This window comes from SAR86 cluster bacterium (assembly GCA_023703615.1).
Lineage (GTDB): Bacteria > Pseudomonadota > Gammaproteobacteria > Magnimaribacterales > D2472 > MED-G85.
In genome coordinates, this window is the sequence record CP097971.1 from 980,414 (window position 1) to 1,038,084 (window position 57,671).

General features: G+C 31.2%; 60 protein-coding genes, 2 tRNA genes and 1 pseudogene (2 of these 63 running past the window's edge). 18 read left to right on the top strand and 45 right to left on the bottom strand.

Annotated elements, in window-relative coordinates; genetic code table 11:
* From M9C80_05080 to M9C80_05230, 31 genes and pseudogenes are all read right to left on the bottom strand, one after another.
* A protein-coding gene (locus tag M9C80_05080) for a hypothetical protein (protein ID URQ69310.1) crosses the window boundary here: on the bottom strand, positions 1-58 show its 5' end (the start). 713 nt of this gene lie to the left of the window's left edge; the window shows 58 of its 771 coding nt (coding positions 1-58); the start codon lies at positions 56-58; its stop codon lies beyond the left edge, outside the window.
* Positions 55-1,107 carry an N-acetylneuraminate synthase family protein gene (locus M9C80_05085; protein URQ69311.1) on the bottom strand — a complete coding sequence of 351 codons (1,053 nt, stop codon included), beginning with the start codon at positions 1,105-1,107 and terminating at the stop codon, positions 55-57. Before M9C80_05085 ends, M9C80_05080 begins: the two co-directional genes overlap by 4 nt.
* Entirely contained in the window at positions 1,107-2,810 is a 1,704-nt protein-coding gene (locus M9C80_05090; protein URQ69312.1) for an ABC transporter ATP-binding protein/permease, read from the bottom strand. The genes M9C80_05085 and M9C80_05090 overlap by 1 nt, the downstream gene beginning before the upstream one ends.
* On the bottom strand, positions 2,794-3,543 hold the full coding sequence (locus M9C80_05095; protein URQ69313.1) for an SDR family oxidoreductase: 750 nt from the start codon (positions 3,541-3,543) through the stop codon (positions 2,794-2,796). The genes M9C80_05090 and M9C80_05095 overlap by 17 nt, the downstream gene beginning before the upstream one ends.
* A complete protein-coding gene (locus M9C80_05100) occupies positions 3,533-4,483 on the bottom strand; it encodes a phosphoglycerate dehydrogenase (GenBank protein ID URQ69314.1) in 951 nt (316 codons plus the stop codon). Before M9C80_05100 ends, M9C80_05095 begins: the two co-directional genes overlap by 11 nt.
* Positions 4,476-5,165: an acylneuraminate cytidylyltransferase family protein gene (locus tag M9C80_05105; protein ID URQ69315.1), complete on the bottom strand. Its 690-nt coding sequence runs from the start codon at positions 5,163-5,165 to the stop codon at positions 4,476-4,478. Before M9C80_05105 ends, M9C80_05100 begins: the two co-directional genes overlap by 8 nt.
* Positions 5,158-6,051, bottom strand: coding sequence for a glycosyltransferase (locus tag M9C80_05110; protein ID URQ69316.1), 894 nt, complete (start codon positions 6,049-6,051; stop codon positions 5,158-5,160). Before M9C80_05110 ends, M9C80_05105 begins: the two co-directional genes overlap by 8 nt.
* Positions 6,017-6,859: an SMP-30/gluconolactonase/LRE family protein gene (locus M9C80_05115; protein URQ69317.1), complete on the bottom strand. Its 843-nt coding sequence runs from the start codon at positions 6,857-6,859 to the stop codon at positions 6,017-6,019. The genes M9C80_05110 and M9C80_05115 overlap by 35 nt, the downstream gene beginning before the upstream one ends.
* Positions 6,856-7,848, bottom strand: a complete 993-nt coding sequence (gene galE / locus M9C80_05120) for a UDP-glucose 4-epimerase GalE (protein URQ69318.1) — start codon at positions 7,846-7,848, stop codon at positions 6,856-6,858. The genes M9C80_05115 and galE overlap by 4 nt, the downstream gene beginning before the upstream one ends.
* Before the next feature lie 5 nt (positions 7,849-7,853).
* Entirely contained in the window at positions 7,854-9,026 is a 1,173-nt protein-coding gene (locus M9C80_05125) for a nucleotide sugar dehydrogenase (protein URQ69319.1), read from the bottom strand.
* Between the two features lie 10 nt (positions 9,027-9,036).
* A complete protein-coding gene (locus tag M9C80_05130) occupies positions 9,037-10,473 on the bottom strand; it encodes a mannose-1-phosphate guanylyltransferase/mannose-6-phosphate isomerase (GenBank protein URQ69320.1) in 1,437 nt (478 codons plus the stop codon).
* 9 nt (positions 10,474-10,482) lie between these two features.
* Entirely contained in the window at positions 10,483-11,415 is a 933-nt protein-coding gene (locus tag M9C80_05135) for a Wzz/FepE/Etk N-terminal domain-containing protein (protein URQ69321.1), read from the bottom strand.
* Positions 11,416-11,512: 97 nt separating this feature from the next.
* Positions 11,513-11,599, bottom strand: a tRNA-Leu gene (locus M9C80_05140).
* A gap of 36 nt (positions 11,600-11,635) precedes the next feature.
* A tRNA-Cys gene (locus M9C80_05145) sits at positions 11,636-11,709 on the bottom strand.
* Between the two features lie 39 nt (positions 11,710-11,748).
* The gene (locus M9C80_05150; protein URQ69322.1) at positions 11,749-11,910 is read right to left on the bottom strand and encodes an NAD(P)-binding domain-containing protein; all 162 of its coding nucleotides are present in this window, start codon (positions 11,908-11,910) and stop codon (positions 11,749-11,751) included.
* The gene (gene pgsA / locus M9C80_05155) at positions 11,897-12,445 is read right to left on the bottom strand and encodes a CDP-diacylglycerol--glycerol-3-phosphate 3-phosphatidyltransferase (GenBank protein URQ69323.1); all 549 of its coding nucleotides are present in this window, start codon (positions 12,443-12,445) and stop codon (positions 11,897-11,899) included. The genes M9C80_05150 and pgsA overlap by 14 nt, the downstream gene beginning before the upstream one ends.
* 4 nt (positions 12,446-12,449) lie before the next feature.
* Positions 12,450-14,279, bottom strand: coding sequence for an excinuclease ABC subunit UvrC (gene uvrC, locus M9C80_05160; GenBank protein URQ69324.1), 1,830 nt, complete (start codon positions 14,277-14,279; stop codon positions 12,450-12,452).
* Positions 14,221-15,627 (bottom strand): hypothetical protein, encoded by a 1,407-nt coding sequence (locus tag M9C80_05165; protein ID URQ69325.1) that lies wholly within the window; start codon positions 15,625-15,627, stop codon positions 14,221-14,223. The genes uvrC and M9C80_05165 overlap by 59 nt, the downstream gene beginning before the upstream one ends.
* Before the next feature lie 8 nt (positions 15,628-15,635).
* A complete protein-coding gene (gene pyrF / locus M9C80_05170; protein ID URQ69326.1) occupies positions 15,636-16,307 on the bottom strand; it encodes an orotidine-5'-phosphate decarboxylase in 672 nt (223 codons plus the stop codon).
* Between the two features lie 23 nt (positions 16,308-16,330).
* Positions 16,331-16,624 (bottom strand): integration host factor subunit beta, encoded by a 294-nt coding sequence (locus tag M9C80_05175; protein URQ69327.1) that lies wholly within the window; start codon positions 16,622-16,624, stop codon positions 16,331-16,333.
* A pseudogene (locus M9C80_05180) lies at positions 16,620-17,924 on the bottom strand (30S ribosomal protein S1). The gene M9C80_05175 and the pseudogene M9C80_05180 overlap by 5 nt, the downstream one beginning before the upstream one ends.
* Positions 17,921-18,580 (bottom strand): (d)CMP kinase, encoded by a 660-nt coding sequence (cmk, locus tag M9C80_05185; protein URQ69328.1) that lies wholly within the window; start codon positions 18,578-18,580, stop codon positions 17,921-17,923. Before cmk ends, M9C80_05180 begins: the two are co-directional and overlap by 4 nt.
* Entirely contained in the window at positions 18,570-19,877 is a 1,308-nt protein-coding gene (gene aroA / locus M9C80_05190; GenBank protein URQ69329.1) for a 3-phosphoshikimate 1-carboxyvinyltransferase, read from the bottom strand. Before aroA ends, cmk begins: the two co-directional genes overlap by 11 nt.
* Positions 19,874-20,746 (bottom strand): prephenate dehydrogenase/arogenate dehydrogenase family protein, encoded by an 873-nt coding sequence (locus M9C80_05195; GenBank protein ID URQ69330.1) that lies wholly within the window; start codon positions 20,744-20,746, stop codon positions 19,874-19,876. Before M9C80_05195 ends, aroA begins: the two co-directional genes overlap by 4 nt.
* On the bottom strand, positions 20,739-21,839 hold the full coding sequence (gene hisC / locus M9C80_05200) for a histidinol-phosphate transaminase (protein URQ69331.1): 1,101 nt from the start codon (positions 21,837-21,839) through the stop codon (positions 20,739-20,741). Before hisC ends, M9C80_05195 begins: the two co-directional genes overlap by 8 nt.
* A complete protein-coding gene (pheA, locus tag M9C80_05205) occupies positions 21,836-22,924 on the bottom strand; it encodes a prephenate dehydratase (protein ID URQ69332.1) in 1,089 nt (362 codons plus the stop codon). Before pheA ends, hisC begins: the two co-directional genes overlap by 4 nt.
* Positions 22,925-22,927: 3 nt before the next feature.
* Positions 22,928-23,998: a 3-phosphoserine/phosphohydroxythreonine transaminase gene (serC, locus tag M9C80_05210; protein URQ69333.1), complete on the bottom strand. Its 1,071-nt coding sequence runs from the start codon at positions 23,996-23,998 to the stop codon at positions 22,928-22,930.
* A gap of 4 nt (positions 23,999-24,002) precedes the next feature.
* Positions 24,003-26,540, bottom strand: a complete 2,538-nt coding sequence (gyrA, locus tag M9C80_05215) for a DNA gyrase subunit A (protein URQ69334.1) — start codon at positions 26,538-26,540, stop codon at positions 24,003-24,005.
* 82 nt (positions 26,541-26,622) lie between these two features.
* A complete protein-coding gene (locus tag M9C80_05220; protein ID URQ69335.1) occupies positions 26,623-28,011 on the bottom strand; it encodes an NAD(P)(+) transhydrogenase (Re/Si-specific) subunit beta in 1,389 nt (462 codons plus the stop codon).
* 1 nt (position 28,012) lies between these two features.
* Positions 28,013-28,285 (bottom strand): NAD(P) transhydrogenase subunit alpha, encoded by a 273-nt coding sequence (locus M9C80_05225; protein URQ70207.1) that lies wholly within the window; start codon positions 28,283-28,285, stop codon positions 28,013-28,015.
* Positions 28,285-29,403, bottom strand: coding sequence for an NAD(P) transhydrogenase subunit alpha (locus tag M9C80_05230; GenBank protein URQ69336.1), 1,119 nt, complete (start codon positions 29,401-29,403; stop codon positions 28,285-28,287). Before M9C80_05230 ends, M9C80_05225 begins: the two co-directional genes overlap by 1 nt.
* A 174-nt stretch (positions 29,404-29,577) precedes the next feature.
* Here M9C80_05230 and ubiG point away from each other — a divergent pair, with 174 nt between their 5' ends.
* From ubiG to M9C80_05245, 3 genes are read left to right on the top strand one after another with little or no spacing between them, the layout of a single operon-like run.
* Positions 29,578-30,276 (top strand): bifunctional 2-polyprenyl-6-hydroxyphenol methylase/3-demethylubiquinol 3-O-methyltransferase UbiG, encoded by a 699-nt coding sequence (gene ubiG, locus M9C80_05235; protein URQ69337.1) that lies wholly within the window; start codon positions 29,578-29,580, stop codon positions 30,274-30,276.
* Positions 30,254-30,913, top strand: a complete 660-nt coding sequence (locus M9C80_05240; protein ID URQ69338.1) for an HAD-IA family hydrolase — start codon at positions 30,254-30,256, stop codon at positions 30,911-30,913. Before ubiG ends, M9C80_05240 begins: the two co-directional genes overlap by 23 nt.
* Positions 30,914-30,924: 11 nt before the next feature.
* A complete protein-coding gene (locus tag M9C80_05245; protein URQ69339.1) occupies positions 30,925-31,680 on the top strand; it encodes an SDR family NAD(P)-dependent oxidoreductase in 756 nt (251 codons plus the stop codon).
* Here M9C80_05245 and M9C80_05250 read toward each other — a convergent pair.
* The 4 genes from M9C80_05250 to M9C80_05265 are packed head-to-tail and all read right to left on the bottom strand — an operon-like array spanning position 31,640 to position 34,322.
* Positions 31,640-32,251 carry a hypothetical protein gene (locus tag M9C80_05250; protein ID URQ69340.1) on the bottom strand — a complete coding sequence of 204 codons (612 nt, stop codon included), beginning with the start codon at positions 32,249-32,251 and terminating at the stop codon, positions 31,640-31,642. The genes M9C80_05245 and M9C80_05250 overlap by 41 nt on opposite strands.
* On the bottom strand, positions 32,241-32,966 hold the full coding sequence (locus tag M9C80_05255) for an rRNA pseudouridine synthase (protein ID URQ69341.1): 726 nt from the start codon (positions 32,964-32,966) through the stop codon (positions 32,241-32,243). Before M9C80_05255 ends, M9C80_05250 begins: the two co-directional genes overlap by 11 nt.
* Before the next feature lie 10 nt (positions 32,967-32,976).
* The gene (gene scpB / locus M9C80_05260; protein ID URQ69342.1) at positions 32,977-33,534 is read right to left on the bottom strand and encodes an SMC-Scp complex subunit ScpB; all 558 of its coding nucleotides are present in this window, start codon (positions 33,532-33,534) and stop codon (positions 32,977-32,979) included.
* Between the two features lie 2 nt (positions 33,535-33,536).
* Complete coding sequence (locus M9C80_05265; GenBank protein ID URQ69343.1) at positions 33,537-34,322, bottom strand: segregation/condensation protein A; 786 nt, start codon at positions 34,320-34,322, stop codon at positions 33,537-33,539.
* Positions 34,323-34,492: 170 nt separating this feature from the next.
* Here M9C80_05265 and M9C80_05270 point away from each other — a divergent pair, with 170 nt between their 5' ends.
* The 8 genes from M9C80_05270 to dxs are packed head-to-tail and all read left to right on the top strand — an operon-like array spanning position 34,493 to position 43,911.
* Entirely contained in the window at positions 34,493-35,542 is a 1,050-nt protein-coding gene (locus tag M9C80_05270) for a 3-deoxy-7-phosphoheptulonate synthase (GenBank protein URQ69344.1), read from the top strand.
* A gap of 3 nt (positions 35,543-35,545) precedes the next feature.
* On the top strand, positions 35,546-36,334 hold the full coding sequence (locus M9C80_05275) for a DnaT-like ssDNA-binding domain-containing protein (protein ID URQ69345.1): 789 nt from the start codon (positions 35,546-35,548) through the stop codon (positions 36,332-36,334).
* Positions 36,297-36,878 (top strand): hypothetical protein, encoded by a 582-nt coding sequence (locus M9C80_05280; GenBank protein ID URQ69346.1) that lies wholly within the window; start codon positions 36,297-36,299, stop codon positions 36,876-36,878. The genes M9C80_05275 and M9C80_05280 overlap by 38 nt, the downstream gene beginning before the upstream one ends.
* Positions 36,879-36,912: 34 nt before the next feature.
* Positions 36,913-37,803, top strand: a complete 891-nt coding sequence (locus M9C80_05285; protein URQ69347.1) for an efflux RND transporter periplasmic adaptor subunit — start codon at positions 36,913-36,915, stop codon at positions 37,801-37,803.
* Positions 37,800-40,925 (top strand): efflux RND transporter permease subunit, encoded by a 3,126-nt coding sequence (locus tag M9C80_05290; protein ID URQ69348.1) that lies wholly within the window; start codon positions 37,800-37,802, stop codon positions 40,923-40,925. Before M9C80_05285 ends, M9C80_05290 begins: the two co-directional genes overlap by 4 nt.
* 3 nt (positions 40,926-40,928) lie before the next feature.
* Positions 40,929-41,150, top strand: coding sequence for an exodeoxyribonuclease VII small subunit (locus M9C80_05295; protein ID URQ69349.1), 222 nt, complete (start codon positions 40,929-40,931; stop codon positions 41,148-41,150).
* A gap of 7 nt (positions 41,151-41,157) precedes the next feature.
* On the top strand, positions 41,158-42,036 hold the full coding sequence (locus M9C80_05300) for a polyprenyl synthetase family protein (GenBank protein ID URQ69350.1): 879 nt from the start codon (positions 41,158-41,160) through the stop codon (positions 42,034-42,036).
* Positions 42,037-43,911, top strand: coding sequence for a 1-deoxy-D-xylulose-5-phosphate synthase (dxs, locus tag M9C80_05305; GenBank protein ID URQ69351.1), 1,875 nt, complete (start codon positions 42,037-42,039; stop codon positions 43,909-43,911).
* Here the strand turns inward: dxs and M9C80_05310 are convergent.
* From M9C80_05310 to M9C80_05325, 4 genes are read right to left on the bottom strand one after another with little or no spacing between them, the layout of a single operon-like run.
* The gene (locus M9C80_05310; protein URQ69352.1) at positions 43,868-44,353 is read right to left on the bottom strand and encodes a phosphatidylglycerophosphatase A; all 486 of its coding nucleotides are present in this window, start codon (positions 44,351-44,353) and stop codon (positions 43,868-43,870) included. The genes dxs and M9C80_05310 overlap by 44 nt on opposite strands.
* Positions 44,350-45,234, bottom strand: coding sequence for a thiamine-phosphate kinase (gene thiL / locus M9C80_05315; protein URQ69353.1), 885 nt, complete (start codon positions 45,232-45,234; stop codon positions 44,350-44,352). Before thiL ends, M9C80_05310 begins: the two co-directional genes overlap by 4 nt.
* A gap of 3 nt (positions 45,235-45,237) precedes the next feature.
* Complete coding sequence (locus M9C80_05320) at positions 45,238-46,431, bottom strand: thiolase family protein (protein ID URQ69354.1); 1,194 nt, start codon at positions 46,429-46,431, stop codon at positions 45,238-45,240.
* A gap of 52 nt (positions 46,432-46,483) precedes the next feature.
* Complete coding sequence (locus M9C80_05325) at positions 46,484-46,771, bottom strand: hypothetical protein (protein URQ69355.1); 288 nt, start codon at positions 46,769-46,771, stop codon at positions 46,484-46,486.
* 32 nt (positions 46,772-46,803) lie between these two features.
* Here M9C80_05325 and nth point away from each other — a divergent pair, with 32 nt between their 5' ends.
* Genes nth through nusB form a run of 7 tightly spaced genes read left to right on the top strand, consistent with a single transcriptional unit; the run spans position 46,804 to position 52,161 of the window.
* Positions 46,804-47,457, top strand: a complete 654-nt coding sequence (nth, locus tag M9C80_05330; protein ID URQ69356.1) for an endonuclease III — start codon at positions 46,804-46,806, stop codon at positions 47,455-47,457.
* A gap of 55 nt (positions 47,458-47,512) precedes the next feature.
* Positions 47,513-48,793: a serine hydroxymethyltransferase gene (locus tag M9C80_05335; protein URQ69357.1), complete on the top strand. Its 1,281-nt coding sequence runs from the start codon at positions 47,513-47,515 to the stop codon at positions 48,791-48,793.
* The gene (nrdR, locus tag M9C80_05340; GenBank protein URQ69358.1) at positions 48,794-49,273 is read left to right on the top strand and encodes a transcriptional regulator NrdR; all 480 of its coding nucleotides are present in this window, start codon (positions 48,794-48,796) and stop codon (positions 49,271-49,273) included. It begins immediately after the preceding gene.
* Positions 49,270-50,280 carry a bifunctional diaminohydroxyphosphoribosylaminopyrimidine deaminase/5-amino-6-(5-phosphoribosylamino)uracil reductase RibD gene (ribD, locus tag M9C80_05345; protein ID URQ69359.1) on the top strand — a complete coding sequence of 337 codons (1,011 nt, stop codon included), beginning with the start codon at positions 49,270-49,272 and terminating at the stop codon, positions 50,278-50,280. The genes nrdR and ribD overlap by 4 nt, the downstream gene beginning before the upstream one ends.
* A complete protein-coding gene (gene ribB, locus M9C80_05350) occupies positions 50,273-51,352 on the top strand; it encodes a 3,4-dihydroxy-2-butanone-4-phosphate synthase (GenBank protein ID URQ69360.1) in 1,080 nt (359 codons plus the stop codon). The genes ribD and ribB overlap by 8 nt, the downstream gene beginning before the upstream one ends.
* The gene (locus M9C80_05355) at positions 51,345-51,767 is read left to right on the top strand and encodes a 6,7-dimethyl-8-ribityllumazine synthase (protein ID URQ69361.1); all 423 of its coding nucleotides are present in this window, start codon (positions 51,345-51,347) and stop codon (positions 51,765-51,767) included. The genes ribB and M9C80_05355 overlap by 8 nt, the downstream gene beginning before the upstream one ends.
* On the top strand, positions 51,751-52,161 hold the full coding sequence (gene nusB / locus M9C80_05360) for a transcription antitermination factor NusB (GenBank protein ID URQ69362.1): 411 nt from the start codon (positions 51,751-51,753) through the stop codon (positions 52,159-52,161). The genes M9C80_05355 and nusB overlap by 17 nt, the downstream gene beginning before the upstream one ends.
* A gap of 1 nt (position 52,162) precedes the next feature.
* On the opposite strand, the gene M9C80_05365 is transcribed toward nusB, so the two are convergent.
* The 6 genes in view from M9C80_05365 to M9C80_05390 are tightly spaced (at most 56 nt apart) and all read right to left on the bottom strand, a layout consistent with a single transcriptional unit that may run on beyond the window.
* Positions 52,163-53,380, bottom strand: coding sequence for an adenylosuccinate synthase (locus M9C80_05365; protein ID URQ69363.1), 1,218 nt, complete (start codon positions 53,378-53,380; stop codon positions 52,163-52,165).
* Between the two features lie 6 nt (positions 53,381-53,386).
* Entirely contained in the window at positions 53,387-54,256 is an 870-nt protein-coding gene (gene hflC, locus M9C80_05370; GenBank protein ID URQ69364.1) for a protease modulator HflC, read from the bottom strand.
* Positions 54,249-55,301: an FtsH protease activity modulator HflK gene (hflK, locus tag M9C80_05375; protein URQ69365.1), complete on the bottom strand. Its 1,053-nt coding sequence runs from the start codon at positions 55,299-55,301 to the stop codon at positions 54,249-54,251. The genes hflC and hflK overlap by 8 nt, the downstream gene beginning before the upstream one ends.
* Positions 55,302-55,357: 56 nt before the next feature.
* Positions 55,358-56,287, bottom strand: coding sequence for a tRNA (adenosine(37)-N6)-dimethylallyltransferase MiaA (miaA, locus tag M9C80_05380; GenBank protein URQ70208.1), 930 nt, complete (start codon positions 56,285-56,287; stop codon positions 55,358-55,360).
* 6 nt (positions 56,288-56,293) lie between these two features.
* Complete coding sequence (locus tag M9C80_05385; protein URQ69366.1) at positions 56,294-56,632, bottom strand: P-II family nitrogen regulator; 339 nt, start codon at positions 56,630-56,632, stop codon at positions 56,294-56,296.
* A 10-nt stretch (positions 56,633-56,642) separates the two neighbouring features.
* Positions 56,643-57,671 carry the 3' portion of a 3-deoxy-D-manno-octulosonic acid transferase gene (locus M9C80_05390; GenBank protein ID URQ69367.1) on the bottom strand. It continues 201 nt past the right edge of the window, so only the last 1,029 of its 1,230 coding nucleotides appear in the window; the start codon falls outside the window, past its right edge; its stop codon occupies positions 56,643-56,645.

Genomic DNA, 57,671 nt, shown 5'->3' on the forward strand with positions numbered 1-57,671 from the left:
ATAATAAAAGTAAAGCCTCATGACCAGCCCTATGATTTGCACATAATACAATTCTCATTCAATAATTAAATCATCAATTGAGTAATCCCTAGTTGCTGTTAAGCCAAATAAATCATTGAGATATATTGCTGGAATACCTTCTCCACCTGATCTTTTACAGCCAAGATTTTTATCGTTTAATATGTCCCCTTTTTTTATAGGCTGTAAAGCTACGATAGATTTCTGCAATGAGGCTCTTGTTCTTATTTCTGATATGGTTGGCATTTTTAATGAGGACCCCATAATCACTTCTGCAGATCTAATAGATTTTACAAATTTGATAAGTTCTTCTGGGTCAAGGGATGCAGAGTGATCTGGTCCTGGCAAGTTTTTGTCAAGAGTAAAATGCTTTTCAATCATTACTGATCCTATTCCAACGGATAGTTGTGAAGCCTGTATACCAATAGAATGATCAGAAAAACCTACCAAACAATCAAAATTATCTTTAAAAGTATTTATAACATTAAGATTTACTTCAGAATCATCAAGTGGATAATTTGAGGTGCATTGAAGCAATACAATATCTTTGTTTATATGCTTTAATTCATTAAGTAACAAACTTATCTCAGACATATGGGTCATACCTGTAGATATAATTAATGGTTTATTTTGCATTGCTATCGTTTTGATGAATTCAATATTTGTAGTATCTGTGGAGGCTATTTTATATGCAGCAAGATCAAGTTTTATTAATTCTTTAAAACTATCATAATCAAAAGGAGTAGTTAGAAATATTAATCCAGCTTCTTCGGATTGTTTTTTCAATTTCTCAGCTGATTCAATGTTTAATTCTAATTCTTTTAACATCTGATATTGTGTTTTATTTGATTTAAGAGCAGTTTTCTGATAATCAGCCATATCTACATCTTTTAGAATTAGAGAATCAGCTTTGAAACTTTGAAACTTTATTGCATCAGAACCTGACTCTGCTGCAACATCAATCATCTTATAAGCCATATCCATATCACCACAGTGATTAACACCAGCTTCAGCGATTATAAATACATTACTATCTTCACTGACTGTTTTGTTGCCAATTTGAAAAGATTTATTAAAGTGTTTTTTCATTATTTTACTTGTTGAAGGGTATTGTTTTTAAGTTCAAATATCTCATCACAGTATTTCTCAAGGAGAATTTTATCATGAGACACAATTAGAATAGATTTATTATGAGATAAGTTTTTTAGATTTGAAAGCATTATATTTGCAGTATGTTTATCTAGAGAACTAGTTGGTTCATCAAAAAGTAAAAAATCTTTATCATGATATATTGCCCTTGCAACACAAACACGCTGTCTTTGTCCTCCTGATAATTGTTTACCGCCAACACCTACAATAGTTTTTAAATTTTTTTTGGATTTATGAGTAAAATCAAATCCTGATAATTCTAATGCTTTTTTTACCTTATTCTCATCATAAATATCGCTTAATGCCACATTCTTACTTAATGTATCATCGATCATAAATGATTCTTGAGGACATATATAAACTCTGTCATTTGAAAAAGTGTAATTATTTTTTTCTTTGTCTAATAAAAGAACTTCTCCATGAATTGGATTAATGAGACCAGATAATATATTTATTAGTGTTGATTTCCCTGAACCAGATTCACCAAATATTCCAGTTAATTTACCTATCTTAATATCTAGATTTATGTCCAAAAGTACTTTTTCATCACTGTTGGCGTACGCAGAGGAAACATTTTTTAAAGAGATAGAGTTACATCTTCCGTCATCCTCACTAAGCATAGTATTATTATTTGACTTATTATTTGATAGGGGGTAATTCTGATTAAATTCATCATAAAGGACATTAATTGAATTTGAACAATATCTAATTTTATTTAATCCAAGAACAATCTGATTTATAGCAGGAATCGCCCTAGAGGCGCCAAAAACAAATATGCCTAAATCTAATAATATATCTGATGAAACTCCACTTTGAACACTATATAAAATTACATAAGTTATTGATATAACTATAATAACTGATTCTAAAATAGTCTTTATAGCAACTTGGGCTGTAGCAGCACGAACATTTGCATGAGCGTATGTCAAAGCGTATTTTTTTACCAAATTTGAGAAATATTTTTCAGCTTTAAGTAATTTAATTTCTCTTAAACCATTTATCCCATTATGAACGGTCGAAGTCATTTTAGCTGAGTGGTTATTTGAAATTTCGCCATATTTCTTTATTTTTGGCTTTATAAAATACTCGCTTATTAAAAATAAAATAGATGCTGCTCCAAAAGCTAAAAAAAACAGTGTAGAGTTTATATAAATTAGATAAAAAGATATCGCTGCTAGAATTACGATGTCAGCGCATAGTCTAAGAATTGACCAAAGGAATGTATGTGAAAATTGAGCACATACCTCTAAAATTCTTTGAGAATATTGACCTGGATCAATTCGTGTAAAACGTTCATATGACATCGCTTGATAATTCTTCATTAACCTTGTTCTTAACGTTGCTCCAAATGTTACACAGTAATGCCATAGTTTGTAACTTAAAAATATTATCATTACCCCTCTTAATGCAAAAATTGATGCAACAATAATCAACAGCATATTATTCGATATTGATCCAGAATCTAAAGAATCAGAAATTGTAGTAACAATCTTGGATATTACTGCTCCAATGCTAGCAATACTAAGCATTTCAAGGCTAGCTGTAATTAAAAATAAAAATGCAAAAAGAAAAAGATTAGACTTTTCATCAGACAAGATGAAAAGTGCTTTTTTAAGATCTGATAGATTAGCTTTCTGGGTCATGTAATAAAGATCCAATTCCACCGTCAAAATTTAATATTGAGCCATTTAAAAATTTAGAGTTATATTTTCCTAATAATGATATTAGTTTTGCAATTTCTTCTGGCGTCCCTATGCTGTTTGTTGGATGGTATTTTTTTAATTTATTTAAATGTGCTTTATTTTTTAATCCATCTAGTAACATTGGTGTTGAAATTGCAGATGGCTCAATGGATAAAATTGATATATCAGAACCTAGTTCTAATGCAAGAGATTTTGTGATCATTCTCAGAGCAGATTTGCTGGAAGCATAAATACTAAACCCTTTTTTTGTAAGCCTTGAATGTATGCTGCCAATATTAATTACCTTGCCAGATGAAAATGTTAATTCATTATATAAACCTTGAATCAAAATGAAAGGTGCAAATGTATTTATTGCAAATACTTTTTCAACATCATCTTTTTTAATAGATTTCAAGTCTTTCACAACTTGAAAGGCGGCATTATTAATTAAAAGATCGACTGAATTTTCAGGCAGACTTTTCTTGATCTCATATAATTTTTTATCTCTATAAATTGTATCTGTATAAATCTTACATAAATCAATAGATAAATATATATCCACGTTCTTATTATTTATAGATTTTTTATGAATATCTATGCCGATAACAAAATAATTCTCATTTTTTAGTTCTTTTGCAGCTGCATTGCCAATACTTCCATTTGTACCTGTAATAATTGCGGTTTTAGTATTCATGTTCACATTTTAAGAAATCAGTTAAAGTTTTAATTGCTTGTTCACTTGCTTTTATAACAGCATCTTTGGTGTTTGATGCATTGTGTGATCCTAAAATTATGTTGCTTCTATTAATAAGCAAAGAATTTTTATTTAGGGGTTCCTTTTCATAAACATCTAAAGCTAAATATCTTATTTTGCCTGAATCTAAATACTTATTTAATATAGTTTCATCTATTAATGGTCCCCTGCTTACATTTACAATACTAACACCATCTTTCATATCTCTAATTGAGTTATCATTTATGATATGGAATGTTGAGTCATTTAGTGAGCATGTGAGAATAATAAAATCAGCTTCATTAATTTTTTCCGGCCAATTATTTATAGTGACTTCAATTTTTTCTTCGTTTAATACAAAAGGATCGTATACAGAAACATTCATTTCGCACGCTATCAATCTCTTTGCAAGTTGCTTGCCTATATCTCCAAAACCAATGATAGCAGCATTTTTTCCAGATAAAGATTGCCCTGTTGGTTTATACCAATGTCCACATCGAACAGCTCTATCAATTTCGTAGGTGCCTCTAGCACAACCAATTACATAACCTAGTGCGATATCAGCAACCTCAGAACCAAAAATATTTGGTGTATTGGTTATTGGAATATTTAACTCTTTGCATGCTTCAAAATCAACGTTATCGACTCCTATTCCCCATTTAACTGCAGCTTTAAGTAAGCCGGTCCTGCCTGCTTCAAAAACCTCTTTAGTTGCAGGATCATCGCCAATAATCCAGCCATGATGTAATGGTACTAATTTTATTAATTCACTAATTGACAATGTCTGAACAAAATTTGGAGTCGTAATCGATATATTTTTTTGTTCAAGCAGATCTTTAAAATGATCAATCATCAAGAGCATAGGTGGGCATGTAATCAATACTTTTAATTTCTCAGTCATTATTATTTTTTAATATTAATTCTTTAAGCTTAAATGCAAAGTCCCAATCACTTGGAGTATCAATATCTATAGACTCAATCATTGGAGTTTCAAACATAATTGGTCGCATTCCGATCCTTGCATTAGTAATACTAAAACTCTTTTTAGTAAAAATATATAAGATTGAATTTTCTTCAAAAAATGGCTCCAGCTCTTGTGTTTGAATTAAATTATTTGGATCGTGATTAATTGGTTGACATTTATGATCATAAAAACGACTTTGAAACTTATTTACAGAAAAAAGTGAATCTGAATCTCTGTTATTACAGCAATCTAGAAAGGTATTGATAGCTTTATTAATAGTAAATTTTGTTATTAGAGGATTTGTAGTGTGTGTCATTAGGTATATTTCAGATTCTATATTTTGCAAGTCATCTTTAATAATTTTATTCATCGAGACCTCGTCACCGCAAAGATTACTATCACGGTCTCTTATTATAATTCTTTCCGATTCGTTGATACCATGATCCATAATATTATCCTTGGCATCTGTATTAATTACTATTTGGTCAATTAATTCTGAAGCAAGCAACTCATTTAAAACCCACATAAATAATGGCTTACCATTAAATAATTTAAAATTCTTATTTGGAACTCTCTGGCTGTTAGCCTTCATTGGCAATAATGCTGTTATTTTATTCATTAGTTTTTTTAGGATAAAAATATTCTTCCTTTCTTTTTTTGGATAATTTTCTGTGTGATTGATTGCCTAAATATGTACCTGAGTTTAAAGCAAGTCTGAATTTAATTATACTCAAGAAGTTTTCTTTCAAACATTTTTCGTTTAACGCCTCACTAAAATCTAAAAAAATGCCGCTTATGAAATATCTTATTGCATCTAAGAGTGTTACTTGAATTTCTGGAGATATCTGTTGAAGAGCCATAGCCTCTCTTTCATATCTGTGCTTAGTTTGAGACCATGTCTCATTATGAATGTGGAAAACTTTAGCCTCTGCCTTATATGCAATTAATAGCCCTGCTTTTGAAAGCCTGGAAGCAAGATCCATATCCTCAAGCCCAGTAAGTTTTTCGTTAAATTTATAGTCTTTCCATACTGATTTTAGAAGAGCTGAATTTGCATTATTACAAAAAATTCCATTTTGAGGGATTTGTGATTTTTCAGGAAAGTATTTTTTAAACCATTGTTTTTCGCTAAATTTTGTTGTGTCTCGTCCAACTTGTGATCCATAAACATAACTAATATTATTTTTTAAGATTGGTTCAATGAGATTAATTAACCAGTTTTTATCACATGGGATACAGTGGCCACTTATATAACAAACTATATCACCAGAAGTTTTTTCAGTTCCCATGTTCAAAGATCGACCAAATGTAAATTGATGTTTTTTTATATAAGTTATTACAGAATTGTATTTCTTTGCAATGTTGATGGTATTGTCAGTTGAACCAGAATCAATTAAAACTATCTCAAGTTCATTACCATCTAAATTTTGATTTCGAAGAGATGATAAAAGCTCTTCTAAATACTTTTCTTCATTTAAAGTTCTTATTACTATTGAAATTATCATAGCTATATTTTAACTTAAAAGTATGTCCGCCAAGTTGAATATCTTTTGAATTGCCATCTATACTAGCTGCGGAAGTTATGTATAAGCCAGAATTCTTTGCATCATAAGCACAATTAGTAGGTCTGGTAAATGGTAATCTTATAACATCTACAACCTTTCCATTTTCATTATAGATATTTATACATGACCCATCCCAAATTGAAATTGCGAGGAGATTTCCAAAAATTATACATCCGCCATCTGGCGTTTTATTTTTATTACAAAAATTCCAAACTTTTTTGTAAATCTTCTTATTTTCAATATCTAAAGTACATCTGTAAATTTTGCTCTCTGAAGAGTCTGTAATTAGAATATCTGAATTCTCTAATTCAATAAAAGTATTTGGTATTTTGCAGTTCCAGTCTAACAAGGTTATATTTTTATTCTTCGAAACATGAAAGATACCACCAATTTTACGATTGGGAGTTTTCTGATGCATAAACCCTAGAAGATAACTTCCGTCTCTAAGCAAACACCCATCATTCAGTCTATATTCTGAGGAATCAAAAATATTTTCAAATGTTATTTCTTGTTCTATGGTTTGTGGAGAGATTGAATAAATTCCTTTATTTGCGCCCACAAGGAGTCTATTCTTTATTTTTGATAAAATAACAGAAGGAATAAAATCAAGAATAACATTGAATTCTTTATTTGAAGAAAATATTCTTTTAGATTCAATGTCAACCCAATATACAGCGCTGCCATCAAAAAAAATACCTTCTCCTAGCTTTGATTTTAATTTTGAAATTTGTTGCAAATCACAATTCATAGATTGTTTGATCTATGCCAGTTAATTGCGTCATTGATAATATTTTCAATATTTGAATTATTTGGATTCCAATTTAAAAGTGAGTTTGCTTTTGCTGAATCAGCAACTAAAACTGCAGGATCTCCATTTCTTGGGGGTGCAATTTCATAAGATATTTTATTTAAATTCAATTTGTTCTTCACTGTATTTATAACTTCCAAAACCGAAAAACCACTTCCATTTCCAAGATTAAAAATATGAGATTTAGAATTTTTATCAAGAAAGTCAAAGGCTTTTATATGTGCTGATGCAATGTCATTTACATGGATATAATCTCGAACACATGTTCCATCTTTTGTTTGATATGTATCTCCAAAAATTTTTAACTTTTTAGAATTTTTTTGTGATATTAATTTCATAATCACATTTGGTATTAAATGGGTTTCTGGCTCATGAAATTCTCCTATAGTCCCCAGAGGATCTGCTCCTGCTGCATTAAAATATCTAAATGAAATTGAGCTTACTCCATAAGCTATGAAAGCATCTTCTAAAATTTTTTCAATAAACAGCTTGCTTTGACCATAAGGGTTTTTAGGCTTGGTTTGATGATTTTCGTTTATAAGTTCTGACTTTGGATCACCATATACAGCAGCTGAAGAAGAGAATATTATCTTATCAATATCTGAATCTATACAAGCGTTTAAAAGGTTAATAGACCCTGAAACATTATTCTCATAATATAAACTGGGTTTTTGTGCAGACTCACCCACGAGTGATTTTCCTGCAAAGTGCATCACATAATCAAAGCTGTTTTTTGCAAAGATACCTTTTAATTTATTATTATCTAATAGATCACAATCAAAGAACTCACAATCTTGAAGAGCCCATTTATTACCAGTAGAAAAATTATCTAAAATTACAGGATTGTCTCCATTTTCAATTAATTTTTTTACTGCATGCGAGCCAATGTATCCGGCCCCACCCGTTACAAGAACATTTTTTTTACTCATATTATTTATATATCTCTCTCAAAGATGTCTCTGGTAAAAATTTTATCTTTTGCATGTAATATTTGAGCATCCAATCTATTTGCAACAATTATATTTGAATTTTTTATGAAATCCTTGATATTTTTTTCTACTTCAATACCATCAAAGCTAGTCTCAACAATTGTAGGGTCAAATATCAAAATAGATATGCCATTATGTCTTAGCTTTTCAATTACATCTAAAATTGAAGCAAATCTAAAATTGTCAGAATCTTGTTTCATTGATAATTTGTATATGCCAACAGTTTGAGGCTTTAAGCTAAGTATTTGATTAGCTATAAAAGCTTTTCTTGTAGAATTCGATGAGACTATTGCTTGCATTAAATCTTGGGGAACATCACTAAAATTTGCTAGTAATTGTTTAGTATCTTTAGGTAGGCAATATCCTCCATATCCAAAAGAAGGATTATTATAGTTGTTACCAATTCTTTCATCTAAGCATACTGCTTTAATAATTTGCTTTACATTTAGGCTTTTCATCATTCCATAGCTATCAAGCTCATTAAAATATGCTACTCTCATTGCCAAATAAGCATTTGAAAAGAGTTTCACAGCTTCTGCTTCAGTAGATTGCATAAAACAAATTTCAATTTCTTTTTTTAATGATGCTTCTTGCAATAATTTCGCAAATTTTTTTGATTCATCACATTCTCCACCTATTACAATTCTTGATGGATATAGATTATCATTCAAAGCATGGCCTTCTCGCAAAAATTCAGGTGAGAATATAATATTTTCAAAATTTAATATGTTTTTAATTTTAGCTGTAAAACCAACGGGTACAGTAGATTTTATAATTATAAATATATTGGGATTAAATTTAATTGCGTCTTCAATGACTCGTTCAACACTAGAAGTATTAAAAGAGTTTGTTAAGTCATCATAATCTGTTGGTGTTGCAATTATTACATAATCAGCATTTGTATATGCTTTTTCTGCATCCAGAGTTGCTTGTAAATTTAAGTTTTTGTTAGATAGATAATTTGATGCTTCACCATCATTAATGGGTGAAATACCTTTATTTATGTCTTTAACCTTGCTTTCATTAATATCAAGACATGTCACGTCATTATTTTTTGAGAGTAAAATTGATAATGAGAGTCCTACATAACCAATACCTACTACAGTTATTTTATTCATAGAAGCTTTTTTATACGCGACCATAATTGTCATCTAAGCGCACTATATCGTCTTCACCTAAATATGATCCATATTGGACTTCTATTAATATCAATTCATCTTTACCAATATTGGTAAGTCTATGTTTGTCGCCTAAAGGTATGTGCCTATGAACTCCGACTGAGGTCTCATATTCATCTTCGCCAACTTGAACAAGGGCTGTACCTCTAACAACAACCCAGTGCTCTGCTCTTTTATGATGGTATTGCAAACTAAGTTGTTGTTCTGGCTTCACAGTAATTTTCTTAACTTGATAGCCATCTTCAAAAATAAGTGTCGTATATGTTCCCCATGGTCGTCTTACTGTTGATGGTAGATCAAATTTTTCCTTAAAAAAATCATTACCATTTTGAAGAGTTTCAACTATGTGCTTTACTTTATGACTTTCAGATTTTTTAGCTACCAGCAAAGCGTCATGAGTATCAATAATTGATAAATCATCTACACCTGCGGTAGCAATAACTTTCTTAATGTGACTTTCACTATGAACATGTATATTTGATGAATCAATATTTAATATGTTAGCGTTATTGGAGCTTCCAATGGAGTTATCATTTTTGTCTTTATCATATTCTTGACTTAATGAATCCCAAGAGCCTACATCCGACCATGAAAATGAAACTGGAATTAAGGTAACATCATCTGATTTCTCCATAACCGCATAATCAATACTCTCATCGGGCATATTCATAAAAATTTTGTCATCAAATCTGTAGATACTATCTTCATTAATGACATTTTTATGAGTCTCAAGACTGCTATTGTGTATATCTTTTGCATGAATATTAATATTATTCAGTATCGATTTAACTGAAAAGCAAAACATACCACTATTCCAGAAATGCTTTTCACTTTTTAAATACTTATTTGCTCTATCTAATGAGGGTTTTTCAATAAAACGTTTAGCTTTTTGAATCTCATTGGAGATTTCATTGACTTCGATATAACCATAGCCCGTTTCAGGAAATGTTGGCTTTATGCCGAATACAACTATTGAGCCATTAGAACACTCATTAAATGCACTTGAAACATTTTCTTCAAATTTTGGTAAGTCTCCAATTAGATGGTCTGATGGAAGTACCAAACATGACGTATCCTTTCCAAATTTTTCTTTTACTATCATAGAAGCAAGGGTAATTGCTGGAGCAGTATTCCTTCCAACTGGCTCAAGTATGTATGTTATATTCATGTCAATGCCCATGGCATCTACAAGGTCTTTAGTTAAAAAATAATGATCTTGATTAGTAACAATTACCAAATTATTACTGACAAGCTTAGCTCGATCAATTGTATGCTCCAACAAAGTTTTGCCAGAAACTTCCATGAAAGGTTTTGGAAATGTTCTTCTTGAAACAGGCCATAATCTCGAACCAGAGCCACCTGATAAAATTACAGTTACTTTTTTCATTTATTATATTTAATTTTTTACCCTATTTAAGTTCAAAATGTAATGCTTAAATAGAACAATGAAAATACCAAAAGCAAAACCTAAAACTGCGCCAATAATGCATATTACACTTCTAGTTGGTCTTGATTTTTTTTCAGGCACATAAGGCGGATCTATTTGCGATAGAGAATAATCTGTTTTAATTTTTGCTAACATTTGGGTCTTCATCTGCCCTTCTATCATTTTATTTATAGAATTCCTAATTTCAGCAACTTGTGTCTTACTAATCTGATTTTCAAGATAACCGAGTGCATTGGATGATTCAAGTAAATCTTGCTCGCGTATCATAAGATTAATCTCATCTATAATCAGGTCTATAAGCTCTTTTGCATAAAAAGGAGATATATGCTCTATCTCTATCTTGATGAAACCATTGGAGTTATTTTCTTCAATATTAAGCAAATTTTTATATTTAATATGTGCATCAAGTAACGAAGGTTTTAATGATTTGTTTGTTTGAATATCTTTTTTCCAAACTTTGGAAATTGAGTCATATAAAGAATTATCATATTTAATTTCTTGTGTAGATTTGTTATATGAGGTTTGAGCATATAGTCCTGGCAAAACCCAATCATTTTTTAAAAGCCTTTCCAAAAAAACTCTTGAATTTAATGTGGCTAATACTAAATCTTTTTTGCTACCAGATTGAGAAGGAAGCGATATCCCAGCAAAAGATGCTATTGAGCCGTATTCTGATGCCATAGAAGATAATCCACCAAGGCTATTTGAATCCTGATTTACAGAAAGTAAGCTTGATGATCTATAGTAATCTTGTAAAGACAAAGCAAAAAACACTGAAGAAATCGAAAATAAAAAAACTGTAATACAAATTGTAAACTTTCCTTTCCAAAGTGTTTCGAAAAATTCTAGTATGTTTATATGATCGTCATCATAATTATCCATATTAAATCCCCTTTAAGAGTTATTACTCAATGGCCAGCTTGATTATATCGTTTATGGAAGAAAATGCATAAAATTAAAGCTTGTCTTGGTCCTTTAATGGTACCCGGAGCCGGACTTGAACCGGCACGCTATTGCTAGCGAGGGATTTTAAGTCCCTTGTGTCTACCAATTCCACCACCCGGGCATTAATGTAAACTTAACCTTATTATACTCTTTTTTATGGAGGCTGAAGCCGGAATCGAACCGGCGTAAACGGCTTTGCAGGCCGCTGCATAACCACTCTGCCATCCAGCCAAAAAGGTGATTATATATGAAAAATACTAAAGATTATTTTTAATTACTATCTATATTATTTTTAAGCCCATCAACTCTCTTTTTATTAATATCAAAGCCAATAACATCGAATTCCTTTAATGAAAACCTTGCAGCAAGCGGCAATCCAACATATCCCAAACCAACTACACAAATTTTAAAATCACTTTTATGAAGATTCATCAAGCTTAAGAGAATTAATGGTATATAAAAAACCTGTGTATAAAGTTATAAACAATGATATGAATAAAAATACGTCTCCGATGACTATCATTAACATACTATTAGCAGCAAGTCCTAAAAGATAAATAGAGATAGTGAACAATTGTATTAAAGTTTTTATTTTTGCAAGGAAAGTAACTTTAGTAGCTTCGCTTCTACCATTTCTTGCATTCATATCTCTTAGAGCGCCTACCCAGATTTCTCTTGTAATAATTAATGCGCCTGTAAAGCCTATTAAGTAGCTTGATAAATTTATAGCCAAACCAAATAATACAAAAAGAATTAATATTTTGTCAGCAATAGGATCTAAAATTTCTCCAATCTGCGAAACTGCATTGTATTTTCTTGCAAGATACCCGTCAAAGTAATCAGTGATACTGGCTACAAAAAATAAAATAAGAGCAATTAAGTATCCATCTGAAGACATAAGAAAAAGGAAAATAATAGCTGCAAGGACTATTCTTGAAAATGTCAATATATTAATGAAGGTGGTCATTATTTTATAATTCTTTTTTTAGTAACATAGCTATTTTGGCATTAATACCCTTAACAGTCATTAAATCCTCAATATTTGCATCTTTTATACTTTTAATCTTTTTATATTTTAAGATTAACCTTTTTTTGAGAACATCACCTATTCCATTAATTTTATCCAATCTTGACTTCTTTATATTTCCTCTTTTTTTCTTTCTTTGAGCTGTAATAGCAAATCTATGAGACTCATCTCTGATTTCTTGTAATAAGAGGTACGCCTTTGAATACTTTTCTAACTCAATAATTCCATCATTGGATAAAATTGTTTCTGTAGCGCGAACTCTGTTAGATCCCTTAACTATAGATATGATTTTTATATCATCATATTCAGAACTATCTATAACTGACTGAGTGAAATTAAGTTGGTTTCTTCCTCCATCAATAAGAATAACGTCTGGTTTTATTTTAGGATTTTCATAATATTTTATTCTTCGTTCAAGAACATGCTGAAGTGAGCCTACATCATTACCAGATAAGGTCTTAGGTATGTTGAAGAGCCTATAATCTTTTTTTAGTGCTCCTAGATTTGAGAATACTACACAAGATGCAACAGCATGGTCTCCTGAAATATGACTAACATCATATGCTTCAATTTTTTTTATGTCCTTTTTTTGTCCTATATGATTTTTTAATTCATCAAATGCAAAATCATATTTGTCTGACTTGCTTAAATGATTTTCAATTATTTGTTTTGCATTAAGCTTGCACAAGTTGTAAATAGGTCGAATAGATTTGCTTGGACTTTTAGTAATTAAAACATTTGCATTGAATTTTCTTTTTAATACCTCACAAATTAATTTTTTGTTTTTAAGAGTGTTAGTGCACAAAACTTTCTTGGGAATATCTAGTTGAGAGTCATAGAAATTAATAATTGCCATTTCATAAATGGAATGAATAGATTCAAAAAAAGCTTTTTTAACAAGATGGGTTTTTGTTCCTCTAATTTTCCCTTTTCTAACTACTATTATTGAAATACCTATATAGTTATTTTCAGAATGGATAGAGAATATATCTATATCACTTGCAACTGTAACTACAGATTGTTCTTCACGTATAAGCTCAATTCTTTTTAATCTATCTCTTATATCAGCTGCTTTTTCAAAATCTAATTCATTAGATGCTTTTTGGATATCTTCTTTTAAGCGCCGAATAGTCTGAGTGTCAGATGAAGACAGGTATGATTTTGCAGATTCAACATCTTCATTATAATCAATTTTTTTAATGTTATTTACACATGGTGCTGAACACCTCTTCATTTGAAATTCTATACAAGGCCTCGACCTATTAGAAAAAGTAGAGTCATTACAGTTTCTGAGTTTAAAAATTTTTTGAATTTCTTTAATAGATTTTTTGACAGCTCCCGAGCTAACAAAGGGGCCATAATAATTTGAGTTAACTGCTTTTTTTGTTCTTTTTAAATATATACCTGGATAATTATGATCCAAAGAAAAATATATATAAGGGTATGTTTTATCATCTCTTAACAAAATATTAAACTTTGGTTTATTTTCTTTGATTAGTGCTTGTTCTAGCAGCAGTGCCTCAACTTCATTTTTGGTAGTAAAAGTCTCAATTTTGTCTGTTAAAAATTTTATTTGTGAAGTTTTTCTATCTTTAAAAGAGTTACCAAAATAACTTGTAACCCTTTTTTTTAAATTTTTTGCTTTTCCGATATAAATGATTTCAGTTTTGCTAAAAAATTTATATACGCCAGGTGTTGATGGGACTTGTTTAAGATCAACCGCCATTTTGATGCAAATACTTTTTGATAAGAATTTTTCCAGCGCTAACACCATATTGATCAAAAGGGTTTATTTGAAGCATTTTTGCAGTCACGAAGGTTCTATGTTCCCATGTTGCAATTAAAAAACCGAGGGTTTTTGCATTTAATTCTTTGAGTGTAAAAAGATTTGTAGGAATATTACCATTTACTTGTTCATGGGATTTTAGGTCTTTATGCGGCCCGTTTGGTAAAAGATTTGATTGTGCCTGAGATTGAGAATATAAAAGTTTATTAGAGTCTTTATTTGATTCAATTGTAAAAATATCTGCACATGCGGATGCTGTACCTTGATGTAAAAGTTGAAAATAACTGTGTTGCGCTCTCGAACCAAAACCCCCAAAAACAACCTGACCAGTGTTTTTAAATATTGATTCAGGGTTTGAATGCTTTCCAATAGATTCCATTTCAAGTTGTTGGGCATAGTCAGAAAAAAATCGCATTTTCCAACTATACAAAAGAAGCACTCTAGTATGTTTTTTATTAAAATTATTATACCAAATATCACTGAAACATAATAAATTTATGAATTCGTTATATTCTTCGTCATTTAAGAGAAGATCATCGGCCTTATAGCCACCAACCAGAAAATCTTTGAAACTCTCTCCGAGTTCTAATATTGCTGGAAGTGATATTGGAGACCAGATTGAATATCTACCTCCAATTTCTTTTGGGAACTCAATTATGTTTTCTTTTAAAAAGCCAAGGCTTTGAGCCTTTTCTGGCTGAGAAGTAATAGCTATAAAGTGATCTTGAAATTTGCATCTAATTTCAAGCCATGTTTTAGATAAAGCCATGCTTTGCAAAGTTTCATCAGTGCTAAATGATTTAGACGAGACAATAAAAAAAGTATCTTTTTGGTTTAATGGTTTAACGGTCTCATTAAATTCAACAACATCTGGCCCAGTTAAAAATATGTGATTAAAGTTTCTGTTGTGTTCGCTGGTAAGAGTTTCAATCAATAATTTAGGCCCTTCAAAGGAACCACCAATACCAATAGTAACTATATTTTTGATACCTTTTTTGATTAATTCTTTTTTTAAGCTTATAGACTTATGAATATTAAAGTTACAAGATTCGACTAAATCTTTAGAAGCATAATTGTTAGGTGATAAAGCATATAAATCTCTGTAAACATGATGCAATGCAGCTTGATTTTCAGTTTCATTGACAATATTGCCCTTAAATAATGATCTAATAGACTGATCGACCCTTAGATCATCATAATAAGATTTGAAAATAGAAAAAAGCTTGCTATTAAATCCCCTTAAGAAAGATCTATATTTAAGATTACTATTTGAGTAAGAAAACTTATAAACGTCTTTTTTCGATTTAGAGGTCTCATCTAGAATTTTCTTTAACATACCCACAGCTACTCTATTGAATTATAGATTTCTTGAAGAGCTAAACTTATATTTGGTGCATTAGTGATGGGCCTTCCAACAACAATATAATTAGCACCCTTTAAAAAAGCGTCTTTTGGACTCATAACTCTGTTTTGATCATCTGCAGATTTAGAAAATCTGATTCCCGGGGTTATAGACAGCAATGATTTTCTTTCAACAACTATTTCAAGCTCATGTGGCGAGCAAACCACTCCATCAATTTGCGCCTCTTGAACTAAATCCAGCATCGCCTTAACTTGCTCAGAGGCAGTTCTTTTGAATATAGTGTTAGTATCCTTATCTGACAAACTAGTTAAGGCTATCACACCAAATATTTTAATATCCTTACCTTGAACAGCTTTCTTAGCGACTTTCATCATTTCGAGACCACCAGATGTGTGAATAGTCATCATGCAAATCGGCAATGAAATTAGCCCCTGTATAGATTTTTCAACAGTATTTGGTATATCGTGTAATTTAAGATCTAAGAAAATTTCAAATCCCTTGGCAGCAACATAATTTATTGCCTCGTGTCCTATGGCATTAAAGCTTACACTACCTACTTTGATCATACATAATTTGTTATCAAGGCAATCAACTATTTGCTTGAAGGAATTCAGTTGAGTTTCATCAACCGCAACAATGATAGGTTTTGACATAATTTATAAATGTTAAACTCAAGTTACTTTTGTATCAATGATTTTGATGGTTTGAAATGCATGGTAGATGTTTCACCTAAATATGATATTTCTTTAGTTTTAGGATTAATAAATTTTCTTGGTCTTATATGTTTCTTTGAAAATGTACCAAATCCTCTTATCTCTACTTTCTTATCAAAAGCTACTGCTTCAACGATAGAGTCTATTATAGTATCGATTGCAATTGATATTTGAAGTTTACTTAGTTCGTGAAATTCTTCAGATAAAGCTTGTTCAATGTCAGAACGATTAAAAGATTTTTGTTTTTTTTTACTCACTCAATTTTAGTGAGATTCTTTCTCTTTCTGAGTCAATTGCATAAACAATACAGTCAAGCTTTTCACCCTTCTTGTATTCATTTAGTGATTCGTTTGTATCTTCACTTTCAGAAATGTCTGATGAATGAATAAGTCCATCTATTTCACCCTCAAGTCCAACAAATATTCCAAAATCAGTAATTGATTTAACGTTTCCACTTACTTTGTCTCCAATAGAATACTTATTTGAAAATTCTGTCCAGGGATTTGATTTGGTCTGCTTTAATCCTAAAGATATTCTTCTTTTATCGTGATCAATTTCTAAAATCATAACTTTTAGACTCTGTTCCATTTCAACAACCTTTGAGGGATGAATATTTTTACTAGTCCAATCTAATTCTGATAGATGAATTAAACCTTCTATACCCTCTTCTAATTGAGCAAAACATCCATAATCAGTGATATTAGAAACTACTGCCTCATAGATGCCACCAATAGAATACGAGCTTTCTACATTTTCCCATGGATCGTTTTGAATTTGTTTCAACCCAAGTGAGACTCTTAGTTTTTCTTTATCAAAACTTAACACCTTTACATCTATTTCATCGCCAAGATTCAAAAATTCTGATGGGTTAGTAACTCTTGACCAAGAAATGTCTGTTATATGAAGTAAGCCATCCAAACCACCTAAATCAATAAATGCCCCATAATCAGTAATATTTTTAACTATACCTTTTACTATCTGTCCTTCTTCAAGATTTTTGAGTAACTCAACTTTCACAGCAGAATTATTTTTTTCTAACACAGCTTTTCTTGACAGAACAACATTATTTCTTTTGTAATCAAGTTTAATAACTTTAAATTCTTGAACAGTATTTTCAATATCTGGAGCTTCTTTTAAAGGTCTTACATCTACTAGTGACCCAGGTAAAAATGCTTTAACTACTTCTACCTCAACAGCAAAACCTCCCTTTACTCTATTATGTATTTTTCCAGTTACAAACTCACCTGTTTCAAGCGCATCTTCAAGCATTTTCCAGGTAGTAATTTTTCTAGCTTTTTCTCTAGAAATTCTGGTCTCACCATACCCGTCTTCAACAGCCTCTAGTGCAACCTCGATATCATCACCAACTGATATATCTAATTCACCTTCATTATTTCTAAATTCATCGATCGAAATGACTCCCTCAGATTTTAATCCAACATGAACAGTAACCCAATCTTTATCAACGTCCAGAACAACTCCAGAAACAATAGATCCTGACTGCATGTCAAGGTTTTTTAAACTTTCATCTAACAAATTTGCGAATGATTCACTCATTTAAATATTTTCCTTTTTATGAGCTTTTTAGTAAAGCTCAATACTTCTTCTGACGACATTTTTGATGAATCAATAATAGTTGCTTCATCTGCAGGCATTAAAGGTGATAAAGTTCGTGTTTTATCCATATCATCTCTTTTTTCAATATCATCAATCAGATCGCGCATATTAACTTCTTGACCACGATTCTGCAACTCTTGAAATCTTCTATTTGCCCTTTCATTTACGGATGCGTCTAGGAAAAGTTTAACCTTTGCCTCAGGAAATACTACGGTTCCCATGTCTCTTCCATCTGCAACAAGTCCAGGGAGCTTATAAAAAGATCTCTGAATAGCTAAAAGGTCCTGCCTTGTTTTATCGATAGTGCTTATTTCAGATGCAATTTTTGCTATCTTTTCACTTCTAATTTTATTGGTAATTTCAATATTTTGATACAGAATAACTATTTCTCTTTTAGATGTGTCGAACACAAATTTATTTTTAATCTCATTTACCAAATCTATGCCATCTATTCCATTTAATTTCAAAAAAGCGTATGTCCTATATAAAAGACCGCTATCAAGCAAATGAAATTTAAATTCTTTTGAAAGAGCTCTAGCAAGTGTCCCCTTTCCAGATGCAGATGGTCCGTCAATGGTAATAATATTATTTTTCATAGATTTTCATTCCCAAACTATTCATAGTTTCTATAAAGTTTGGAAAGGACGTTAATATGTTTTCACAATCTTCAACCATAATTTCTCTGTTACTTCTTAAAGATGCAATTAAAAAGCTCATTGCAATTCTATGATCACCATATGAATTTACGAAATTTTTTGGATTAATATTTTTATTTTGTCCAAATATTTTTATGCCATCATCATATAGTTCATATTTTACATTTAAAGCTTTTAATCCATCTGCAATAGCCTGAAGTCTATCAGACTCTTTTACACGAAGTTCTGAGGCTCCTTTTATGCTGGTTTCTCCATTTGCAAAAGATGCTGCAATAGAAAATATAGGAATTTCGTCTATTATGTTGGGTATTATTTCCTCAGGTACATCAACTCCAACTAATTCTGATGAAAATACTTCTAAATCTCCTACATCCTCATTACTTTTTTTTGTTTGATTAATAATATTTATATTTGCGCCCATTTTCTTTAGAAGGTATATCAAACCTGTTCTTGTCTGATTAAGACCAACATTTTTAATTAGAATTTTTGAATTTTTAGAAATTAAACATGCAACAATTAAAAATGATGCTGAAGAAAAATCGCCTACAATTTCGTATGAAGAATTAGAATTAAGATTAGAAGTTAATAACTTTATATGATTTTTACCATCTTTGAAGTGAGACTCAATATCACCGTTAAAGTATTTGATCATTTTTTCGGTATGATCTCTTGTTGCAGAAGGTTCAATAACTGTTACATTTTTTTTTGCGGTAAGTGCAGCTAATAGAATTGAGGACTTTACTTGAGCACTTGCTATTGGCAATTCATATTTATAGTTGTTAACTATGTTTCCTCTTTTAATTAAGACTGGCGGTAGATCGTTTGTGCAAGTTATATTTGAGCCCATATCATTTAACGGATTGGCAACTCTCATCATAGGTCTTTTAGAAAGAGAGTGATCACCAACAAGATTAGCATCAATACTTAGTCCAGAAATAAATCCCATCATTAGTCTCATGCCAGTACCTGAGTTTCCGAGATTAATATCATTTTTGGGTGAAATAAAATTTGTTTTGTTAAAAATTTTTATTTTTGTATTATCATTTTTTATTTTTGCACCAACACAAGACAAAGCATTTAGGGTGGAAAGCGGATCTAGAGCATTTAAAAAGCCTGAAATTTCAATATCTTGATCTAAAAGTGAACCAATCATTAAGATGCGCTGTGATATGGATTTGTCTCCTGGGCATACAACTTCACCCTTGAGATTTGATGTTTTTTCAGCAATAAAATTCAAAAGTTGTCTTCTTTAAATTTTTTAATTTCTTCAAGTTCTTCTTTTAAAAGGTCGCTATGTGTAAGAATGCTTGGAATTTCCTTACTTTTGGTAAGTAACTCGAGAAGATTATTAATAGAGATTTGCATGCTGGCTAGTGATTTAATAACATTCATTGAATTTATTTCTAAAATATCTCGCCACATTTCAGGATTTGACCCGCTTAATCTTATAAATTCTTTTAATCCAGCACCAGCATTATCTGATATATTTATTCCTGAAATCCTAATGGAATCTATTAATGCATATGCTAACAAATGTGGCAGATGGCTGGTTATTGCAAAAATTTGATCATGTTCTTTAATTGACATTTCAGCAACATTCATCATCAAAGCATTTTCCCAAAAACTCTTTAACCTATCTAAATGAAATTGATCTGTATTGGATGATTTACAAATTATATTTTTTTTATAAGTAAATAAATTTGCATCTGAATTATCGATGCCTGACTTATCAGAACCAGCAATTGGATGAGAAAAAACAATATTATTTATATTTTTAAATATCAGATGGTTTTTTACACTTGATGTTTCTGTAATAGTTATTTTTGTATTCCATAATTCTTTTATAGAATTAATAACCTCTAAGGTTTTTGTTGGTGTTACTGATATTATTATTAAATCAACTGAGGAATCCATTTTGCTTTCAGTAACTTCATCAAAATTAGAAATCTTGTAATCAATAATTTTCTTTTCAAAAGCTTTATCAACAATATTAGAATCGATATCAAATGCATAGACAGTTATCCCCTTTTCTTTAGCTGCTTTGGCAATTGAACCTCCAATTAAGCCCAATCCTATTATCAGAATAGATTTAATATTATTATTCACTTAATGCCTCAACTAACTTTTCAAGAAAGTATTTATTTTCATCATGGGTGCCTACGGTGACTCTTAGAAAGTTAGCCATATCATATAAACCAATTGGTCTTACAATTACACCTTTCTTCATTAAACTTAAAAATAATTTTTGCGCATCAAAATTACCTTGAAAAGAAATAAAATTTCCTTGAGACGGAATATAATCTAGATTTAATTTATTTAATTCTTCACACAGAAAATTTCTTTCTTTTGAGTTAAGCTCTATGCTTTTTTTAATATGCTCTTTGTCAGAGATTGCAATACATGCAGCTTTTTGAGCGAATGTATTTGAATTAAAAGGTTGTCTAATTTTATTTAGAATTTGAATAACTTGTGTGCTAGCCATTCCGTATCCAATTCGTAAACTTGCAAGACCTTGAATCTTCGAGAAAGATTTAGTTATAAGTAAATTTTTATAACTCTTTAGCAAGCTATTTACATTTACATAATCGTCAAGCTCTACGTATTCAAAATATGCTAAATCAAGAATTACTAATACATTTGACGGTATAGAATCCATTAAATTCTTAAATTCTTTATGAGAATTATATGTACCTGTTGGATTGTTAGGATTCGCAACAAAACAAACTTTAGTAGAGGTTTCTATAAACTTGCTAAAATCCTCAAGAGCATGTTTCCAATTGTTTGTTGGGACTTCAATAATTTTTGAACCACAAGATTGAGTAACAATTTTATAAACTGCAAATGCATGTTTAGACATTATTGCACTTGTATCTTTGTTTAAAAAAGTTCTTGCTGCCAGCTCTAAAATCTCATTTGAGCCGTTTCCAACAATAATATTCTCTTCATTTAAATTCTCATGTTGTGCAATTCTTTCTTTTAAACTTTTTGCATCTCCATCAGGATACAAATGAAGGTCGTTATTTATTTTTGAAAGAGCTTCGATAGCTAGGGGTGATGCTCCTAAAGGATTTTCATTGCTTGCAAGCTTAACTACTTTTTCAGGCTTGTATTCTGCTATAACATCGTCAATGGATCTACCTGGTTCATAAGGATTAAGATCTGATATTCCTGCATTGATATTATCTAATAAGTCGCTCATATATATTGAGGATATGATCCAAGAACCCTTACAGAAGAGCCAAGATCTTTTACCTCTTTTATAGTTAGTTTTAATTTTTGGTCATTCATATGCCCTTCACAATCAATGAAAAAATCGTGAGAATTTATATTACCTCTTGACGGTCTAGTTTCAATTTTACTTAAATTTATTTTTCGCTTTTCAAAAGGTCTCAATATGGCAATAAGAGCACCAGGATTATTAACAGTCTGAATTAAAAAAGAGGTTTTATCTTTTCCAGTTTTATTAACAGAATTTAACCCTATTACTAAAAATCTTGTCTTATTATCAGCAAAATCTTGAACATTTTTTTTGACAAGTTTTAACTTGTATTTATCAATTGCTAATGAATTAACAACACATAGAATGTTTTTATTTTCTTTTGCATATTTAGCTGCTACAGCTGAACTTGGCATTTCAAGTCTTTTAATTGAGCCAATATTTTTATCAATCCATTTAGAACATTGTCCAAGAGCTTGAGGATGAGAGGCAATTGCAAAGGCATCTTGAAGATCAAAATTATTACCAGAAGCCAATTGATGATCTATATCATGATAAACCTCACCTATGATGTTAATAGGTTGATTATCCGCTAGACAATTTAAAGTAGAGTTAATAACTCCTTCAGATGAGTTCTCAACAGGTACTAAACCTAAATTAGCTTCTTGATTTAATACCTCACTAAAAATATCTTCGATCGATAATGATGGTTTTCTTTTGATAATTGAGCCAAATTGGTTAAGAACTGCAGCTTCGGAGTGAGTTCCCTCTGGTCCTAAATATGAAACTTTTAAGACCTCTTCAAGAGAAAGGCATCCTGAAATTATATTTTTAAAAATTGTTCTTATGTTTTTATCAGGTAACAATCCCTTTTTATTTGAGCTTATAATATTTCTAAGAATCTTTGATTCTCTATCAGGTTTATAAAATGAAGAATTAGGTGCAATTTTTGATTTAACATTGCCTATTTCAACCGCAATTTTTGCTCTTTTTTGAATTAAATCATATAAGCTCTTGTCTATCTTATCGATTTTACTTCTCAAAATTTTAATTTTTTTATTATTCATTATTTAACCATTTTCAATTTCAAAATCTTTCATAAAGCTAATTAACTCGATTACTCCATCAAGAGGCATAGCATTATATATACTTGCACGCATTCCACCAACTGATCTATGACCCTTAAGATGTAATAATCCATTTTTTTTGGATTTATCTAAAAACTCATTGTCTAATTTATCATCAGCCAACAAAAAGGGAACATTCATTATTGATCGATTTTCAAGCATAATATTATTTGAGTAAAAACTTGAATTATCAATAAATTCGTATAGTAATTTTGCTTTTTTATAATTTTGTTCTTTAAAAAATTTTAAGCCTCCACACTCTTTTATCCACTTAAAAACTTTCCCAGCCATGTACCAGGCGAATGTTGGAGGCGTATTAAGCATTGAGTCTGCTTTAGCATGTTCATCGTATTTAAGAATGTTAGCTAAATTATTATTTGATTTGAGTAAAAACTCTTTTTCTATAATTATTACAGTTAATCCAGCTGGACCAATATTTTTTTGTGCTCCTGCATAAATCATCGAAAAATTTTTAACATCAATAGGTTCGCTTAAAATAACAGATGACATATCAGCGATTAGGGGATTTTTAGTAATTGGAGCTTTATGCAATGCTACTCCTTGAATTGTTTCATTGGGGCAATAATGAACATAATCAGCATCTCTTGAGAATCTCCATGAATTGGGATCAGGAACATAAGAGAAGTTTTCTTGTTCTGAAGAAGCAATTGTTTTTACCTCTATGTAGTTTGACGCTTCTGAAATTGCCTTTTTTGACCAAGTACCTGTTAAAACATAATCCGCAGATTTTTTACCAAAGTTTATTGGTATTTGAGCAAACTGTTGAGTGGCTCCTCCTTGCAAAAACAAGACATCGTAATTTTCAGGTATATTTAAAATATCAATTAAATCGGTCTTTGCTTCTCTTGCAACAGACAAATATTCAGGTGACCTGTGGCTCATTTCCATAATTGAAGTTCCAGAATCTTTCCATTCCAATAATTCTGATTTTACATCTAAGAGTACATCTTCTGATATAGCAGCGGGCCCTGCACAGAAATTCCATTTTCGCATTTTTTTATTCTTGTTCTTCCTCGCTAGGAATATTTACACATTCTGTTAATTTTTCTCCTTCTTTTGGAGTAATAATCTTTACGCCTTGAGTATTTCGACTAAGTGTTGGTATTTGGGAGACAGATGTCCTTATCATAGTTCCTTTGTCACTTATTAACATTATACCGTCCTCATCATCAACAAGAGTAGCTGAGACCATCAAACCATTTCTTTCACTTGTCTTCATTGAAATAACACCTTGACCACCTCTATTATGAGAAGGGAAGTCTTCCAGTTTTGTCTTTTTTCCATATCCATTTTCAGAGACACATAAAATTGTTTTATTAGGATTGCCAAGCATTAAAGATATTAGTTTTGCATCTTTCTTAAGTTTTATGCCCCTTACTCCTCTTGCTGTCCTTCCCATTGCCCTAACATGTGATTCGTTAAAACGTATCAACTTTCCAGCATTACTAGCCAAAAGAATCTCATCATTACCTGAGGTAATGGCACTTCCTATTAATTTGTCATCTTCATCTAAATTAATTGCTTTTATTCCAGATTTATATTTTTTAGCAAATAAACTTAATTGTGTTTTTTTTGTTGTGCCTTTTTGAGTCGCCATAAAAATAAATTTATCTTCGCTAAATTCATCTACAGGTAAAATTTCACTTACAGACTCATCATCATCTAAATTAAGCATATTTACTAACGGTCTGCCTTTGGATGTTCTTGATGCAACAGGAATTTCATATACTTTTAACCAAAAAACTTTACCTTTAGTTGTAAAACAAAGAATTTGCACATGACTGCTTAAGACATAAAGGTTTTGAATTAAATCTTCTTCTTTTACGCTAGCTGCTGCTTTTCCTTGACCACCTCGTCTTTGCTCTCTGTATTCATCTAATGGCTGTGTCTTTGCGTACCCACTTCTAGAAACAGTTAAAACTCTAGTTTCTTCTGGAATCAAATCCTCATTTGTTATTCCTCTTCTGGTATCATTTATTTTAGTTTTTCTGTCATCACCAAAAGAGTTTTGGATATCTTCTAGCTCTTCTATCATTAGAGATTTTAGCGTGTCTTTATCATCTAAGATTTTTTGAAGAGCCATAATTTTTGTAACAATTTCATTAAATTCACTGCTTAAATTATCTTGCTCTAATCCTGTTAATCTTCCAAGTCTAAGCTCTAAGATTGCTTTAGCCTGATCATTTGATAATTTATATTTTTTTCCCTTGATTCCTAGGGACTTGTCTATACTTTTAGGCTTACATGCATCATTTCCAACTTTTTTTAAAATAGCTTCAACTGGACCAGCTTTCCATATTTTTTTTGATAAAGCCTCTGAAGCAACTTTTGGATCCTTAGATTTTTTAATTATTGAGATTACTTCATCGATATTTGCTATTGCTACCATTAGTCCTTCAACGATATGACCTCTTTCTTTTGCTTTTTTTAAGTCATATTTTGTTCTTTTGGTAATAATTTCTTTTCTATGCTTTATAAAAGCATGAAGCATTTCTTTGAGATTAACTTCTTTTGGTTGTCCATCTACTAGGACAGTAAAGTTGATGCCAAATGATTGCTCTAGTTGAGTTTGAGAAAATAAATTATTTTCTATGACATCTGCGGAATCTCCTTTTCTTATTTCAATAACAACTCTTAGGCCATCTTTATCAGATTCGTCTCTAATTTCTGTAATGCCTTCAATTTTTTTATCTTTTACTAGCTCAGCTATCTTTTCAAGCATTCTTGCTTTATTAACCATAAAAGGTATTTCATTAATAATAAGTGACTGTTTACCAGATTTATCCTCCTCAATGGACGTGTTAGATCTTACATGGATAATGCCTCTTCCTGTTTTATACGCCTCATAAATACCAGCCTTACCATCAATCGTTCCTCCGGTAGGAAAATCAGGTCCTGAAATATCTTTAATCAATTCATCAATGGAAATTTTTGGATTATGAATAAGGCTTATGGAGCCATTTATAACTTCATTTAGATTGTGAGGAGGAATATTTGTAGCCATTCCAACTGCAATACCAGAAGATCCATTAACTAATAAGTTTGGAATTTTTGTTGGTAAAACATCTGGTATATATTCACTTCCATCGTAGTTTGGTGAAAAAGATACTGTTTCCTTTTCTAAGTCATTTAGCATTTGATCGGTAATTTTTGCCATCCTAACTTCTGTATATCTCATAGCTGCTGGTGGGTCACCATCAATTGAACCAAAATTACCTTGGCCCTGAACTAACATATATCTCATTGAAAAATCTTGAGCCATTCGGACCATAGCATCATATACTGCGCTATCTCCATGTGGATGATATTTACCAATAACATCACCAACAACTCTTGCAGATTTTTTATAGGGTTTATTGAAAGAATTTTTTAAATCATACATTGCATAAAGAATTCTTCTATGGACTGGTTTTAATCCATCTCTGATGTCAGGAAGTGCCCTTCCATGAATAACGCTAAGAGCATAACTTAGGTAGGATTGCTTCAGCTCATCTTCAATATTGACTGAAATAATTTCTTTTGCAAAATCGCTCATTTTACGAATATTTTTGTTTTTTTTTTAATTAAAAATATGTGCCCATTAAGGGGGTAAATTTTAACATATTTTTGAGAAGAATTTACTCTTTAAATTCTGATACCAGGCCACCAATTGACTCTTTTGCATCACCAAATAACATTCTGGTATTCTGTTTAAAAAACAGAGGGTTTTGAACTCCTGCAAAGCCTGATGACATTGATCTTTTCAAGACAAATACTGTTCTTGCATTATGAACTTCAATAATTGGCATTCCATAGATTGGGCTGCCAGGTTCTTCTGTGGCAGAGGGATTTACAACATCATTTGCACCAATAACCACAGCAACATCGACAGCTTCCATAGTTGGGTTTACATCCTCAGGTTCAGCAAGAAAATCATAAGGAACATTTGCTTCAGCTAGCAAAACATTCATATGACCAGGCATTCTTCCTGCAACCGGATGAATTCCATATTTTACCTCGGTTCCATTTTCTTCAAGTAGCTCTCCCAACTCTCTAACAACATGTTGAGCTTGAGCTACAGCCATACCATATCCCGGAACAATCAAAACAGAACTTGCATTTTCAAGAATTAAATATGCATCATTTACATTGATTGGACTGACTTCGCCTTGCTCTTCTGATGTTGACGAAGATGCTGAACTTGAATATCCAACAAATAATATATTGTTAATAGATCTATTCATTGCCTTAGCCATAATAATAGTAAGTATCAAGCCGCTAGCTCCTACTAACGAACCAGCTACAATTAAAACGTTATTTAAGAGCAATAATCCTGCGAAAGCTGCAGCTATTCCAGAAAATGAATTGAGTAGCGATATTACAACAGGCATATCCCCACCTCCAATCGGTAATACAAAACCAATACCTGCAAGCAAGGTCAAAATTAAAAATATATTGAAAAAATTAATGGAGCTTACATTTGAAATTAAAAAATCGCTTGAAAGCATAAAGATAATTCCAAAAAATGATAGGTAAAAGAATGATGTGAATATCTTAGTTATTATAGATGATTTTTGTATTTTTAATTTTTCTGATAATTTTCCATAAGCTACTATGCTTCCAGAAAAAGTTACTCCACCAATATATACAGTGATCATTATCAAAATATGTTGGAAAAAATTATCTGGAACAGAGGTAAACTCAGACCAAGCTATCAAAAATGTTGCCAAGCCTCCAAAACCGTTAAATAAAGCAACCATTTCAGGAATTGAAGTCATTTTAACTTTTAAAGCAATTAATGCTCCTACAATTGCTCCAGTCAAAATTCCAGCCAATAAAATCAGGGGGCTTACTAAATTAAATATTGTTACCAAAACAGCTATGAACATTGCTGAGGCAGATAAAAAATTTCCTCTGACAGCAGTATCCTCTTTACCAAGCATTTTTATACCAGAAATAAATAAGATAGATGAAAATATATATGCAATATTTTGGATAGACAGAATGGTATCAGGTGATATGTTCATATTATTTCTTTTTAAACATTTTAAGCATTCTATTAGTTACTAAATAACCACCAAATACATTAATAGATGCGAATGTAACTGCTAAAAAAGCTATGATATTTTGAAGATCTGAATCCCGCGATAAAAGCAATGCACCAACCAAGGCTATTCCAGAGATTGCATTAGCTCCAGACATTAGAGGTGTATGAAGGGTGCTTGGAATTTTTGAAATTAATTCAAGTCCAAGGTATATTGACAAGATTAGAACAAAGCCTAAAAGTATATATACTTCCATCATTTAAACCTCTCATTTTTAATATCACCATCATAAACAAGTACACTACTTTTTATAATTTCGTCATCAAAATCAAAGGAAATATTTTTTTTATCTTGATCGTAGAAATCACATATCCAGTTATTAAAATTATTAGATAATGCCAAAGACGCGTGATTAGAAACAAAAGATGCTAAATTTGAAAAGCCTATTATTTTTACGCCATTATCAATCACAATCTCATCTATTTGAGATCCTTCAACATTGCCACCAGACTCAACAGCCATATCTAAAATTACGCTACCTGATTGCATTTTTTTAATTGTCTGACTATCGATTAGCTTTGGTGCATCTTTGCCAAAAAGTTGAGCTGTGGTTATTACAATATCTGATTTTGCACAAACTTCGGACTGTAGATCTTTTTGTTTTTGAATTTGTTCTGGTGTCAATTCTTTTGCATAACCCTGATCTGTCTGACCTGTTACACCAAGATCAATTTTTACAAATTTAGCTCCCAAAGAGTTTACTTGTTCTTCAACGACGTCTCTTGTATCAAAGGCCTCTACTCTTGCGCCAAGTCTTTTTGCTGTTGCTATCGCTTGCAGACCTGCAACTCCAACACCAATTACAAATACTCTTGCAGGTTTAAGTGTACCTGCCGCTGTCATCATCATTGGCAAGGCACTTGATAAATATTTAGCAGATTCTATAACCGCTACATATCCAGCAAGATTAGCTTGAGAACTTAATACATCCATTTTTTGGGCCCTTGTTATTCTTGGAATAAATTCCATGCTAACAACATTAATTTTTCTCTCTGAACAAAAATTCAGCATACTTTGATTATTGAATGGGTCGACCATACCTAATAATGTTGATCCCGGTTTTAGTAGATTTAGTTCTTCCTCTTGAAGTGGTTGATTAGAAATTATTAAATCAGAATTTTCGAGGCACTCATTTCTTTCAGATTCTTCCAAACCAGCTTTCTTAAATTGTTCGTTAGTTGTAAAAATACCGTCTCCAATGTTTTTTTCGAACATTATTTTAGTCTCAAGAGATAATAACGCACCAATAGTATCAAGATGAATTGGCGATCTATTATCTTTTGAGTCATTTGACTTTAAAGCAGATATAATCACTATTTATAGTTTATTGTTTATTAGATATTTGTAGTGAAGTAAATAATACTCGACATTAAAAGTCAATAAAAGTAGAAAAGTCTTCAAATACTGCATATTTTTTTTAAATATATGTAGTGTAATTACAAAAATTATTTAAAAATTAAATGTTTTAAAATTTAGGAAGCGCGAAATATGAATATTGATGAGAGTGAAATTAAAAAGTTCGCTGAATTGGCAGATAAATGGTGGGATAAAAATGGTGACTTTAAACCACTTCACGTGATCAATCCTTTGAGGGCAAATTATATTTTTGATAAATTAGATATATCTAATAAAAAAGTTTTGGATGTTGGTTGTGGTGGAGGAATATTATCAGAAGCTTTGTATGAAAAAGGAGCTGATGTAACTGGAATAGATGCAGCCGGTCCTGGAATAAACATTGCAAAAATCCATGCTGAACAAAATAATAAAAACATAACTTACTATGAAAATACGGCAGAAGAACTATATAAAAAATACAAAAAAAATTATGATGTTGTAACTTGTCTTGAGGTTCTTGAACATGTTCCAGATCCTGCAATGCTTGTTTCAACATGTCTAAAGTTATTGAAGCCTAACGGTCATCTTTTTTTATCAACTATCAATAAAAATCCTAGATCATTTATAACAGCAATAGTTGGAGCAGAATATATTTTTAATATTTTGCCAAAAGGAACACATGAATTTAATAAATTCATTAAACCATCAAAATTAGCAGAATACATAAGAAAAGCAGATGGCAAATTAATTGAATCAAAAGGTATGTTTTATAATCCACTAACTCATAAAGCTAATCTCAATAATGATCTTGGTGTTAATTACATGATGTATGCAAGAAAAATTGAAGACTAAGTTAGTTCTTTTTGACTTAGATGGTACCTTAATTGATACAGCACCAGATTTTCTTGTATCTCTAAATAACATTTTAATTAAACACGGAAAAGAAACTTTGCGACTAAGTGATATTAGAAGTATTGTTTCAGACGGTTCAGCAAAACTTGTTGAATTTGGCTTCAATGTTTCATCTGATGACAAACAGGCTGCTGTCTATAGAAGTGAGTTATTGATTGAATATAAAAAAAACTTGATGAAAAGTTCAAAATTATTCACAGGAGTAAAGGAATTAATAAATTATTTAGTAAAACAAAATATAATTTTTGGTATTGTTACAAATAAACCATATGAATACGCCTACCCATTAGTAAATAATTTTAAAATGCTCAAAAAATCAAAAATTCTTATATGCCCAGAACATTTAAGTAAAACAAAGCCAGATCCAGAGGGAATTCTTTTGGCATGCTCAAAATTAAATATCACTCCAAAAAATTGCGTATATATTGGTGATCATCCAAAAGACATTCAAGCAGGTATAAATGCAGGGACTCGAACAATTGGTTGTTTATATGGATATTCAATAACTAAAGAAAACAATTCTTTTAACATACCGCTTGTTAAAAATGCAGATAACATAATTGAGTTAATTAAATAGAAAAATTAGTAATGAAATTTGATGAACACATCTTAAAAAGCAAAAATATACTAATAACTGGAGCATCGAAAGGAATTGGACGAGAGTTATCAATTGGTTTTAGTAAGTATGGAGCAAATGTGATTCTTCTTGGAAAAAATGAAAATGAACTTAATGAAGTATATGACCAAATAAAGACAAAATATAATACAAATCCAATGATTATATTATCTGATTTAGAAGATCTAAACGAAACAAGTGCGCAAAATCTCCAAAATGAAATTTTTAAAAACTACTCTTGTGTTGATGGCTTGATTAATAATGCCTCGATTGTTGGTAAACTTTCATCTGTTGTTGACTCTAGTCTGGAAACTTGGCAAAAGGTGCTTAAAGTAAATCTAATAAGTGTTTTTTTATTAGTAAAGTATCTTGTTCCTTGTATGCAAAAATCTCATTTACCAAAAATTATTCTAACAACGTGTAATCAAGAAAGTAATAGTAAAGCTTTCTGGGGGCCATACGCTGTATCAAAAACAGCAACCAAGACACTTTCAGAGATTTTGTCTGATGAAATTGAACCAATTTCTAAAATAAAAGTTATTGATTTTGATCCCGAGGCTACAAGAACATCATTAAGGGCATTCACTCATCCGGCAGAAGATCCTTCAAAAATAAAAGGCCCAAATAGCCTTCTGGATTGCTATTTATGGATGCTTATGCATAATTTAGAAGATGATCAAAGGTCTTTTAAATACTCAGATTTTCATCCTCAAGGACTCTCCACATAAAGAGTGACATATAGCTTCTGAATGGACTAAAGACTTCATAAAAATCTTCGTTATAATCTTCTTCGCCAAATATTTTTCTATGGGCATTCTTTAATCCTAAGTCTGGTATGGAAAATATATCAGGATCTCCAATATAAAAAAGTCTTGACATATCAATTGACCAAGGTCCAATACCTTTGATGATGATAAGTAACTCTTGATATTCTAATTTACTAATTTTTAAAAGATCTTTTTTTGATAAATTTAGAAGCTTTTGATCAAAAATGAATCCATTTAAATAGTTAATTTTTTGGCGAGAAAGCCCTGCTTTTCTGAATTTTTTATCTAAAACAATTGAAGGTTTTTTGTAGTTGTTTTTATCTAAGATTTTCTCAGTTCTATTCCATATCGCTGCTGCAGATGCAACTGATAACTGTTGGCCAACAATAATTTTGCATAGATGTTTAATAAAAAGCATGTCGGAAGTTATTATTTTTAATGGTCCTACATTTTTTATGTGCTCTGCAAGATTATGATAACCAAGTTCACTAGTTTTTCTAATTAGAAAATTAAAAGCATTCTTATGTTCCATAATTTTGTATCATATTTATTTCATTAATGGTCAATTCAGTAAATTTTCCAACTTTTAATTTTGATGGTAAAAAAATTGGTCCAAACCTAGTTCTTTTGAGTCTGCTAATTTCCATATTTAGAGAACTAAAAATTTTTCTTACTTCCCTGTTTTTGCCACTATTAATGCAAATTGAAAACCATTGATTTGTTCCATTTTTTTCACCAACAACTACATCTGTGAACCTGTAGATTTGATTTTCTAAATTAATTCCTTCTATCATTTTCAACCTTTTTTCTTCGTTAAAATCTCCTCTTGCTCGAACAAGGTATTCCCTGTCAATCATATTTGAGGGATGCATACAAAAATTAGCGAAGCCTCCATCATTTGTGAATAACATTAAACCTGAAGTATTTATATCAAGCCTTCCAATTGATATCCAATTTCTGCTAATTATGTCATTAGGTAAAAAATCAAAAACTATAGGAATTTTTTTTTCTCTTACTGATGAAGATAACACCCCAACAGGTTTATTTAACATTAGAACTTTTAAGTCTTCGTTAGGTATTTTGATGGTTATTGAATTACAAATTACTTCATCATTAGGAGATACTTTGGAGCCAATTTTTGCGATTTTGCCATTTACAAAAACTTTTTTTTCTTTTATGAGATTTTCGCAATGTCTTCTTGATCCAAGGCCTGCCTTAGCAAGAAATTTTTGCAGTCTTTCTGTCATAAAGGAATATTTAAACTACTTCAGAAAATAAATGAGTGCTATCAATGTTTTGAGCTTCAGGCAGTTCAGGCAATTCTGAAATTGCTTTTAAGTTTAAATCATTCAAAAAAGTATTAGTAGTTTGATAGAGAGCTGGTCTACCTGGAACATCTCTATATCCAGAGACTTTAATCCAATCTTTCTCTAAAAGAGTTCTAATGCTTTGAGTGCTTACAGCGATACCTCTAATATCTTCAATATCACCTCTGGTTACTGGTTGTTTGTAGGCAATTATTGATATTGTTTCCATCAATGCCTTTGAAATTCTTGGAGTTTTTTCATTCCATAAATAGGCTAAACATGAACTATGATTTTTTTTAATTTGTATTCTATAACCTGATGCAACTTCGGTAAGTTCAAGCGAACTTTCAGAATATCTTTCTTCGAGAAGATTTATCGATTGTTTTATTGATGATAGCTCTATCTTTATGCCATGTGATTCTAAAATAGTTCTGATTTCTGACAATCTTAATGGTCTTCCAGATCCTAATAATAAAGCTTCTATATTGTTTATAATTGTATTTTTCATTTCTAAATTGCTTTTAAATATATTTCATTAGTTTTATTTTGTATCAACTCGATATGTCCATCTTTTGCCAACTCTAATGAAGCTAATAAAGTCACAACAACACCATGTTTGCCCTCTCTCTTTCTAAGTGCTTTTGAAAAACTAATGATTTTTTTACCTGATAAAATTTTTAATATTATTTCAATTCTTTCCTGAGTAGAAAGCTCTTCAAAATCTATTAAGTGATTTTTAGTAAGTTTTGGTCTAGCTAAGATTTCTTGATAAGCTAAAAATAAATCGTCTTTTGTGATTTCTGCTTTTTTCTTTTCAATTTTTAATTCAGGGATCTTTGCAGATGCTATAAAAAAATCTCTATCAATTCTTGGTAAAATAGCAATTTTTTCAGACGCAATTTTAAATCTTTGATATTCTTGAAGTCGTTTCATCAAAGCAAGCTTTGGATCTTCATCCTCATCCTCATATATTTCTTTTGGCAGAAGTAATCTTGATTTAATCTCAGCGAGTGTTGCTGCCATAACTAAATACTCTGCAGCAAGCTCAAACTTTAGTACGTCCATGAGATTAATGTACTCAATATATTGGTCAGTAATTTTTGAGACATCTAGTTCAAGAATATTTAAATTTTCTTTTTTGATTAGGTACAACAAAAGGTCCATAGGGCCTGAAAATTTTTCTAGACATATTTCCAAAGCATTTGGAGGTATAAAAAGATCCTCTGGGAGTTCTTCAAAAGGCCTTCCCATCACCATTGGCAATTCTAGTTGTGGATTTACTAAATTTTGAGTCATAAACACTACATAGTGTAAGGTTTAGTGATAATTTATACAATATCTTGTGTTTCTTTAATATATTCATAAGTTTTTTTATAAATAGATAATTAAAATAATTAAGTATTTTTTTTATATATGGGTACTAATTTTTCTTCTTTGATTTAAGATTAGATTTTAATTGAATAAACATGAACTATTTAACTGATAACACTAGAATTATTGATAGGCAAAAAATGCCTGCTCCCTATGAATTAGTTAATCAATATCCTATTAATGATGAAATTTCTAAACTTGTTTATGGAACTAGAAATGAAATAAGCCAGATTCTTCATAATAAAGATGATCGCCTTTTAGCTGTTGTTGGGCCCTGCTCAATTCATAACGTTGACAGTGCTCTTGAATATGCTGAAAAATTAGCATTGGAAAATCAAAGACTACAAGAAAATATATTGATTGTAATGCGTGTTTATTTTGAAAAACCAAGGACAACAGTTGGGTGGAAAGGCTTAATAAATGATCCTGATTTGGATGGTAGTTATAAAATTTCAAAAGGTATTGAAATGGCGAGAAAACTCTTAATAAACCTTGCTGCATTGAATTTACCAGTTGGAACAGAATTTCTGGATCCAATATCACCTCAATATGTTACTGATTTAATTTCATGGGGTGCAATAGGCGCTAGAACAGCAGAAAGTCAAATACATCGTGAATTAGCCTCAGGATTATCGTGCCCAATTGGGATAAAAAACGGAACGAATGGTGGTCTAAAAGCAGCTATAGATGGTATTCAAGCTGCTAATCACTCTCATGTTTTTCTTGGCGCTACAAAAGAATCAGAAATTGCTATGTTAAAAACGTCAGGTAATAATGATGCTCATATTATCCTTCGAGGTGGAAAAGAACCGAATTATGATGAGGATTCTGTAAACCAAACTATTACAGCTTTAAAAGAGGCTGAAGTTAACGAATCTATTATGATTGATGCGAGTCATGGTAATAGTCAAAAAAAATTTAAACAACAAATTGCAGTAATAAAAAATATTTCAACTCAAATATCTAATAATAATAAAAGCATTAAAGGAGTAATGATTGAGAGTAATTTGATAGAGGGGAATCAAAAAATTACTGAGAATCTAAAATATGGTCAAAGCATTACAGATGCTTGTATGGGCTGGGATGATACTCTGGAGTGTTTAGAACTTTTAAACGAAGCCGTTGGTCATAGAAGAGGAAAATAAATATTGGAATTCAAAGATAAGCACTCATTTTCGAAACAAATAGCAGAAACAATTGGACTAGAATCTGCAATAATAATTAACTTCATCAATGAAAATCAAATAGAGGAAGATCTATCATCTGATGTTTTAAAGAGGTTACTTCAAAAAGAATTCCAGTTTTTAGATAAAAAAGATATCGATGCGAGTTTAGCTTTAATAAAAAAATTTGACTTAGTCAAATCTATAGGAAAATCAAAATATCAAGTCAAATCTCCATCAAAAAGTATTAAGAAAAAAAATAAGATAAATAAAAATTGGTACCCATCCAAAGATGTAATAGAAGTACTTGACCTTGGGAACATACCTATAAAATTTTCTGAAAAGAAATTATCTGAATTTATTATTTACTGGTCTGAAAAAGAACAAGAAAGAGACAATTGGAGTACTTTATTTATTGATTTTATTCGAAGAGAATGGGCAAAAGAATCAAATTCCACAAAGGGTTTGCCATTTTGTATAAAAAAAGATTGGAAACCAGATAATGATGTTTTTGATATACTTGAATTTTCAGATATTTCAAAAAAAACTGCATTGAAATATCTAAAGGAGTTTATACTCTATTGGAGCGAAAATGGATCAGCTTTTACAACATGGAATTCAAAATTTATTGAACACGTTAAAAGAAGACATTTAGTTACTCAGGTAGCAAAAAATGAAAAAAATAAAGAGCATTATGAACCAGGAGAGTATACAAAAGACTTTTCATCAAGAAAAAGTGACAAATCTTGGGCAGAAGAACTTAATTTCGAATAAGAAAGAATTCGTTCAAACGATTGACGATCTTTTTTTAAAGTTAGAGCTTTCATATCATTATCAGTTCTATAAAGTTTTTGGCACTGATGAAAAATTAAAAGAAGGAAAAAAATTATGGGCACAAAGTCTTAAGAATTTTTCGTCAATAACAATTAAAAAAGCTACAAACGAGGTTATTAGCACCCAATCCTACCTTCCAACACTTACCGATTTAATAAAAGCATCCATAGATATACAAAATGATGATGGATTTCCATCAGCTGAAGAAGCTTTTATAGAAGCAAGAAAATCTTATTCACCAAGATCTAATTTTAATTGGAGTCATCCTATTGTATATTTTGCTGGAAAAAAAACTGGTTGGAATATATTAGACGAAAAAGATAATAAAGAGGCTTTTATGAGTTTTGTGAAAATATATTCAAAATTTAAAAAAGAAGCATCTAATGGTGTAAAATTCACCATTAAAAATTCATCTAAAGAAGAAGTAAAACAACCATTAAATAAAAAACTATTAGAAGAATTAAGAAAAAAACATAAAATCTAAGTTGCTTCTTACTTAAAACTTTTAATAGTAAATTATGTCAAAGTTACCAATTATGACCAAAAATATAAGAATTTCTTTATATATATTTATACCAATATTGTTTTGGATGGTGTCAGGAATATTTGTTTCTGAAAAAGAAGTTATAGAGGAAAAAAGTGATGAATTATTTAAAGTTGAGGTTTTGGTTAGTGAGGCTCAATATTTTCAACCTCTTATAAAGCTCAAGGCAACTTCTATGTCAGAAGCAAGAATCAACGTTCGAGCAAAAACTTCAGGTGAAGTTGTTAAAATTGGTGCGAAACAAGGAGAATTTATCCAAAAAGACTTCATACTGTGTAGTCTTGGTGTGGTTGAATTAAATAGAACTGAGGTTAAATCGCCCTTTTCTGGATATATTGAAAACATTGTAAAGCCTGGAAATTTTCTAGAAAGAGGACAGGTATGTGCAACAATTATTCAGTTGAACCCTATAATTTTTATTGCCGAGGTTCCAGAGTTTAAGATTAATAAAGTAAGAGTTGGTCAATCGGTTTTGATTGAGCTCATAACAGGTGAAGAAATTGAAGGTCAACTTTCATTTGTATCTAAGAGTGCCTCAAATTTAACCAAAACCTTTAAAATTGAATCAGAAATTGAAAATATAGACGGAAAAATAAGAGATGGCATTACCGCAGAGATGACGATAAAAACTGATGAAATTCTTGCTCATAAAATTTCACCATCAATCCTATTACTAAATGATAAAGGCATATTAGGCATTAAGACTGTAAATGATCAAAATATAGTTAAATTTAATAAGCTTGATATTCTTGAGGATTCTGAAGACGGCCTATGGGTATCTGGCATTTCAAATCTAAGTCGAATTATTATTCAAGGGCAAGGTTTTGTTGAGGATGGTCAAGAAGTGATTACCGAAATAAAATGACACGAATTATAGATTTTGCTCTCTCTAAGGCAAAAACTACTATTATGATGGCAGTTTTTGTTCTTATCGCTGGAACAGTTGCGCGTCAAGAAATTCCCATTGCTGCTGCTCCTAATATTCAACTACCTTTCTTATCAGTTTCTGTATTTCTTGATGGTGCATCTCCTAAAGACACATCTCGTTTAATTGCAAGACCTATAGAAAATAGTGTTGATACTGTGCCAGGTGTAGAAAGAGTAAGTTCAATAAGTTCAATGAGTTATGCAAGAATTATTTTAGAATTTGAAGTTGGTTACGATATGGATAAAGCCCTTGTTGATTTGAAACAAGCAGTTGAAGAAACAAAATTTGAATTGCCTCTTGAAGCTGAAGATCCAATTATAGAGGAATATACTGAAGCATCTTTTCCAATAATGAATATAAGCATTGTTGGGAATAGCTCACTTCGACAAAAAGTCTTCTATGCAAAAGATTTAAAAGAAAAAATTGAAACATTAGAGGAAGTTCTAAGAGCTGATCTAGCAGGTGCACCAGATGAGGTTTTAGAAGGCGTTATCAACAAATCAAAAATGGAATCCTATGGTGTAACTCTATCTGATTTATATTACTCAGTGTCAAATAATAATTTAATTATTCCAGGAGGGACTCAAGATACAGGAAGAGGAAGCTTTAATATTGAAGTTCCAAGCATTATTGAGACAGCTCAAGATGTTTATTCTATTCCTATAAAAGTTACTCCAGAGGCAATAGTTACACTTGGAGATATTGCAACCATATCTAGAACGTTTAAAGACTACTCTTCATATGCAAGAGTTAATGGACAAGATGCAGTAACTCTGGAAATTTTGCTTAGAGAAGGCGCTAATGCAATAGATGCTTCTAATGGTATTAAAAGTATTCTTTCTAATTTTCAGGAAAAAATCCCAGATAATTTAGAAATTATCATTACTGACGATGATTCAATATATGCAGAACTGATGGTAAAAGAACTGAATGGAAATATAATTACAGCGGTATCCCTAATCATGATCCTTATTGTAGCAAGTATGGGGTTTCGAGTATCGATGCTTGTGGGTCTTTCAATACCTTTTTGTTTTCTATCAACTTATCTAACACTTTATCTTTTAGGATATGAGGTAAATTTTCTTGTAATGATGGGTCTTTTATTGGGCATGGGAATGTTAATTGATGGTTCGATAGTAATAACCGAGTATGCCGATAAAAAAATTGCCGAAGGTCTTTCAAGATTTGAGGCATACAGACTCTCATCTAAAAGAATGTTTTATCCTATTCTGGCCTCTACAGGAACAACTTTAGCAGCATTTATCCCTGTGATGTTTTGGCCTGGATACACTGGTGAATTTATGAAGCTTTTACCAGTAACTGTTTCTATAGTTCTTATTTCTTCTTTAGTTTATTCATTAATTGTAATTCCTGTCTTAGGGTCAGTATTTGGGCAAAATGAGTCAGGATTAAATAAAGAAGAAAATGAACGTGAATCTATATTTGTAATTCTTGTTGAAAAATATGGATCTTATATTAAAAATTTTATAAAGAATCCTATAGAAACTGTTATAGGTGTATTCGCTGTAATTTCTTTGATAATGATTACGTTCTCTTTTTACAGCAAAGGAACAGTATATTTTGCAATTGTTGATCCTGTTTCTGCTGAAATTACAATAAGGGCTAGAGGTAATTTTTCTGCACTTGAGTCAAAAGAAATAATAGAAACAGTTGAAGAGAAATTTTTAGCTATTGAAGAACTACAAAGTGTTTATTTGAGAGCGGGTAGTAATTGGTGGCAGTCAGGAGCTGATAAAATTGGTGGCGGATATGTTGAAGTGGCAGCACCCGCAAAAAGGTCAATAAGTGGATTAGAAGTAATTGAAAAAGTTAAAAAGTCTGCTGAGGATATACCCGGCATTATTGTCGAAACTAAAGCAAATCTTGGAGGTCCAGAATTTGATTCTCCAATTCAGATGACAGTTTATGGAAAAAACGAAAGAGAAACTGACATTGTTACAAATTACATAGAAAGCTACATAAGAAATAACATTTCAGGTTTAACAAATATATTTTCATCAAAATCATATCCGTCCGTGGAATGGAGTGTAGAAGTTGATAAGCAAAAGGCAGCACAACTCGGCGTAAATGTAGGCGATGTTGGTGCATTGGTTCAAATGCTAACTAATGGATTTAAGGTTGGTGAATACAGACCAGATGATTCAAGAGATGAGGTTGAAATAAGAGCTCGATTTCCAGAATCTAATAGAACAATTACAGGCATAGCAAACTTAAATGTTACAACTAATGGTGGTCTGGTTCCTGTTAGTTCATTTATAAATCTTGAAGCAAAAGAAAGTAAGCAAATGATAAATAGAGCAAATGGTAAATATGCTCAATCAATTGCTGCTTCAACAATTGATGAAACTCAAGTCTCAAATAAAATTCAAATAATACAAGAATGGCTTAATGCCCAAGAATTTGGCGAAGATATAGAAGTAAAATTTGAAGGAATGGCTGAAGAAACAGAAGAGGTAAATCAATTTATGATAATCGCTGGATTAACTGCGGTGTCGATTATGCTGTTAATGCTTGTTACTCAATTTAATAATTTCTATCAATCATTTTTAATTCTGACATCTGTTGTAATTTCATTTAGCGGAGTGCTACTAGGCCTGTTGATTACAAATAGCGCTTTTAGCACGACCATGACTGGTCTTTCTATAGTAACACTTGCAGGAATTGTAGTTAATAATAATATTGTACTGATAGATACATTTAATAAATTAAAAGATGAATCGCCAAATGAGGAAAAGGCATTGCTTATATTAAATGCTTGCAAACAAAGATTTAGGCCTATCATTCTTACTTCAACAACAACAATATTAGGATTGTTGCCTTTAGCAATGGGATTGAGTGTTGATATTGTATCAAGAGATATTTTGATAGGTAGCAGAATAGTAGATTGGTGGACAAACCTTGCTGTTTCAATAGTTTTTGGGCTTGGTTTTAGTACCTTTATTACATTAATTTTGACTCCAGCAGCTTTAGCTCTACCTTATGCAATTAAAAATGATTATAAAAAATTTTTTAAACTAACAATTAATAAATTACAATAAACCATGAGCAATTCAAACAAAAAAACAGATTTTGAAGCATCTATTCAAAAATTAGAGTCGATCATATCTAAATTAGAAGATGAAAATATTAATTTGGAGGATTCAGTTAAGTCATTTGAAGAAGGCATTAATTTAGTCAAAGAATGTCAAAAACAACTTGCAACTGCAGAATTAAAAGTAAAAAAACTTTTAGATGATGGCACATCTGAAAATTTAGAAAACTAAAAAATCTATGTCCTCAGAATATCTTGCTCAAGTCAGAGAAATTATTGGAGCAAATATTTCATCTGTAATTAATAATACAAATCTTATTGAAAAATCTATGGCTTACTCATCCTTGAGTGACAGCAAGATGGTCAGGGCTGGACTTGTACTTGCTTCGTCTGAATTAAATAAAAATTTATCAAAATCAAGCGCAATCACATTAGCAACTGCGGTAGAACTTATGCATACTTACTCTCTTATTCATGATGATCTTCCGTGTATGGATGATGATAAATGGAGAAGAAACCAACCTTCAAATCATATTAAATTTGGTGAAGCAAATGCAGTTTTAACAGGAGATGCTCTGCAGGCTCTTGCATATGAAATTATTTGTGAAGATAAAGATCTATCAAATACTTCAAAAGTAAATGCTGTTAAAAGTCTATCTAAGGCATGTGGAAAAAAAGGAATGGTTCTTGGTCAACAACTTGATTTAGAAAATGAGCAAAATTCAGAAAGTATAGAGCTAAAGGATTTAGAATATATTAATTCTCTGAAGACAGGTAAATTAATAGAATGTTCTGTCTTGTTAGGTTCTCTTGAAAATTTATTGGACATTTCTCTTAAAGATGGGCTCAGAGAGTATGGAAAAAAAATTGGTTTAGCATTCCAAATCATTGATGATATTTTGGATGTCTTAGGAGACAAAAATAAATTAGGCAAAGAAGTTAACTCTGATAAGAAAAATAAAAAAATTACCTATATTGAACTAATTGGCGTAGACGCTTCAAAAGAAAAAGCTTCTGATTTGATAAAAAGTGCAATTTCAATTATTAACTCCTTTGATGTAGACAACAAAGAAAATTTAATAGGCATAGCAAACTATATTATTAATAGAGATAAATGAATGAAGATTTTTAAAAAAATACCTAATAAAAAACCTTCAACACCTCTTTTAGATAAGATTGAGTTTCCAAAAGATATAAAAAAATTCTCAAATTCTGAATTAGAGATACTTGCGAATGAGCTCAGAGAGTTTTTGTTATATTCTGTTGGTCAAAGCGGAGGACATCTTGGAGCAGGCCTGGGTGTAATAGAGTTGACAGTTGTTCTTCATTATCTTTTTGATACTCCTAATGACAATCTTGTCTGGGATGTTGGACATCAAGCTTACCCTCATAAAATTCTCACTGGCAGAAAAAGTAAAATTCAAACAATCAGAAAGAAAGATGGGCTAGCTCCTTTTCCAAACATTAATGAAAGTGCATTTGATGCATTTGGAGTTGGTCATTCTAGCACCTCAATAAGTGCTGCACTTGGGATGTCTATTGCAAATCAAGCGGATAATAACAATAAGAAAACAGTTGCAGTAATTGGAGATGGCGCAATGACAGCTGGAATTGCTTTTGAAGCTCTAAGCCATAGTGGTCATTTGAAACCAAATTTATTAATAATCTTAAATGATAATGATATGTCTATTTCAGAAAATGTTGGTGGGTTATCGAATTACTTTTCAAGAATCTGGGCTTCAAAAACATATAAAGGTATTAAAAAAGGTGGTGCTAGTTTTTTAAAGCCGCTTCCTCAGGCGTATCATTTAGCTAGAAAAGTTGAATCGCAAATGAAAGCGATGGTAGCTCCAGGAAGTATTTTTGAAGAGCTTGGCTTAAACTATATTGGGCCAATCGATGGACATAATATTAAACAATTAATTGATGTAATAGGAAATTTAAAAGATTTTGATGGTCCTCAATTTCTTCATATTATTACAAAAAAAGGTGCGGGGCTTGATCCAGCCGAAATTGATAGAATTCAATTTCATGCTATTGGCAAAATAAACTCTTTTGAGGAAAAAGGCCAATCAAAACCAAAGTATCAAGACATTTTTGGTGATTGGATTTTAGAAATGGGGTCTATTGATCAGAATTTAATTGCAATAACGCCAGCAATGCGAGAAGGATCGGGCTTAGTAAAATTTAGTGAGAAATTTCCAGATAGATACTTTGATGTTGCCATTGCTGAACAGCATGCAGTGACATTTGCAGCTGGTCTATCTCTAGAAAATAAAAAGCCAATAGTTGCAATATATTCAACATTTCTTCAAAGAGCCTATGACCAACTTATTCATGATGTTGCTGTTCAAAATCTTGACGTTACTTTTGCGATTGATAGAGCTGGACTTGTTGGAGAAGACGGTCCAACTCATTCAGGAAATTATGATATTGCATTCATGCGATGCATACCAAATTTATTAATTATGACCCCTTCAAATGAGCAAGAGACAAGAGATTTATTAACAACGGCATATTATTATAATGGTCCTGCAGCCGTAAGATATCCTAGAGGTTCTGGACCAAATGTAAAGCTTGAAAAAGAAATCAAATCTTTTGAAATAGGTAAAGCAAATTTAATAAGAGAAGGTAAAAAAGAAATTATATTTTTAAATTTTGGTGCTTTGCTTGAAGAAGCAAAAGTAGTTTGCGACAACCTTGATCTTACTTTAATTGACATGCGTTTTGTAAAACCTCTAGATTCAGAGATGCTATTAACTTATTTAAATAAAGCTAATTTTTTTGTATCGCTTGAGGATGGTTCAATTGCAGGAGGGGCAGGCAGTGCTGTGCAAGAGTTTTGTATGGAACACAATATAAAAATACGATCAAAACTTTTCGGCATTGAAGATAAATTTATTGAGCATGCTTCAAGGGAAGAGATGCTTGAGGAAGCAAATTTAACTTCTATAAAAATAGAAAGAGTGTTAAAAGATATGCTGGAAATATAGCTAATACTCCAGCAAGCAGATCGTCTAAAACAATACCAAAACCATTTTTATAATTCTTATCAACATAAGAAATTGGAAAAGGTTTCCATACATCAAATAGCCTAAAAAAAATAAATACAACCAAAGCATAAAAAGTTCTTGTTTCCTGAGATGTTAAAAATAACGCAGGCAACAAAGATAACCACATGCCTGAAAGCTCGTCTATTACTATTGATTTATGATCTCTATCTTTAAGATATTTTGAAGCTTGAGAACAAATCCAAATTGAGAAAACAATAACAACCAAAGAAATGATTAACATGTTTGTATAGTGAGATAGATAAATAAATAAAAAAAGCGCAAATGCAGAACCAAAAGTTCCGGGTGCTAGTGGAATAGTTCCTATGCCACCAAGAGTTGCAATAAAATGTATAGGATTTTTTAAATTAGGAAAATTTTTCATTTTTTAAAATGATCGAATCCATTAGTTTCTAGATCATACTCCTTTTTGGAAATAAAATTTAATTTTTTATCTTTTGTTATAGTCCCAATTTTGAAAAAGCACTCATCTTCAATGCCTGGTGGCATCGTAAAACACAAGTCATAATCATCGCCTGCATCTAAATCACTTAAATTTGAAGTGATTGGAATGTCATCTATATATATGTCAGCTCCTACACTGGAAGAAGTTAAAATTTTTTTTAAATCTCCAATTAAACCATCTGAGGTATCAATGCACGCGTTAACATTTTTATAAATTTTCTTTGCTAAGCTAAATTTAGGTTCAGGATGCATATAATCACTTATATAGTCTGAATTAAATTTACAATTTTTCCAATCTTTTAAACCTTTTCTTGCCCTACCCACTTGGCTGCTTATAAATATTTCATCGCCAATTTTTGCATTATTTCTTTGAACTATTTTATTGCCAAGCGGAACACCAAATACTGTTACATTTATATTTAAAGGGCCTTTTGTAATATCGCCACCGATCAGAGAAAGTTCATACTTGTTACATACTTCTTTAATGCCTTGCGCAAACTTTTCGTACCAATCTCTATCTGTTTTTTCAGAAGTTATAGAAATGCTTAAAGCTTTAGGACTACAACACATAGCAGCAAGATCACTTAAAGCAATTGCAATAGCCCTATATGCAATATCGTTTGGCATAGCATTTGCTGGAAAATGAACATTTTCAATTGAGGAATCAACAGAAGTAACTACTTCACTTTGAAAATTAAAAACGGCACAATCGTCACCAGATGGGACTATTATTCCATTTTTTTTGTCATATTCGGCTCCAATGCCTTTAAATATACCTATTAGTTCAAATTCTGAAATCAAAGATTAACTAGGATATCTTTCTAATAATCCCGATGCTCCCATTCCTCCGCCAACGCACATTGTTACAACACCAAATTGTTTATCTTGTCTTGTAAGCTCCCTTGCCAAATGACCAACACATCTTGATCCTGTCATTCCATAAGGGTGTCCTATTGAGATAGAGCCTCCATTAACATTTAGTTTATCCATTGGTATGCCTAATTTATCTCTACAGTATGCAACTTGGACTGCAAATGCTTCATTAAGTTCCCAGAGGTCAATATCATTCATAGACATATTGTAATTTTTTAAAAGCTTCGGTACTGAATAGACCGGCCCTATTCCCATTTCATCTGGCTCACAACCCATTGTAGTAAAACCTCTAAAATAAACCATAGGCTTAAGACCTAATTCCAAGGCTTTTTCTTCCGACATTACTAGAGCAACAGAAGCACCATCTGATAACTGAGAAGAATTTCCGGCTGTAACAGTACCGTTTTCAGGATCAAAAACGGGTTTAAGTGCGCTCAATCCTTCCATAGTTGTTTCAGGTCTGTTGCACTCATCTTTGTTCACAGTAACTTCAACTTCTTTTGAATCACCAGTTTCTTTATTGACTAGCAACATTTTTGTTTGCATAGGAATTATTTCGTCATCATAAAGTCCAGCATCTTGAGCAGCAGCAGTTCTTTTTTGGCTTTCAAATGCAAGTTCATCTTGAGTTTCTCTTGAAATTTTATATCTCTTTGCAACAACTTCCGCTGTCATTCCCATTGGATAATATATTCCAGGAGATTGCTCTGCTAATTTTTCATTAACAAAATTATCCATATTCATTTTTGCACCGATCATTGAAATTGTTTCTGCACCACCAGCAATAACCGCATCATATGATCCAGCCATAATTTGTCCAGCAGCCATTGAAATTGATTGCATTCCAGAAGAGCAATATCTGTTAATAGTAGTTCCTCCAACACTAATGGGTAAGTTAGATAAAACTGCTGCATTTCTGGCAACATTATGTCCTTGAGCACCTTCAGGATTCCCACAGCCCATTATTATGTCTTCTACAACCTCTGGAGAAAGAGTAGGATTTCTCTCAAGCAAAGCATTAATTATATGAGCAAGCATATTATCTGGTCTTGTGATATTAAAACCACCTCTATTTGATTTTGCTAGTCCTGTTCTAACACTATCTACAATAACTACATTTCTCATAACTTCTCCAAAAAATTTAATAGGCTGTATTTTATTCCATCTTATTATTTACTTAAAGCTTCTTGTACCAATTAGGTATAATATCTATACCAAACTCTTCAGCTTTTTTAATAATATACGGTATTGTTATCGGGCTAAAGGGCAGAACAACTAAAACGCCCAAACCAAGGCTTTTTAATATTTGTTCAAACTGCTTATTAGCTTCGATAATCTCTTCTTCGCTAGCATTACCTTCAGCATATTTTAAATAAATGTCCAACATTTTTTTATTTTCTTCAGTTTCGTTAAGAAAACTATCTTTAATTTTTAAAATATACTTTTGAAGTCTTTTATTATTCATAATTATATTAATTATTATGCTACATTTATTATATGAAAAAATCTCAAAGAGCCTTAATTATTTCTAAGATTTTAGATAAAGAGTATCCAGCAACTCCTATACCATTAGACCATTTTAGTACATACTCTTTGCTCATAGCTGTCTTACTTTCAGCTCAATGTACCGATGAAAGAGTAAATAAGGTAACGCCAAAACTTTTTGATATTGCATCTGACCCTATATCGATGTCAAAGCTCTCTCAAAATGCTATTTATGAAATAATAAAGCCATGTGGATTAGGTCCAAAAAAATCTAAAGCTATTTTAAATTTATCAAAAATCTTAGTTAAAAATTTTAATTCTGAAGTACCTCAAGATTTCAAAGATCTTGAAAGTTTGCCTGGAGTTGGTCATAAGACTGCATCTGTAGTTATGAGTCAGGGCTTTGGTGTTCCTGCTTTTGCAGTTGATACTCATATTCATAGACTTGCACAAAGATGGGGTCTTACTAGTGGTAAAAATGTTAAAAAAACCGAAGAAGATTTAAAAAAAAATTTTCCAAAAGAGAATTGGAATAAATTACACTTACAAATGATTTTTTGGGGAAGAGAATTTTGTCAAGCGAGAGATTGCTATGGTTTGAAATGCAAAATTTGCACATCATGCTATCCAAAAAGAATAAAACCTTTTATGCACAAAAAGCCTTAGATAATATAAAATTAGCATAAATTCTTTTTAACTTTAATATAACTTTTAAAAAATTATGAAATCATCAAGAAGCGATAATATTTTTTCTAATGAAAATTCTATTGAAAACTATGACTCAGAATTATGGAAATCTTTTCAAAATGAAGCAAAAAGACAAGAGGATCATATTGAACTAATTGCATCAGAAAACTATGCGTCTAAGAGAATTTTAGAAGCACAAGGGTCCGTTTTAACTAATAAATATGCAGAAGGGTATCCATCAAAACGATATTATGGTGGTTGTGAGAATGTAGATGTTGCTGAAAATCTTGCTATAGATAGAGCAAAAGAACTATTCAAATCAGATTACGCAAATGTCCAACCGCATTCTGGCTCATCAGCAAATGCTGCAGCATATTTAGCGCTTTTAGAACCAAACGATACAATTCTTGGTATGAGCTTAGATCATGGGGGTCATCTTACGCATGGATCAAAAGTTAATTTCTCTGGTAGGAACTATAAAAGCGTTCAGTATGGGCTTCATCCTGAAACTAATGATATAAATTATGATGAAGTAAGATCTCTTGCAAAAGAATATAAACCAAAATTAATAATAGCAGGATTTTCTGCATTTACTGGAATAATAGATTGGAAGAAGTTTAGAGATATTGCTGACGAAGTTGGAGCATACTTTTTAGTTGATATGGCTCATGTTTCAGGTTTGGTTGCAGCAAATTTATATCCATCACCTATACCTTTTGCTGATGTTGTTACATCTACGACCCATAAAACATTAAGAGGTCCAAGATCAGGTATTATTCTTGCAAAAGCAAATGAAGAAATTGAAAAAAAACTTAACTCAGCAGTATTCCCAGGATCACAAGGCGGCCCTCTTATGCATGTTGTTGCTGCTAAAGCATTATGTTTTAAAGAGGCACTTGATCCAGAATTTAAAATTTACATTCAAAATGTAATGGATAACGCAAAAATAATGGCAAAAACTTTAATGTCAAATGGTATAGATATTGTCAGCAATGGAACTGAAAATCATATTATTTTAGTAGACTTGAGGTCTAAAGGCATGACTGGGAAAGACCTCGAAAAACTTCTTGGGACTGTCAATATTACAGTAAATAAAAATTCAGTACCAAATGATCCGGCTTCACCATTTGTGACATCTGGTATCAGAATTGGAACACCTGCGGTTACAACCAGAGGATTTAAAGAGAAAGAAATTATTCAAGTTAGTAATTGGATTTCAAATATTATCAATGATTTTGATAATGATGAGCTTCAAAAAAATATTAAAGAAGAAGTTCAAAATCTTACAAGCAATTTTCCAGTATATAATGTGTAGATGTATTGCCCTTTTTGCCAAGCTGAAGATACTAAGGTAATTGATTCAAGATTAGTTGCAGATGGCTCACAAATAAGAAGAAGAAGAGAATGTGAGGTATGTTTCTCTAGGTTTACAACTTTTGAAACTATTGATCTAGCTTTACCTAGAGTCATTAAGAGCAATGGGGAAAGACAGCCTTTTAATGGATCAAAATTGAAATCCGGTATGTTAAGAGCTCTTGAAAAAAGACCTTTATCAACAGAAGAAATAGATACTATTTTTGGAAAAATTCTAAAAGAAATAAGAACTAAAGGGGTTCGTGAAATAAAATCTATTGAAATCGGCAAAATTATGATGAATGCACTAAAAGAAGTTGATACTGTTGCATATGTTCGTTTTGCATCCGTCTATAGAGATTTTCAAGATATTGAAGATTTTTCTCAAGAAATTAGCTCACTCAATAAAGAGAATCCATCAAAGAAAAATTCAAAAAAATGAATTATGAAGATTTAATGCTTCATGCAATTACTAATGCTGAGTCTTTCAAATATACTGCAAAGCCAAATCCCGTAGTTGGAGCAATACTTTGTAACGAAAATGAAGTTATCTCAGAAGGTTATCATGAAGTTTACGGTGAAAATCATGCAGAAATTAATGCGATATTGAAAGCAGAAGAATTGCTTGGAAAAAAATTCAATAATTTTTCTGATTTAACTTTAATTAGTACCTTAGAGCCATGTAGTCATCAAGGTAAAACTGGATCATGTGCAAAAAGAATCGCTGCTACCGGAATAAAAAATGTTTTAATTGGTGCAATTGATCCAAACCCTTTAGTTTCTGGTAAAGGCATTAAAATACTAGAAGAAAATAATGTTAAAGTTATTTCTGGCATTCATAAAGAGTTAGTAGAAAGTCAAAATAGTTTTTTTTTCTTTAAGCACAAAAATAGAAGGCCTTATATTATTTTAAAAATTGCGTCTTCACTTGATGGAAAGTCACATTTTGATAACGGTGAAAGAACAATAATTACATCTCAAGCTTCAAGAGATGACGTTCAGGTATTAAGAGCAACTTGTGATGCAATATTAACTGGTGGCAATACTGTGAAAAATGATAATCCTAGGATGAATGCCAGAGTAGATTTTCCAGTCAACCAACCAAAAAAAATACTACTATCAAGCAAAGAGTTTGAGATGAACTTGAATTTCTTTAAAGATGGTCAAGTAAAGATTTTTAAAACTAAAGACCTAGGTGAGATTATAAATTCTATCGGATCTGAAGACATTTCCTCTGTACTGATTGAAAGTGGTCCTAAGTTAGCTAATTCTTTTTTAAAACTAGGATTAATAGATGAAATTATTTCATATACATCAAACATGAATCTTGGCCAGAATGCTATAAATTGGTTTCATGAAGAAAATGCTATTGAAAAATATGGTTTTAAATTAGAATCCTCATATAACGTTGATACCGATTTAAAAGAAATCTTTAAAAAAAATGAATAAAAGTAGTACCTTAGAAATTATTGATGATATTAAAGCTGGGAAAATGGTCATTGTTGTTGATGACGAATCTCGGGAGAATGAGGGAGATCTTATTTGTGCTGCAGATTTAGTTACGCCAGAAATAATTAATTTTATGGCATCAAAAGGCAAAGGCTTAATTTGTCTGCCAATGAGTAAAGAGCTTTGTGATAAATATAATCTTCAAATGATGGCTAATAATAATAGAGCTACTAATAAAACAGCCTTTACAGTTTCAATTGAAGCGGCAGAAGGAATAACAACAGGTATTTCTGCTGCAGATAGAGCTCATACAATCAAAACAGCCTTAGATAAAAAATCTAAACCATCCGATATTGTTCAGCCTGGTCATATATTTCCTCTCAGAGCAATGAAAGGTGGAGTTCTTAGTAGAGCTGGACATACTGAAGCTGCCTGTGATTTAGCTGAATTGGCTGGACTGCAGTCAGCTGGAGTGATATGCGAAATAATGAATGATGATGGTACTATGGCAAGAAGAGATGATTTAATAAAATTTGGTAAAGAAAATAATATTAAAGTTGGTACTATTGCAGACTTAATTGATTACAGGCTTTCGATGGATGCTACTGTTGAATCTGTGCTTGATAAAAATGTTATAAATGAGTTTGGTGAATTTAAGTTAAATGTGTGGAGAGATAAGATTTATGATGAATATCATTTTTCTCTCTCTATGGGTGATTTAGATAATGTTGAGTCTCCTCTAGTTAGGGTACAAACTCAAAGCATACTTCAAGATTTGCTTGGTATTGATGATTTAGGAAAAAATTGGTCTATAAGAGATTCTTTAAAAAGAATTGCTAAGGAAGGTACAGGATTGTTTGTTCTTATTAATCACAGAGATGCAAAAAGTTATTGGTTAAATAAACTTGAAGAAAAGGAAATAGAACCTAAAAGTAATAGAAGAGTAATAGGAGTTGGATCACAAATATTAAGAGCTTTGAACTTAAAAAAAATAACTGTATTAGGAACGCCTACAAAATATAGCGCAGTTTCTGGGTTTGATATAGAAATAACTGGTTTTGAAAATGAATAAAGTTTTGATTGTTCATACTTGTTGGTATGAAAAATATATAGATGAGATGATTGCTATTGCTAAAGAAGAACTTCATAAAAAAACTAATATGAATTTTGAAGTTAATACTGCAAGAGCTCCTGGTGCATTAGAATTGGCTTCTTTGGCCCAAAATAAAATTGAAAAATTTAATGGTGAGTATTCTGGTATTTTATTTGTAGGAATAATAATTAGAGGTGAAACATCTCATTATGATCTTGTCACTAAAGAAACATTTAGATCAATAGGTGTTTTTTCAGAAAAAAACTTTAATATTGCTGTTCTTAATAACGTTATATGTGTAGAGAATAAAGTTCAACTTAAGGAAAGGTATTCTGTTGCTACAAAAAGAAATACATTATCACTTGTTGATTTTATTCATGAAAAATCTCTCTAAGTTTAAGATTGCCGTTAAGACTAGAGAATATTTAGTACAAGCAATTTATCAGATGCTTTTTAATAAACAAAAGGTTTCAATGATAGTAAAACAATTCAAAAATGAGCATGAAACAAAAAAAGTTGATTTTATGATGTTTTCTTCTTCTTTAAAATCTATTGAAAAAAATAAAAAGGAAATAGAAGAAATTTTAACTTCACTGGAAATTAAAGATACTAGCTTAGAATTAATTGATAAATCAATTCTATATTTTGCAATCAATGAGATGCTGTATGGTGACTTGGATAAACCTGTTGCATTAGATGAATCTTTGAGACTGTCAAAGAAATTTTCAAGCCCTGACTCCTACAAATTTATTAATGCAAGTTTAGATAAATTTCTAAAAATAATTTGATTTAACGTAATATTGTTTGATCTCTTGATGGGCCAGTAGAAACTATCGTTGCTGTGCATCCTGTAAAGTCTTCAATAAATTCTATATATTTTTTGGCATTCTCTGGTAACTCAGAATAAACTGTCGTTCCTTCTGTGGAAGATAACCAGCCCGGAAATTTTTTGTACACAGGTTTATTATTTTTAGATTCAATACAAACATTAATTGTTTCCATTTCATCTAATACATCAAGTTTAGTGATACAAAGATCTGTTACAGAATTTGTAAAAATCGCTTTTTTAAGAGCTACTAAATCAAGCCAACCGCATCTTCTTGGTCTTCCAGTAGTTGCACCAAATTCATTTCCTTTTTCTGCAAGCATTTTTCCATGATTATCAAAAAGTTCTGTTAAAAAAGGGCCTTCACCTACCCTGGTAGCATAAGCTTTTGAGATACCTATAATTTTATTTATAAACTTTGGTCCAATGCCAAGTCCTGTAGAAACTCCTCCGGCAGTTGTACTTGATGAAGTAACGTAGGGATATGTCCCATGATCTATGTCTAAAAGAGTTCCTTGTGCGCCTTCAAACAGAATAGATTTATTATTTTTTATCCACTCATGCATAATTTCTTGAGAATCAATACAGTATTCGTTATATAAATACTCATATTTGCTTATTTCTTCTATAACTTCATCTATTTTATGGGGTTGCTCATCATAAAGATTTTCTAATAGTTTGTTATGATATCCGACAAGAGTATTAATTTTGTCTTTCAAAATATCTATTTTCCCCAGATCTCCAAATCTAATTGCCCTTCTCCCAATCTTATCTTCATAAGCTGGACCAATGCCTCTTCCAGTTGTGCCAATGGATTCTTTTTTGTCTCTCGCTTTGTCTATAGAAATGTGGCTTGGAAGAATCAATGAACACGCAGAGCTGATATAAAACCTATCTACGAAAGATATATCTTTATCTTGCAGGTTTATTATTTCTTTTTCTAGTGCATCTAAAGCAAGCACAACTCCATTGCCTATTAAACATTTAGCATTCTCATGCAAGATGCCAGAAGGTATGAGATGAAGTACAGTTTTTTGACCTTTTACTTTTATTGTATGACCAGCGTTATGGCCACCTTGAAATCTACATACAGCATCCGCTTTTTGACTTAATGCATCAACAATCTTCCCCTTACCTTCATCTCCCCATTGCAGACCAAGGATAAGAGTATTATTAGACACTCTTGATTACTCTATGTCTTTTTTCTTATTAAGATACTGAAAAAACTCAGAGTCTGAATCTATTAACATTACATCAGATTTATTTTCAAATGTTTCCACGTAAGCTTTCATGCTTCTTGTAAATTCATAAAATTCTGGATCTTGTGAGAAAGACTCTGCATAAATACCTGCTGCTTCTGCATCCCCTGAACCTCTGATTTGTTCAGCTTCTTTATAAGCCTCAGCCAATATTACAACCTTGTCTTTATCAGCAATAGCTTTAATTTCTCTAGCAATTTCCTTACCTTCTGATCTTAACTCTTCTGCCAGTCTGTTTCTCTCCGTTCTCATTCTTTCGTATACAGAACTACTTAGATTAGAAGGTAGATCAATTCTTTTAACTCTGAAATCAATAATTTCTACACCTAGATCAGCAACAGATTCATCAAGCGATGTTAGCATAATATTCATTAACTCATCTCTTTCACCTGAAACTACCTCTTTTACTGTTCTTTTACCAAACTCATTTTTAAGAACAAATTCAGACCTTTGACCTAGTAAACTATTAAGACTAAAAAAACTTCCATTGTTAGCTTTATAAAATGTTAAAACATCTGAAATTTTATATTTAATAAATGTATCTACTAATAGGTACTTACTTTCAACAGTAAGTATTCTGTCAGGTTGCTCATCTAAAGTTTGAATTCTTGAGTCATATTTTTTTACTTCTTGTATTATCGGTAATTTAAAATGAAATCCAACTGGGACATCTGTTCTTACCTGTTCACCGAACTGGAATACGATTGCCTTTTGCTTTTCATTAACTACAAAAATACTATTGAACAATAAGCCTATTATAAGAGCACCGAATACTAATAGTAATGTATTTTTATTCATCGTCATCTCCTTTTTTCTTATTTTCTTCCATAATTTTATCTAGCGGTAAATAAAGTAAGTTGTTTCCACCCTCAACATCAACCATAATTTTTGTTGAATTTGATAGAACTGATTGAAGAGCATCTAAATAAAGTCTATCCCTTGTAACCTCAGGTGCTTTTTGGTATTCATCTAATAGTTTATTAAATCTGTCTACTTCACCCTCTGCATTTGCAACAACTTCAAGTTTATAACCTTCAGCTTCTCTGATTCGTGCTTGAGCCTGACCTCTCGCTTCTGGAACAATTGTTAAAGCATATCTTTCAGCCTCATTCTGTAATCTTTCTTTATCTTCTCTTGCCGCAACAACATCATCGAATGCATCTTTTACGGCTGATGGAGGATCTGTCTTCTCAATATTTACTTGTTGGACAAGCAAACCTGTTGTATAAGAATCCAAATATAATTGCATTCTTGTTTGAACTTCTTGTGCAATATTTTCTCTACCCACTGTTAAGGCTTGATCAAGGGTATTATCACCAACTACATGTCTTAATGCACTTTCAAGTGCTTGCTTGAGACTAGCTTCTGGATCTTTAACATTCAATACAAAGTCCTTAAGATTTGAAATTCTGTATTGTGAAGAGACTGTAACATCTATTATATTTTCATCTTTAGTTAACATACTCACGGATTGGGACTCACGTCTTGTTATAGATACATTTTCAGTATATCTTTCATCTATAACTGGAATTTTAAAGTTTAAACCAGGTTGTTGTTCTTCACTAAATTTGCCAAGACGAAGGATTACTGCTCTATCAGTTTCATCGATTATATAAATTGATTGAAACGCCGTGATAACTAAAAGTCCAAAAAAAGCGTAACTTAAGACTCTGCCAATTGGCATTTTAAAACCACCATTTCCTCCAGAATTGTCTCCAGAGCCGTTTGAAGACGATTTTTTACCTCCAAGAATAGACGAAAATTTTTTCATTAAATCGTCAAAGTCTGGGGCTTCGTTTTTGCCTCCCCAGGGATCTTTATTATTTTGATTGTCCCAATTCACATTACTACCTCATATTTTCTATATTATAGTCCTAATGTATGGACTATGTATTATATTTAAAGTGTTCTTTCTAAAGTTTTCAATTTATTAAATATTTTTTGATATTTATTTTTAGATAAAGAATGTAGGTCTTTCCATGATCTCATCCAGGTAATTTGTTTTTTTGCAAGCTGTCTTGTTGCATATAGAGCTAAGTTGAACATTTCATCATTACTATATTCATTATTAATAAGTCCTATCGCTTGTTTATAATTAACTGATTTCCTTAATGGATGATCATCAGAAATCTGATAATTTTTTAACAATGCTTCAACTTCTGAGACTAAACCCTTTTCAATAATTTCAATTAACCTAATCTCAATATTTCTGTGAAGACTTTTTCTATCTTTTTCTTCGATTCCGTATTGAACAACATTATATTTCTCTTTTAGAAATACTGTATCCTCATCCAATAATAAGCTTGCTTTTTGACCGGTATTTTCAATTATTTCAAGTGATCTAATTATTCTTTTTTTATCATTTGGTTTTATCTTTTTAGCTTGTATAGGATCTTTTTTTTCTAGCATTGAGTGCAAATAATTTTTATCATCATTCATAAGGCCACTTAAATATTTTCTTAAATTATTGTCGCCTGGTGGTAGTTTATTTAATCCATCCAGCAATATTTTGAAATACATCATTGTCCCACCTACAAAAATTGGTATTTTTTTATTTTTGTGGGAATTTTTAATAAATTCATTAGCCTCTTTGTAAAAAGAGGAAACAGTGTAAATTTTATTTGGAGAAATATGATCAACGAGTTTATGAGGAAATTCTTTGAGAATTTTTTTTGATGGTTTTGCTGAGCCAATATTACAATCTTTATATACCATTACTGAATCAACACTAATAATATCTATTGCAAAATTTTTAGCTAATTCAATTGCAAGATTGGATTTCCCAACAGCCGTAGGCCCAAGAATAAAAATTATTGGTTTTTTACTAATACTAATTTACAAAGCTTCTTCGTTTAATTCACCAGTTCTTATTCTTATAACTTCTTCAATAGGGGTTATAAAAATTTTACCGTCACCAATTTTGCCAGATGATGCAGCATCAATAATTACTTTCTTTACTTCATCAACCATATCGTCAGATGTTGCGATTTCTATTTTAATTTTAGGCAAAAAATCTATTGTGTATTCTGCTCCTCTATAAAGCTCTGTATGACCTTTTTGCCTCCCAAAACCTTTAACCTCAGTCATTGTTAGGCCAGTAACATTGATTTTGTCTAAAGCATTTCTAACTTCTTCAACTTTAAATGGTTTAATTATTGCTGTGATAAGTTTCAATTTGATTCCCCTAAATTAAATTTAAAATATCTCTATACTGCTCTTTAGTTGCTCCTGTATTATTTTCTACAACTTTGTATGCAGCTTTAGCTATATCATCACTCAATGTACTATCATTAAGCAAGGTTTTAAATGCATTTAACAATTTATTTTTATTATCAATTTGTATACAAGCATTAGATTCTGTAAACAAATTTAGAACATCTTCAAAATTATACATATAAGGACCAACAATAAAAGGACACATATTAGCTGCAGGTTCAATAATATTATGGCCGCCCCTTTTTACAAGACTTCCACCTACAAAAGCTGCAATTGCATTTTTATATAACTGATTAAGCATTCCGGTTGCATTGATTATCAAAACTTCATTTTTATTAAAGTTTTTATAGGAGGAGACTATTTCACTACATATATTATTTTTATTTAAAATTTTTAAGATGGATTTTGATCTTTCAGGATGCCTTGGAACTATTATTAACTTTAATTCTGGAAATCTAAATTGTAGTTCTTTATAAACTTCAACTATTATTCTTTCCTCACCCTGATGAGTGCTAGAGGCAATAATATATTTTTTTAAACTTGATTCTTTAAGATTTTCTTTAAGAGAGTCATGCAAATCAAATTTAACTGAGCCTGTAACTTTTATATTTTGATTTTTAACTCCTAGATTTATGAATCTTTCTTTCTGGATAGTGCTTTGACAGAATACAAAAGTGAATTTTTTAAATGTATCACTCATAAGAAAAGGAACTTTTAAGTAACGTTTATAAGATTGTTTAGACATTCTTGCATTAGCAAGAAAAATTGGTATTTTCATATTATTTGCATATGCAATTGATGTGGGCCATATCTCAGTTTCAAATAAAATTAATGCTTTTGGATTAAATTTTTTAAAAAAATTTTTGATAAAAAAAAGAAAATCCCATGGTGCATAGACAATATTGATACTTGCGCTAAAAAATTTATTCGCTTCTCTATAGCCTGTTGGTGTAGAGACACTTAAGGTAATTTTATGATGTTGAGATAATTTTATAAT

Coding starts and splice junctions, on each gene's coding strand:
- nrdR (URQ69358.1), top strand. CDS start 48,794: ATGTATTGCCCTTTTTGCCAAGCTGAAGATACTAAGGTAATTGATTCA.
- M9C80_05100 (URQ69314.1), bottom strand. CDS start 4,483: ATGACTGAGAAATTAAAAGTATTGATTACATGCCCACCTATGCTCTTG.
- M9C80_05095 (URQ69313.1), bottom strand. CDS start 3,543: ATGAATACTAAAACCGCAATTATTACAGGTACAAATGGAAGTATTGGC.
- dxs (URQ69351.1), top strand. CDS start 42,037: ATGAAGATTTTTAAAAAAATACCTAATAAAAAACCTTCAACACCTCTT.
- pyrF (URQ69326.1), bottom strand. CDS start 16,307: ATGTCAAAACCTATCATTGTTGCGGTTGATGAAACTCAACTGAATTCC.
- M9C80_05310 (URQ69352.1), bottom strand. CDS start 44,353: ATGAAAAATTTTCCTAATTTAAAAAATCCTATACATTTTATTGCAACT.
- ubiG (URQ69337.1), top strand. CDS start 29,578: ATGAATATTGATGAGAGTGAAATTAAAAAGTTCGCTGAATTGGCAGAT.
- ribB (URQ69360.1), top strand. CDS start 50,273: ATGAATAAAAGTAGTACCTTAGAAATTATTGATGATATTAAAGCTGGG.
- M9C80_05125 (URQ69319.1), bottom strand. CDS start 9,026: ATGAATAAAATAACTGTAGTAGGTATTGGTTATGTAGGACTCTCATTA.
- nusB (URQ69362.1), top strand. CDS start 51,751: ATGAAAAATCTCTCTAAGTTTAAGATTGCCGTTAAGACTAGAGAATAT.
- hflC (URQ69364.1), bottom strand. CDS start 54,256: ATGAATAAAAATACATTACTATTAGTATTCGGTGCTCTTATAATAGGC.
- hisC (URQ69331.1), bottom strand. CDS start 21,839: ATGAGCGACTTATTAGATAATATCAATGCAGGAATATCAGATCTTAAT.
- M9C80_05270 (URQ69344.1), top strand. CDS start 34,493: ATGAACTATTTAACTGATAACACTAGAATTATTGATAGGCAAAAAATG.
- M9C80_05250 (URQ69340.1), bottom strand. CDS start 32,251: ATGGAACATAAGAATGCTTTTAATTTTCTAATTAGAAAAACTAGTGAA.
- M9C80_05115 (URQ69317.1), bottom strand. CDS start 6,859: ATGAATTGTGATTTGCAACAAATTTCAAAATTAAAATCAAAGCTAGGA.
- M9C80_05355 (URQ69361.1), top strand. CDS start 51,345: ATGAATAAAGTTTTGATTGTTCATACTTGTTGGTATGAAAAATATATA.
- M9C80_05320 (URQ69354.1), bottom strand. CDS start 46,431: ATGAGAAATGTAGTTATTGTAGATAGTGTTAGAACAGGACTAGCAAAA.
- M9C80_05300 (URQ69350.1), top strand. CDS start 41,158: ATGTCCTCAGAATATCTTGCTCAAGTCAGAGAAATTATTGGAGCAAAT.
- M9C80_05165 (URQ69325.1), bottom strand. CDS start 15,627: ATGTTAAAGAAAATTCTAGATGAGACCTCTAAATCGAAAAAAGACGTT.
- serC (URQ69333.1), bottom strand. CDS start 23,998: ATGCGAAAATGGAATTTCTGTGCAGGGCCCGCTGCTATATCAGAAGAT.
- M9C80_05285 (URQ69347.1), top strand. CDS start 36,913: ATGTCAAAGTTACCAATTATGACCAAAAATATAAGAATTTCTTTATAT.
- nth (URQ69356.1), top strand. CDS start 46,804: ATGAAAAAATCTCAAAGAGCCTTAATTATTTCTAAGATTTTAGATAAA.
- M9C80_05245 (URQ69339.1), top strand. CDS start 30,925: ATGAAATTTGATGAACACATCTTAAAAAGCAAAAATATACTAATAACT.
- M9C80_05150 (URQ69322.1), bottom strand. CDS start 11,910: ATGAATCTTCATAAAAGTGATTTTAAAATTTGTGTAGTTGGTTTGGGA.
- M9C80_05240 (URQ69338.1), top strand. CDS start 30,254: ATGCAAGAAAAATTGAAGACTAAGTTAGTTCTTTTTGACTTAGATGGT.
- M9C80_05135 (URQ69321.1), bottom strand. CDS start 11,415: ATGGATAATTATGATGACGATCATATAAACATACTAGAATTTTTCGAA.
- M9C80_05255 (URQ69341.1), bottom strand. CDS start 32,966: ATGACAGAAAGACTGCAAAAATTTCTTGCTAAGGCAGGCCTTGGATCA.
- M9C80_05225 (URQ70207.1), bottom strand. CDS start 28,285: ATGGAAGTATATATACTTTTAGGCTTTGTTCTAATCTTGTCAATATAC.
- gyrA (URQ69334.1), bottom strand. CDS start 26,540: ATGAGCGATTTTGCAAAAGAAATTATTTCAGTCAATATTGAAGATGAG.
- M9C80_05090 (URQ69312.1), bottom strand. CDS start 2,810: ATGACCCAGAAAGCTAATCTATCAGATCTTAAAAAAGCACTTTTCATC.
- M9C80_05105 (URQ69315.1), bottom strand. CDS start 5,165: ATGAATAAAATAACAGCATTATTGCCAATGAAGGCTAACAGCCAGAGA.
- scpB (URQ69342.1), bottom strand. CDS start 33,534: ATGAAAAATACAATTATAAACAATATAGAAGCTTTATTATTAGGATCT.
- pgsA (URQ69323.1), bottom strand. CDS start 12,445: ATGACCACCTTCATTAATATATTGACATTTTCAAGAATAGTCCTTGCA.
- M9C80_05265 (URQ69343.1), bottom strand. CDS start 34,322: ATGACTCAAAATTTAGTAAATCCACAACTAGAATTGCCAATGGTGATG.
- M9C80_05325 (URQ69355.1), bottom strand. CDS start 46,771: ATGAATAATAAAAGACTTCAAAAGTATATTTTAAAAATTAAAGATAGT.
- uvrC (URQ69324.1), bottom strand. CDS start 14,279: ATGGTGTTAGCGCTGGAAAAATTCTTATCAAAAAGTATTTGCATCAAA.
- M9C80_05085 (URQ69311.1), bottom strand. CDS start 1,107: ATGAAAAAACACTTTAATAAATCTTTTCAAATTGGCAACAAAACAGTC.
- M9C80_05220 (URQ69335.1), bottom strand. CDS start 28,011: ATGAACATATCACCTGATACCATTCTGTCTATCCAAAATATTGCATAT.
- M9C80_05130 (URQ69320.1), bottom strand. CDS start 10,473: ATGAAAAAAGTAACTGTAATTTTATCAGGTGGCTCTGGTTCGAGATTA.
- pheA (URQ69332.1), bottom strand. CDS start 22,924: ATGAATAATAAAAAAATTAAAATTTTGAGAAGTAAAATCGATAAGATA.
- galE (URQ69318.1), bottom strand. CDS start 7,848: ATGAGTAAAAAAAATGTTCTTGTAACGGGTGGGGCCGGATACATTGGC.
- M9C80_05110 (URQ69316.1), bottom strand. CDS start 6,051: ATGATAATTTCAATAGTAATAAGAACTTTAAATGAAGAAAAGTATTTA.
- M9C80_05335 (URQ69357.1), top strand. CDS start 47,513: ATGAAATCATCAAGAAGCGATAATATTTTTTCTAATGAAAATTCTATT.
- M9C80_05290 (URQ69348.1), top strand. CDS start 37,800: ATGACACGAATTATAGATTTTGCTCTCTCTAAGGCAAAAACTACTATT.
- ribD (URQ69359.1), top strand. CDS start 49,270: ATGAATTATGAAGATTTAATGCTTCATGCAATTACTAATGCTGAGTCT.
- cmk (URQ69328.1), bottom strand. CDS start 18,580: ATGAAAAATAATATTATTACCATTGACGGACCATCTGCATCTGGAAAG.
- M9C80_05295 (URQ69349.1), top strand. CDS start 40,929: ATGAGCAATTCAAACAAAAAAACAGATTTTGAAGCATCTATTCAAAAA.